Below are 57,671 nucleotides of genomic sequence, written 5' to 3' on the forward strand. Positions count from 1 at the left end.
TTCTCCGTCTTCAACCGCGTCGGCCAGCCCGACGACGTCGCCGACGTCGTCTCCTTCCTCGCCACCGACGACGCCCGCTGGATCACCGGCCAGAACATCGACGTCAGCGGCGGCTCCGGCCTCGGCATCTGACCCGGGTACCCGGTCGGCGCGACCCCCGCGCGCCGACCGGACCCCGCGCCCCGCTTCCCGCCCTCTGTCGCCCCTCTGTCACCGCTTCTGTCACCGCTCCTGTCACCCGTTCCGCGCATTGGAGGCCGTCCCGTGTCCCGGACCCTGCTCGTTCTGGCCCACCCCCGAGGCGATTCCCTGTCCGCCCAGGTCGCGGAACGCACCCGCCGCCGGTTGGAGGCGGCCGGCGGCACCGTGGACCTCCTGGACCTGTACGCGGAGGACTTCGACCCGCGACTGACGCCGGTCGACGAACCCGACTGGCAGGACCGCGAGAAGCGGTACTCCCCCGTGGTGCACGAGCACATGCGGCGGATCGAGGCCGCCGACATGGTGGTGGTGGTCTTCCCCGTGTGGTGGTTCGCGCCGCCGGCCATCGTGAAGGGCTGGATCGACCGGGTGTGGAACTACGGGTTCGCCTACGGCCGCAGCAAGCCCCGGCTGGCCGGGAAGCGGATGCTGTGGCTGGCCCTGGCCGGGCACTCGGCCGAATACTACGAACAGACCCGGCTCGGCGAGGCGCTCGAACTGCAACTCGGCTTCGGGGTCTCGGAGTTCTGCGGGGTGGCGGAGGCGACCGTACGGCTCCTCCACGGCACGGAGTTCTCGGGCATCCCGGAGCAGTTGCGCGGGGCGCGGGCCCGGGAGGTCTTCACGGCGGCGGACGCGGCACTGACCGCCTTCGGCGTGGGAGCCGAGGCGCCGGTACCCGCCTGAGGGCGGGGGCGGGGCCCGTGAGGGCGTGCCCTACGCGAACCGGACGGCAGCTCAATGGGTGAAGGGCACGCCCTTCTTCAGCCGGCCGCGACCTGAAGCTTGTAGTCCACGGAGACGGCGAAGGATCCCGATGACCCCCTGATGCTCAGCGTGTGACTGCCAGGTGCCGGCGGTTCCAGCTGTACCCAGAGGCCACAGGCCTGAGTGCGAAAGCGCCCCCCGCCCTGGGTGAGCGGATTGCCGTCCACGGCACTGATCTGCACGGCCGTCGCTTCGTGTCGTCGGGGTTCCAGGGCTTGGCCGTCGAGCGCCGCAGACCGCCTCGCCTGAGCGGTCAGCGGGGCCGTCCTGGCGTGGGGCGACGCTGCCGGCACCGGGTGCTGTCCCCGGTTGAGGGGGAGGCCGGTCGTCGGTCCGGGGATGCCGGGCCGACGTTGTGTTACGGAGCCTGGGGGCCGCCGAAGACCTCCTTGACGAGCCTTTGTGTCGCCTGGTGGAACGCCGTCGCCATGGACAGTGCGGCGTCGTCCACGTAGTTCAGGGCGGCGGTCAGGGTCCTGCTGCCGTCGGGGGTGCTGTACATCAGTGCCGCGTGGCCGGCCATGCCGCCGTTGTGGGTGATGACGGTGCCGCCGTCGCCGGTGTCCTGGACGAACACCCCCAGGCCGTAGCCGACCTTGGGATGCGGCGTGCACATCTCGGCCAGCAGCGGGGCCGGCAGGAGCCTGCCGCCCGCGAGTGCGGAGATGAAGGTGTGGAGGTCTCGGGTGGTGGAGATCATGTCTCCGCCGGTGGAGATCCAGGAGGGGTTCTGGCGGGTGACGTCGACCGTCTCCTGCCGGCCGTCCTCCTCGTACCGGTAGTAGGCGTGGGTGTGCGGTTCGGGGATCTCCGGGTCGGTGTCGGGCACCGCGGTGCCCGACAGTCCGAGGGGTTCCAGGATCAGGCGCCGCATCTCCTCGGCGAACGAGCGGCCGGTGACCTTCTCGATCAGCAGCCTGGCCAGCACGTAGTTGGTGTTGGAGTAGCTCCAGTCCGTACCCGGCTCGAAGCGCGCCGGCTTGGACAACGCGAGCCGTACCAGCTCTTCCGGTCGGTAGGTCTTGAACCGGTTGTCCACCCACTCCCGGCCCGCGGTCGTGGCGGGGATCCCGGCCACGACCGTCCCGTCCTCGTAGTACTCGCCGGTGAAGTTGAACACCCCGCTGGTGTGTTGCAGCAGCATCCGCACCGTGATCTTCCGGTCCAGCCCGAACTCGGGCAGGTGGTCGTCCGCCGGGGTGTCCAGCCCGATCCTGCCCTCGGCCACGAGTTGCAGGACCACGGTCGCGGTGAACGTCTTGGTGTTGCTGCCGATCCTGACGTGCCCGTTCGTCGGCGGCTTCGCGCTCTCGCCCAGCTTGCTCACCCCGGCGCCGGCGACCCACCCGCCCCGCTCGTCGTGCACGCGCAACGTCACTCCGGTGAAGCCGGACTCGACCATCTCCTCCATGACCTTGCGCAGTTCCGGGCGGTCAGGGTGATTCGGGTGGTCAGCGGGGTTCTGGTCGGTACGGGTGGGGGACATGGTGGTGGGCTCCTTGGGAAGTGTCTCGAAACCGGGGGCGGGGGGCGCGGCGCCTGAGGGGGCGCCCTTTCTCACAGGCTGCGGGCGGTGATGTCGCCGTAGGCCGTGGTCGCGTGGATGGTCAGGCCCGCGGTGGCGCCTTCGGCGTTCTGGAGGGCGTTGTGGATCCGGCCGTGGCCGGTGCCGGCGTCCAGGGAGGCGCAGACCCCGCGGGCGGCGCCGACCGAGATGTCGCCGGCCTCGGTGCGCAGCGCGACGGTGCCGCGTGCGGCCTCGGTGATGCGCAGGTCGCCCTTCTGCGTGCTGATCTCCGCCGGTCCACCGAGGCGGCCGACCGAGATGTCGCCGGCGAGGAGGGTGAGGTGGGCGCCCGCGGTCTCGTCGAGCTTGACCGAGCCCTGCGCGCCTTCGAAGGTGACGTCGCCGAGGCGTCCGACGCCGCGGAGTTCGGCGGCGGCCGTCTTCGCCTCGACGCGGGAGCCGGTGGGGAGTTGGACCGTGACGTCGACGGAACCGGACGCATCGAGCATCTGGTTCTTCGCCTCCGGGGCCGTGATCCGCAGGACGCCGTCGCGGTATTCGACCGTGGTGCGCTCCGCCGCCTTCACGTCGCGGCCCTTCGAGGGGTTCGCGGGAAGGATCTCGACGGCGGTGTCGGCCCGGTCGGCGGCGATGAACCGGATGTGGCCGGCGGGGATGTCGAGGATGGCGGAGACCGGGGCGGGGGTGGCGAACTTCTGCATGATGTCTTCCTTCGTTTCGTTGTTTCCGATGAGGGAAAAGCTACGTTGCGTTCGCTGACTTGGCAATCAACTCGTTGCGCGTGACTGGCATTCATGCAGGTAGAAGCAGGGAATTCGTTGCAATGGTTTTGAATTCAACGCAACAAACCCCTCATCGAGCATTGCAATGGACTGAGGATGAACGCTATGCTGGAGGTACCGCACGCCACGAAGGAGACCGCGATGCCGGGAGGCAGACTCACCCAGCAGGAACGCCGGCAGATCGCGCTGGGGGTGGCCGACGGGCTCGCCTACGCCGAGATCGCCAGGAGCCTCGACCGCCCGACCTCGACCATCACGCGTGAGGTGATGCGCAACGGCGGCCCCGCCGCCTACCGCGCCGACCTGGCCCATCGCGCCACCGAACAGCGCGCCCACCGGCGCAAGCGTGCGGCGCCCCGGGACCCCGGGACGCCCCCGCAGGCCGACGGACGCGATACCGACGCCGTCCGCGCGTACGAGGAGGTGTTCGGCACCGTCTTCATGCAATCGGGCCTGCCCAGGATGACGGCCCGGGTGCTGGCCGCCCTCTACACCACCGACGCCGGCAGCCTCGGCGCCTCCGAACTCGCCGGGCGCCTCCAGGTCAGCCCGGCGACCGTCTCCAAGGCGATCGCGTTCCTCGACGACCAGGGCCTCATCCGCCGGGAGCGCGACGAGCGCCGCCGCGAGCGGTACGTCGTCGACGACGACGTCCTCTACCAGTCGACGATGGCCAGCGCCCGCGCCACCGCCCACCTCGGTGATGTCGCCCGACAGGGCGTCGGCGTCCTCGGCCCCGGCACCCCGGCCGCGGAGCGCCTGGAGAACATCGCCCGGTTCGTCGACTTCATCTCCGAAAGCATCGCCCGCGCCGCCGACCAGGCCCGGGACGTCCTCCACACGAAACCCGAACCGACATCGGAGAACGCCATCTGAGTCACGTTCGGAACGAGGCCGGGGGCGCCGGGCCGGCCACCGCCGGGGCACCGGCGCCCGCGCCCCGGCTCCCGCGCAACGCGCCGCGGCCGCGGGATGCCCCGGTTCAACCGGCCCGGGGTACCGAGCGGTTGCCGGTGACCCGGTAGAGGACCGCGCCGATGTCCGTCGCTCGGGCACCAGGATGCCGGGGTCGGACATCCGCGAGCCGGGGGCGGGGAGGGGAACGGAGGGGGTGCGGGGCCGGGGGGTGGGCTGAGCTTCCATGGCCGGGTTCCCGGAAGCCCTGCTCCCCGGGACGCGCTCCCCCAGGGCTTATGTGTCGCTGCCGATCGGTCGCACGTGGCGCAGGAGGGTGATGACGGTGACGGCGGTGGCGAGCGCCAGGAACGCGCTGACCAGGGCGGCCGTGTGGAACCCGGAGGTGAAGGCGTCCCGGGCCGCGGTCAGCAGGTCGGAGGCCAGGGCTTCGGGGAGATGGGCGGCGGCGTCGGTGGCCCCGCCGAGGGTGTCCCGGGCAGCCGTCAGGGCGTCGGCGGGCAGGCCGGCCGGGGCGGCCGAGGCCACGTCGTCGCGGTAGACGGCGACGGCCACGCTGCCGGTGCCCGCGATGCCCAGGGCGAGCCCGAGGTCGTAGGCGGTCTGTCCGGTGGCCGCCGCCGAACCGGCCTTCTCCGCGGGGGCCGAGCCGACCGCGAGCGCCGTGCCGAGCACGCTGATCGGGGCGATGCCGAACATCACCAGGGCCAGGGCCGCGGAGACGATCGGTACGCCGTCCCGCGTGGCCAGCCAGAAACCGACGAGGGTGACCGCCAGGCCCGCCAGGATGACGGTGGCGGGGCGCGCCCGACGGGCGAGAACGGGGGTCAGCTGGGAGCCGATGACCAGGCCGGCGGCTCCGGGCAGCAGCCACAGGCCCGCCACGAGCGGGGAGAGTCCGCCGATGGCCAGCAGGTACTGCGGGACCAGGTACTCGATGCCGTTCAGCGCCATCATGCCGAGCAGCAGGGTCAACAGGGCACCGCTGAAGGCCCGGTGGGAGAAGAGGCGCAGGTCGAGGAGGGGGGTGTCCAGGCGGCGCTGCCGGTGGACGAAGAGGAGGGTGAAGCCGACGCCGATCGCGATCGCGGCCAGGTGGCCCGGCCGGGGGCCGAACTCGGCCACCTTCTTGACCCCGTACACCGCGGGAAGGATCGCCAGGAGGAACAGCGCGACGCTGAGCAGGTCGATGCGGCCGGCGGTCGGGTCGCGGTACTCGGGGAGCAGCAGCGGTGCCAGCAGGACGACCGGGATCATCACCGGAACGCCGAGCAGGAACACCGAGCCCCACCAGAAGCTGTCGAGCAGCACCCCGCCGATCACCGGTCCGATCGCGATGCCGACCGAGAGGGCGGAGACCCACATGGCGATGGCCGTGGCCCGCTGCCGGGCGTCGGTGAACATGTGGGTGATCAACGCGAGGGTGGACGGGAGCACGGCGGCGCCGGCGACGCCCAGCAGGGCCCGGGCGATGATCAGCGTCTGCGGGCCGCCGGCGTACGCGGCGAGCAGCGAGGCCGCGATCACCCCGACGGATCCGGCGAGCAGGAGCTTGCGGCGGCCGATGCGGTCGCCCAGGGTGCCCATGATCACCAGGAAGCCGGCGGTCATGAACCCGTACATGTCGGTGGTCCAGAGCAGTTGGCTGCTGGAGGGGTGCAGGTCGGCGGTCAGGTACGGGGTGGCCAGCCACAGCACGCCGAGGTCGGCCGTCATCAGGGTGACGGGAAGGAGCAGTACCGCCAGGCCCAGCCACTGGCGGGGACCGGCCTTCTTCGGGAGGGGCTCGGAGTCCTGGGGAAGCCGCGTGGTCGAAGTCATGTGAGGACTGTGCGACGCGGCGCTTCGGGTTCGGCTCGGGTGGTGTTGTGGTCCTGTTCCGGCCGCTCCACGCGGCGGTGGCGGGACGCCGGTGGGTCATCGCCGGGCGTGCCCCGCCGCCGGGGGCACGGCGGGGCACGGCCGGCGGGGCACGGCGGCGGGAGCACGGCCGGCGGCTCAGGCCGGCGGGGCGGGTCAGCGGGCGAGGAGGTCGTCCCGGGTCCGGACCGCCGTCTCGAAGGTGCTCAGGGCGCGGGCCCACACCCCGTCCCAGTCCGTCAGGCGCCGCAGCTGCGGGGCGAGTTCGGCGGAGAAGGCGGTGGTGGCCTCGACGGGCAGGAGGGAGGGGAGGTTGTCGATGGCGATCAGGTCGAGGGGGGCGCCGCCCGCGGTGAGGGCGCGTACCGGCTCCTCCCAGGTGGTGGTCTCGTCGTACACCGGCAGCACGTTGCAGTCGGAGGTGACGTCGCAGGTGACGTCGGAGACGAGGGAGAGGCGCCGGCCCGGGTCGTCGAGGTCGCCCTTGGTGAGGAACGGCGGGACGGGCGTGGTGGTGAGGACGGTGTTGACCATCAGGTCGTGGCCGAGGAGCGCGGCGCGGTCGATGTCGCGGGTCTCGGCGAGGTCCCAGCGGGTCGGGTCGAACCCGGCGGTGGTCAGGGCGTCGCAGGCGCCGCGGCCGCTGCGGCCGAACGCGCCGATGACGAGGGCGGTGCCGTCCGCGCCGGCCGCGCCGGTACCGGGGGCTCCCGCGCCGGAGGCCAACAGCGCGTCCAGGGCGGGGCGGTCGGTCGGCCGCAGGGGCGCGGTGAGCAGGCCGCGGCGGTGCAGGACGGCGAGGGCGGCTCCGACGTAGCCGGCCCAGTAGCCGAACGCCGCGACGCGGCGGCCGGCCTCGTCGGTGAGGTACTCCATGTCGAGCAGGGCGCCGCCGCCGGCGGTGAAACGGGTGAGCAACTCGGCCGCGCCGGCCTGACCCTTGTAGGCGTGGCCGAAGTAGATGTGCCGGTGGCGCAGGACCGGGGCGCCGGAGCCGGCGGGGAGCTCCTTCAGGCCGAGGACGTAGGCCTCGTCGGGGGCCGTGAGCCAGGAGTCGGTGGGCGCGGTGTCGCAGCCTGCGGCGGCGTAGTCGGCGAGGGGGAACACGCGCTGCTCCGAGGCCTCGACGGTGATCCGGAGGCCCGCCCGGACGAGGTGTCCGGCGTCGGCGGGGGTGAGGGGGGCGCGGCGCTCGGTGGGGCGGGACTCGTGCCGCATCCAGAGGTGCGGGGTCTTCGACATGAGGGGTCATTCCTGTCTGGGGGCGTGCGGTTGGCAGACGCCCGGCCGTGGTGCCCGCCGGGCGGTACGGTCCCTCCCGGCGTCGCCGGTGCCACCGATGTCACTGGTGTCACCGCTGTCTCCGGTGTCGCCTGTCCCCCGTCTTGGCCCGGCCCGTGGTGCCCGCACCGCGCCGGCCGGTCGGATCCGTTCACGCCGACGAGTCGGCCCCGGCCGCTTCGGTGTTCGGGGTACGGGATCCGGGGCGGGCCCCGTGAGCGGGTCAGAGGTGCGGGATGCGGGCATTGGCCAGGGGGCGGTAGGTCGGGGTGTCCGTGGTCGACAAGCCTGCCGTGCGGAGTTCCGTCACGATGGCGGCGGCGAGGGCCGAGGCGAGGGGCTCTCCCGGGCAGCGGTGGGACGACGCACCGAAGGTGAAGATCATCGGATTCACTCGTCCGGGTGATAGGGCGTGTGGATCCGGGTTGACGGCCGGGTCGCGGTTCGCGGCAGCGAGGAGGACCAGGATCTGCTGCCCGCCCGCCACGGCACGGCCGTCGTGGGCGAAGGGCGTGGCGGCGAAACGGCGGGTGTTCTGGATCGGGGCGTCGTACCGGGCCACCTCCCGCACCAGTGCCCCGATGTCGGCGCCGTCCGCTCCCCGGGCCAGGGCGACCAGGGTGTTGCCCACCAGTCCGGCGGTGGCGTCGTAGGTCTGGGACAGGAACCCGACCGCGTTGGAGAGCAGCGGCGCCAGGTGCGGCCAGGACGCCCGGTCGGCGGCGCGGACCAACTCCCCGAGGAGACCGTCGTGCTCGCCGGCGAGGCCGGGCCGCAGCAGTTCGCGGACGCGATCGGCCGCAGCGGCGGCGGCCCGCTGCTGTGCGGGGGTCGCGGAGGCCGGTATGCACTGGACGAAATCCGCGATCGCGCGGGCCGCCTCCCGGTCCGCTCCGTCCGTGAGCCCGGTCAGCGCGGCCACGACCCGGGCCGGGACCCCGAACATCAGTTCCTCCCACGGGACCGCGCCGCCCGCCTCCAGCGCCTCCCGGGTGAACCGGGCGGCCAGTCGGGCCGCGTACGCGGTGTCGGCCCGGGCCAGTGCGTCGGCCACCACCGTCTTCAGGCGGACCTGGACCGTACCGTCCGTCATGCGGACCAGGTCCGCGAAGACCTCGCCCGCCGGGGTCCCGACGATCCCCCTCGGGACCGGTTCGGCCGGTGGTCGCACCCGCAGCGCGTCGCTGCCCAGTACGGCGCGCACGGCGGCGGCGTCGGCGGCGACCCAGGCTCCGAGTTCCTCGTCGTGGGCGAAGGGGCGCTCGGCCACGAGGCGGGCGTAGTACGGGTAGGGGTCCGGTAGTCGGACCGCGTCGATCGGCGTGGTGGCGGTCACCTCACGCGCCCCGGCCGGGCGCGACGGCGGAGTGCGGGGCGCCGGGGGTCGGGGCGGCGGAGAGCGGGGCGTCGAACGCGCGGGCGGCGAAGTGCGGGGCGGCGGACGCGGGGGCGCCGGAGTGCGGGGCGTCGGACGCGGGGGCGCCGGGAGCCGGGGGTGGGTCGGCGTGGGTGAGGAGTGCGTTGGCCTCCGCGTACGGGATGGCGTCCGCGCCGAAGTCGAACGTGCCGGCCCCGGCGATCTCCCGGGCGGCCCGGGTGAACGCGCCGAGGGCCGCGCGGGACAGGGCGGAGCCGGTGCTGATCCGGCGGACCCCGAGGGCTCCGAGTTCGGCGACGGACAGCTTGAGGGCGCCGCCCATGAGGACGTTCACGGGTCGGTCCACGGCGGAGCAGACCGCGCGGATCGCGTCGGCGTCGGGCAGGGCGGGGGCGTAGAGGACGTCGGCGCCCGCGGCCTCGTACGCCTGGAGGCGGCGGATCGTGTCGTCGAGGTCGGGGCGGCCCTGGAAGAAGTTCTCGGCGCGGGCGGTGACGGTGAAGGGGAAGTCCAGTTCCCTGGCCGCCGCCACGGCGGCCGCCACCCGCTCCACCGCTTCGTCGAGCGGTCGCACGGGGTCCTCCTCACGGCCCGTGGAATCCTCGATGGAGCCGCCGACCAGGCCGGCGGCCGCGGCGAGGCGGATGGTCTCGGCGATGTCCTCGGGCCGCTCCCCGAAGCCGCTCTCCAGGTCGGCGGTGACCGGCAGGCCGCCGGCTTCGACGATCAGGGCCGCGTTGGCCAGGAGTTCGGCGCGGCTGACCTGGTTCGTGCCGTCGGGTCGGCCGAGGCTGTGGGCCAGGCCCGCGCCCGTGGTGGCGAGTGCCGCGAAGCCGAGGCCCGCCAGGATGCGTGCGGTACCCGCGTCCCAGGGGTTGGGGACGACGAAGGGTCGGCCGGCGGCGTGCAGGTCCCGGAAGGCGACGGCGCGCTCGTGTCGGATGGCTGCGGTGGTGCGGTTCATGGGGTCCTCGCTGGGTGTCCGTCGTCCGGTGGTCGGATCGGGTCAACGTACCGACTACCCGCGCGAGTTGCTCTGCGGACCGCTCCCGCGCGTCGCTCAGAGCGCGAAGCCCAGGGCGAAGGCGCCGACGACCGGGGCCATGTAGATGATCGGGAAGGGGACGTGCGCGTACGAACGGGCCTTGATCACGGTGATGACGGCGCCGAGGTAGTAAAGCACCAGGCCGATGCCGGCCGCGATGCCGACGACGGGGAGGAAGATGCCGACGACGAGACCGACCGCGCCCAGGGCCTTGGCCGCGCCGAGGGGCGTCCACCAGGCCTGGGGTACGCGGTACTCGTTCATGGCCTCGACGACCCACTTGGCCCGCGAGAGCAGCGAGTAGCCCGAGAAGCCCGACATGGCGGCGGCGAGGACGGCGACGATGGTGGCGGCGGTGTTCATCAGGAGGCTCCTCACGTGGTCGCCCCTGCGGCGACCTCACCCCTTTGACCCGCCGCGTGCCGCCGGTGTGACAGGTCTCGGGAATAAGTTCACTTCGTCGAGGGAGCGTCCCCGGGGAGTGGTTCGGCCCGGCGGCTGCGGGACACGGCCACGCCCGCCAGACAGATCGCGCCGCCCAGCAGGGTCAGCCACCCGGGGACCTCGTCGAGGGCGACCCAGGCGATGAGCACCACGACGGCCGGCACCGCGTAGGTGGTCGCGCCCATCTTCCCGGCGGTGGTCCGCGACAGGGCGTACGTCCACGTGGTGAAGGCCAGGGCGGTCGGGAAGAGCCCCAGATAGACCATGTTGAGGGTGGCGGCGAGCGGAGCGTCGGGCAGTTGCTCGACGAGTTGACCGACGAACGGCAGGGTCACGGCGGTACCGACGAAGCAGCCGTACGTCGTCACCTGGAGCGGGGTCGCGTGGGCCAGGGCGGGCTTCTGCAGGACCACGCCGGCCCCGTAGGCGAGGGCGGCGACCAGGCAGAGCAGTACGCCGGTGAGGGAGGAGGAGCCGCCGTTGGATGTGGACACTCCCACCACGACCGCGCCCACGAAGGAGACGGCCATGCCCGCCAACAGCATCGGAGGGAACCCCTCCTTCAGCATCCAGCCGCTGAGCAGGGCGATCACGATCGGGCCGATGTTGACGACCATCGCGGCGGTACCGGCATCGACACCCTGCTCGCCCCAGTTCAGCGCGACCATGTAGAGCCCGAACCACAGCACTCCCGACCCCACGATCCCGGGCCAGGCCTGGCGCGGCGGTGGCGGCACCCGCTTGGCGATCAGTACGAGGCCGAGCGCGACGGAGGCGGTCAGGAGCCGTCCCAGGGCCAGTGCACCGGGTCCGAAGTAGTCGGCCGAGGCGCGGATGGAGACGAATGCGGATGCCCACAACACGACGGTGATTCCCGCCGCGACGAGAGCGCGCTGATCTGGTCCGGTGTCCCCGGCCGTATGGTCCATGCGAGCAAACTACCGACGGCTCACCGACACCGGCCACGCCATTTCCACGGGCTCTCGCGGGCTCCCCGCTCAGGACTGGGGGGCGGGGGCGCTGAGCAGGCTCCGCAGGCGGGCCGCGTAGGCGCGGGGACGGGTGGTGTTGCCGTTGTGGCCGCCCGGGAAGGTGCATATCGCGGTGTCGAGGAGGTCCGCCAGGGCGCTCGCGCACCGGTGGTCGAAGACCGACGCCGAGGTGGTCGCGCCAAGGGCCGGGACGATCCGGGTCGTGGTGCGGGCGAGCGCGGCGAGGTCGAGGGTGTCCTCGATGATCGCCGAGAAGTCGTGCTCGACGAAGTAGTCGAAATTGGCGCGGCGTCGGTCGTCCAGTGGCTCGGGCGTCACATCCGGTTCGACTTCCTGGCGGGTCGGGTCGATGCCGAGGACCCGGGCCATCTCGGGGAGCGCCACCGCGAGTCCGGCCGAGCGGTAGACCTCCCGGAGGCCGGCCAACTCCGCTTCGTGGGCCATCCGGTCGGTGGCCGGCAGCAGGCGCGGGGCGACCGGCTCGTGGGCAATGAGGGTGCGCAGTCGGCCCGGGTGTCGGGCGGCCAGGTGGAGTCCGATGGTCGCGCCGAGGCTACAGCCCAGCATCAGGGCGGGTTCGTCGCCGACCGCGGCCAGCAGGCGGTGCACGTCCTCGGCGTGCTCGGCCAGGGTCGTCGTCCGGCCGGGCTCGTCGAGCCGACTGCGGGAGAGGCCCCGGCGGTCGTAGGTCAGGACGGTGAAGGCGTCTTCGAGGTGCGACACCAGGTCCACGGTGCGGTCGGCGTCCCCCTCACCGCTTTGGGAGATCAGCAACAACGGGCCGGATCCCTGGAGTTGGTAGTGAAGGGTGCAGCCGGGGGCCGCGAGGGTGGCGGACAGGGCGGACATGGTGACTCCTCTGCGTCGATCGACACGGACCCTTCGTCCGCTGCTCTGCGATCAGCCTAATCCATCGGAACAGATACATCAAGAGCGATGCATCTTCTGTGATACATCGATCGTGATGTACCGTGAGATGGTGGATGGAATCGAACTGTTCCTGCTGGGCAGGGCCTTGATGAAGCTCGGCGAGGAAGCCCTGCCCGAACCCCCGGGCGGATCCGGTCAGTACGCCGGCAGCACCCGCTCGGTGGTGATCGTGGCAGGGGACATCGCCGCGCATCCGGACACCACCGTCGGGGAGACCGCGCTGCGCACGGGCCTGCCGCAGAGCCAGGTGTCGGGCGCCGTGGCCCGACTGCGTGAGGTGGGATCGGTGGAGACCGCGCCCGATCCGGCCGACCGCCGGCGCACGCTCGTACGGCAGTCCCCCGAGGTCTCCGCGCGCGTGGCCACGGTACGGGCCGCCGGCGCCTCCAAGGTCGAGGAGGCCCTCGCCCGGGCGCTCGGCGAGGCCGAGGCGGAAAGACTGCCGGCGGTCACCGAGGCCTTGGAGGTGCTGGCCCGCCACCTGGTGCGGCCCTGACGGGCCGCGTCGGCGTCACCTCACTCCGCCGGCGCCGACCGTCCCGCCGGCGCCGACCGTCCCGCCGGCGCCGACCGTCCCGCCGGCGCCTACCGTCCCGCCGGCGCCGGCCGCCCCGCCGGCGCCTACCGTCCCGCCAGGGTTGTGAACGCCACCAAGTCCTCGGCGATCGCCCGGGACACCGCGTCCCGCTGCTCGTTCAGGTAGAAGTGCCCGCCGGGGAAGCCTCGGAAGGTGAAGGCGCCTGCGGTCGACTCCCGCCAGGCCATGGCCTCGGGCACGCTGACCCGGGCGTCGGACTCACCGGTCAACACGCTCACAGGGGTGCGCAGTACCGGCCCGGACACGTGCCGATGCGTCTCGACGGCGTGGTAGTCGCCGCGCAGCGCCGGCAGGATCAACGCGCGGAAGTCCGGATCGGCCAGCAACCTGGCGTCGGTGCCCGCGAGTTCGCCGACCAGGGCGATCAGCGCGTCGTCGTCCCGCAGGTGGACGCCCTCGGAGCGCTCGATCAGCGGCGAGCGGCGTCCGGACGCGATCAGACCGCGCGGGGGCGTGCCCGCGTGCTCCAGGCGGCGCGTCAACTCGTAGCCGATGAGCGCGCCCATGCTGTGGCCGAACAGCACCAACGGCCGGTCCAGCCAGGGCGTCAGCGCCTCCAGCAGCCCGTCGACCATGCCGTCGATGCTGCCCGGGACCGGCTCGCCGATGCGCTCCTGGCGCCCCGGGTACTGAGCGACGAGCACCTCGGCGCGCGGGGCCAGGGCCGCCGAGAACGGGTGGTAGTAGGCGGCGCTGCCGCCCGCGTGCGGAAGGAACACGAGGGTCGCCGAGGATCCGGAAGGCGACTCGGGACGGAGCGATCCGGGCTGGACCGACCCGGGGTGGGGCGATCCGGGGTGGGGCGATCCGGGGTGGCCCGGCCCGGGGTGGAAACGGCGCAGCCAGGGCGAACCCGTCCTGCGGTCGAAGACGGCGGCGTCGGCGGAGCCGGCGGAACTGACGGAACTGACGGAGCTGACGGAGCTGACGCGGGGGCCGGGGGCGGAAGGGGGAGTGGTCATCGCCGGTTCTCCGAGTCGTTCGTCAGCAGCAGCTTCTTCTGCGGCTTGCCCATGGCGTTGCGCGGGATGGCGGTCACGAAGCGGACCTCGCGGGGGCGTTTGTGCACCGACAGGTGCGCGGCGACGAAGTCGGTGAGTTCCGTACCGGTGACGCCCTGGGCGACGACGAAGGCCACGATCCGTTGGCCGAGGTCCGTGTCCGGGAGCCCGACCACGGCCGCCTCGCTGACCTTGGGGTGGTCGAGGAGGGCGTTCTCGATCTCGCCCGCGCCGATGCGGTACCCGCCGGACTTGATCAGGTCGATGGAGGCCCGGCCCACGATGCGGTGGACCCCGTCGGTCTCGTCGACGGCGGCGATGTCGCCGGTGCGGAACCATCCGTCCTCGGTGTACGCGGCCGCCGTCGCCTCGGGACGGCCCAGGTAGCCGGAGAACAGCGTCGGCCCGGTGAGCTGGAGTTCCCCGATCTCGGCGCCCGGTTCGGCGGCGATCCGGGTGCGGACGCCGCGCAGCGGGGTGCCGACGGTTCCGGGACGGACCTCGCCGCCGGCCCGGCCGCTGACGGTGATCAGGGTCTCGGTCATCCCGTAGCGCTCCACCGGCCGCAGGCCGGTCAGCTCCTCCAGGTCCCGGAAGACCGGCGCGGGCAGGGCGGCGCTGCCGGAGAGGAGGAGCCGGGCGCGGGAGAGCGCGGCGGCCTCGGCCGGGGAGCGGGCGATCCGTGACCAGACGGTGGGGACGCCGAAGTACAGGCTGCCGGCGGCCTGCGCGTACGCCTCGGGGGTGGGGCGGCCGGTGTGCACGAGCCGGCTGCCGGTGCGCAGGGCGCCGAGTACTCCGAGGACGAGGCCGTGGACGTGGAAGAGCGGCAGGCCGTGCACGAGGGTGTCCTCGGCGGTCCACTGCCAGGCTTCGGCGAGGGCGTCGAGGTCGGCGGCGATCGCGGCGGCGGTGAGGACGACGCCCTTGGGGGGGCCGGTGGTACCGGACGTGTAGAGGATCAGCGCGGGGTCCGTCGCCCCGACCGCGGGCCCGGTGGGGGCGGCGGCGCGACGGGTGTAGTCCACGTCGAGGAGCGCGGCGCCGGAGTCCCGGAGGATGTGCTCGCGTTCGGCGGGGCCGGCGTCGGGGGGCAGCGGTACGAGGGGTACCCCGGCCAGCAGTGCGCCGACGGTGGCGGCGACGGTCTCCAGGGACGCGGTGGCGGTCACGGCGACGGCCGGTGCGCCGCCGGCGCCGATGTCGCCGGCGACGGCGGCGGCCGCGCCCAGCAGTTCCTCGTAGGAGGTGGCGCGGCCGGCGACGGTGAGGGCGTCGGGGCGGTCTCCGTACACGCCGTCCAGTGCGGTGAGCACGCGGCAGCTCCCTGGTGATCCGGTGGATGGTGGCAGGGTCAGGCTACGGGCCCGAGCGCGGCGCGGTGGCGAGGGGTTGCGTGCGTGAGCCGCTCGCGCCGTCGCGGCCCCCGAGGGAGCCGCGACGGCGCGGCGCGGTGCGGTGCGGTGTGGCGCACCGCAGGTGGGCTCAGATCACACCCTCAGCTCACACCCTCAGATCACGCCCTCAGATCACGCCCTGGGCCAGCATCGCGTCGGCGACCCGCTCGAAGCCGGCGATGTTCGCGCCCGTCACGTAGTCGCCGGGGGCGCCGTACCGCTCGGCCGTTTCGTGGGCGACGGCGTGGATCGAGCGCATGATGCCGGCCAGCTCGTCCTCGACGCGCTCCCGGCTCCACGACACCCGGCCGGCGTTCTGCGCCATCTCCAGGGCGCTCACCGCGACTCCGCCCGCGTTCGCCGCCTTGCCGGGGGCGAAGGCCACGCCCGCCTGCTGGAGGACGCGCACGCCCTCCGGGGTGGTGGGCATGTTGGCGCCCTCGGAGACCGCCTGGACGCCGCCCCGCACCAGGGTCAGTGCGTCCGCCTCGGTGAGTTCGTTCTGGGTCGCCGACGGGAAGGCGACGTCCGCCGGGACGTCCCAGACCCGGCCGCCGGGCACGAAGCGGGCCGAGGCGCCGCGCCGCTGGGCGTACTCGCTGACCCGGCCGCGTTCGACCTCCTTGATCTGGCGCAGCAGTGCCAGGTCGATGCCCTTCTCGTCGACGACGTAGCCCTGCGAGTCGGAGGCGGTGATCGGGTTGGCGCCGAGCTGCCGGAGCTTCTCGATCGTGTACAGGGCGACGTTGCCGGAGCCGGAGACCACGGCGGTCAGGCCGTCGAGGGTGGCGCCCTTCACGGCGAGCATCTCGGCGGCGAACAGCACGCTGCCGTATCCGGTGGCCTCGGGGCGGATCAGCGAGCCGCCCCAGCCCTGGCCCTTGCCGGTGAGCACGCCGGCTTCCCAGCGGTTGGTGATGCGCCGGTACTGGCCGAACAGGAAGCCGATCTCACGGCCGCCGACGCCGATGTCACCCGCGGGGACGTCGGTGTGCTCGCCGATGTGGCGGTGGAGTTCGGTCATGAAGGACTGACAGAAGCGCATGACCTCGGCGTCGGACTTGCCGTGCGGGTCGAAGTCGCTGCCGCCCTTGCCGCCGCCGATGCCGAGACCGGTCAGGGCGTTCTTGAAGACCTGCTCGAAGCCGAGGAACTTCACCACGCCGATGTCCACCGAGGGGTGGAAGCGCAGGCCGCCCTTGTACGGGCCCAGCGCGCTGTTGAACTCCACCCGGAAGCCGCGGTTGACGTGGACGCGGCCCCGGTCGTCCTGCCACGGCACGCGGAAGAGGATCTGCCGCTCGGGCTCGGTCAGCCGCTCGACCAGGGCCACCGCCGGGTCGGCGTACTGGGGTCGGGCGGCGAACACCGGGGCCAGGGTGTCCAGTACTTCGCGTACGGCCTGGTGGAACTCGGGCTGGGCGGGATTGCGGCGCTCGATGTCGGCCCGGAGCGCGTCCAGCCTGTCCTTGTGGTCCTTCACGAAAGTGATCCTCTCGGGAGTCTCAGGGTGGCCGTGCGGGGCCGGGAGCCGGAGCGTACCCCGCGTCCGGACGAGGTCAGGCAGGGGTTGAGCTGATCCGACAAGTCCGCCTGCTCGCGGGAATCGCCTGCGGCACGGTGTGACGTCGACCGTATGATCGGCCGCACATCGGAACGAGCCACACGACCGGGGGGCCTGCGTGGAAGCGGTACGGTACGCGTCACTGATTGCGGCGATGATCACGACGGGGCTGATGAGCGGTCTCTTCTACGGGTTCTCCGTGTCCGTCATGCCGGCTCTCAAGCGCGGTGACGACCGGATCGTCATCGAGGTCATGCAGCGCGTCAACGTCGCCATCCTCAACGGCTGGTTCCTGCTGGGCTACCTCGGCGCCCTGGTCTTCACCGGGCTCGCGCTGGGGCTGCACGTGGTGGACGGTCCCGACGGCGCACTGGTGCCGCTGATCGCGGCGTTCGTCTGCTACGTCCTGGCGATGGTCGTGACGGGTGTGGTGAACATTCCGCTGAACAACGCGTTGGAGAAGGCCGGCCCGGTCGACCGGATCGCCGACCCGGCCGCCGTTCGCCGCGCGTTCGAGCGCCCGTGGGTACGGGCCAACGTGTGGCGCACGCTCCTGTGCACGGCGAGCGCCGGGTTCCTGGCCTGGGCGCTGCTCGTCCAGGGCGCGTGAGCGACCGGACGCCGGCGCCTGTGCACCGAAGGTGGGCGCCTGAGGGCCACCAGCCACCGGTTCAGCGGGTCGTGATGGCGCGGCCGTACAGGATCAGCGCGCGGGAGAGCGCGGCCGTGCACAGCAGGCTGCGGATGATGTACGTGGTGACCCAGGCGCCCTTGGACTCGCCCACGATCGAGAAGTCGGTCAGTTTCGCGACGTCGCAGCCGGCGGCCAGGCCGTTGTTCAGCGGGATGTTCACCGTGAAGGTGATGATGAGGACGACGAGGTACGGGGCGGCGGCCGACGCGACCCACAGGGCGATGTCGCGCCGGCCGGATTCAGTGTCACGGCAGCAGACCTGGCACCCGACTCCCGTGGCGGCCAAGCCTTTTGACGGCTGATGGCCACAGGTGTGTGCCGCGACATTCACCGAGAGCCCGCAGATCAGCCCCCGGGAAGTACCGCTGGGGACTCACGATCCAGCTCGATTTCCAGTTCTGTGTCGCGCCTGCTCGCCTCTGCGTGGGATCCCGCTCTGCGGGTGGCCATCCACCTTGCTGCTCGGCGCTGTGTTCATGAGCCGGCGGGTACCGTGCCCAGGTCGGTCCAGCCCCCCTGGGAGGGGTCGCCGCCGTTGAAGGCGTAGACGGTGGTCCGGCCGTCGGGCTCTTGGACGAGGTAGTCGGCGTGGGTGTCGGCGGTGAGATCGGCGAGTTGGACGCGTTCGTGCGCTGTGGTCACGCCGGACGCGGTCTGGCCGACACCGCGCCAGCCACCGTGGCGGTCGCCGCCGCGGTTGAGGTAGGTCGTCAGGCTGCCGTTCGGGTTGACGGTGGAGTAGTCGGCCCGTCCGTCGCCGTCGAGGTCGGCCAACCGGACGCGCGCGCGGTCGGTGGTGGTGCCGGTGGCGATCTGACCCAGGTCGACCCAGCCGTCCGCCCCCGGGGTGTCGCCCCCGCGGTTGAGGTGGACGTTGACGGCTCCGGAGTCCGAGATCCTCCAGTAGTCGGCGCGTCCGTCACCGTCGAAGTCGGCGAAACGCACCTGCTGGTGCGCGGGCGTGGTGCCCCGAGCGATCCGGCCGATGCCCTCCCAGCCGTTGGGTCCGGTGACATCGCCCCCGCGGTTGAGGTAGGCGGTGACGGAGCCGTCCGGGGCGATGTACAGGTAGTCGGTGCGCCCGTCGCCGTCATGGTCGGCGAAGCGTACGCGGGTACGGTCCGTGGTGACGCCGGTGGCGATACGGCCGATGTCCTGCCAGGTCCCGGCGCCCGCTCCCCCGCGGTTGAGGCGGGCGCGGACCTCTCCGGAGTCGGCGACGGTCAGCTCGTCGGTCCGTCCGTCGCCGTCGAAGTCGGCCCACGTGACGCGTCCGGTGCCGCCCGACTCGGTGCCGGCCCGCGGAGCCGGAGCGGATCGGGTCCAGCCGTCGGTGACGGCCTGCTCCAGGCCCTGGTGATAGGCGGCGGCCATCTTGCGGTAGCCGGCGTCGTTGGGGTGCAGCCCGTCGGGCAGTTCTGTCGCGGGGTTCAGGCGCGGGGGCTCGACGTAGGTCAGGTGCCGACCGGTGGCGGAGCGGGCGGAGACCGCGGCCCGCACGGCGGCGTTGAAGGTGTTCGTACGCTCGTACTGGCCGCGCGTGTCGGGCAGCAGCCCCTGGACGATGACGGTGACGCCGGGCTTGTTCGCGTGGACGCGGTCGATGAGCGAGACCAGCTCGGCCGAGGCGCCCTCGGGTTCGGCGTTGTGGGAGTTGAGGTCGTTGATGCCCAGGTGCAGCAGGACGACGTCGGGTGCGGCGGCCGCCTGCCACCGGTCGATGTTGTCCCGGATCCCGCCAATGGTCCAGCCGCTGTGTCCTTCGTTGTCCGGGTCGACGGTGGTGCCGAACGAGCCGGAGCCGACGAAGTCGGCGGTGTAGCGGGACTGGCCGGCCATCAGATTCCAGAGCCGGGACCGGTATCCGGCCTCGTCGGAGCTGCCCGCGCCGGCAGTGATGGAGTCGCCCAGCGGCATGATCCTCACGAGCGGCGCGGCCGGCTGCGGGGCCGCGGCGGCCGGTGTGACGCCCAGGCCGAGTGCGCCGGTGACACCTGCGGTCAGGACCAGGGCCAGGGAGGTACTGCGTCGCATCGTCGTGCTGTCCTTCGGGGGTGAGGGCGGTGCACGACACGAGACGTGAGCCGTGCTGATGTAGGGGTGGGGCGAGCCGGGAGAGGGGCGCAACGGACGCCGCCTCCGGTTCCCCGCAGGGGAACCGGAGGCGGTCGATCACGCTCGGTCGATCACGTCGATCACGTCGATCACGTCGATCACGTCGAGCCGTACTGAACGTCCCTCCCGGCGGGGCGGGAGGAGCGGGAGCCCGGGGTCAGGAGCCGCTGGCGACCTTGCCGAGGTCGGTCCAGCCGTTGCCCTTGTCGCCGCCGTTCCACGCGAAGACGGACGCGCTGTTGCCGGCGCCGGCCAGTACGTAGTCGGCGTGGGTGTCGGCGTTGAAGTCGACGAACTGTACCCTGGTGTGATCGTTAGTCAGGCCGGTCGCGATCTGACCGACGACCTGCCAGCCGGTGTTCGGTACGACGTCGCCGCCTCGGTTGAGGTAGAGGTCGACCTTGCCGTCGGGCTTGATGGCGAAGTAGTCGGCCTTGCCGTCACCGTCGTTGTCGGCGAAGCGGACCCGGTTGCGGTCACTGGTCGCGCCCGTGGTGATCTGGCCGAGGACCTGCCAGCCGTTGTCCGGGACCACGTCGCCGCCCCGGTTGAGGTAGGCGGTGACGGCGCCGCCGTCGTTGAAGACGAGGTAGTCGGTGCGGCCGTCGCCGTCCCAGTCCGCGAAGCGGACCTTGCTCGCGTCGTTGGTGACACCCCGGGCGATCTTGCCGGTACCGTTCCAGCCGCCGCGGCCGTCGCCGCCCCGGTTGAGGTAGGCCTCCACGGATCCATCGGTGTTGATGACGATGTAGTCGGCCTTGCCGTCGCCGTCCCAGTCCGCGAAGCGGACCCGGTTGCGGTCGGCGGTCACGCCTTCGGCGACCTTGCCCAGGCCCTGCCAGCCGCCGCGGCCGTCGCCACCCCGGTTGAGGTGGACCTCGACGCTGCCGCTGTCGGCGACGTTGATGTAGTCCGGCTTGCCGTCACCGTCCCAGTCCGCCCACCGGATCCGGCCACTGCCACCCGCCTCGTTGACCGCCGCCGACCGGCGCAGCGCGATGGTCTGGGCGATCCACGGCGCGAGGTCGTCGACGCGGGCGGAGACGGCTCCCGTACGGGTCTCGGCGGAGCTGTTACCGAGGCAACCGCCTTGCCAGGAGCGGCTGTTGACGGCGACGAGTTCGCCTGCGGCGTTGAGGAGCGGGCCGCCGGTGTCGCCCTTGCAGAGAACGTCGGAGCCCTTGCCCGTGAGGGCCAGGGTGGTGGCGTCGCTGCTGTTCAGGGTGAACGTACCGGTGTGCGGCTTGCCCGGGACCCACTCCGTCTTCGTACGCCCGAAGCCGGCCGCGGTGAGGTCGGTACCGGCCCCCGGGGCCTTGGCGGCGACCTTGGCGGTGACCGCGCCCCGCGCGGGCAGTGCCAGCCGGGCCAGGACCAGGTCGCGCTCCGAGCGCGGTGCGAGCTCCGTGACCTCACGGGTGTCCCCACCGGCCAGGGTGACGGTGGCCTTCACCGCGGGCTTGCCGGCGGCGACCGGCTGACCCGCCGTGCCGGCGAGGCAACTGGCGGCGGTGGCGATCCACCACTCGTCGATCAGGGTCGCGGTGCAGGCACGGCTGTCGGCCTCGTCGCCGACGTTCAGCTTGAGCACGGCGGGGTGCTGTCCGGCGGATGCCTCGGCGCCGGTGAGGGCCTGCGCGGGCAGGGCGGACGCGATGCCTAGGGTGACCACGGTCGCGGTCACGAACAGGCCGGACATCCGCGTCGAGCGCGGACGGAGAACAGACATGGAAGTTCCTTGGGGAGAGCGGTGTGCGGGGCGGCGCGCAGCCGGGCAGCGGACGCCGCCGCAGAGGGGCACGTGCGGGAGCGGGGGGACTACTTGGTGGCGCTCGCAGTGATGTCGGTCGGGCCGGTGAGGGCGCCCGGGATCTGGCGGAAGGGGGTCCAGGTGTCAGTCGTGGTGTCGAGCGTCGTGCTCTGGACCTTGCCGCCGGCGCCTATGGCGTACACATGGACGTTGTTCCCGGCGGTGGCTTCGGCGAGGCGGGTGAGGCCGGTACCGCCGGTCCTGGTCCAGTCGGGGTTCCAGTGCCCGGCCGTGTAGTTGCCGAGCTGGTACCACAGGGCGTTGTCGGAGCCGATGACACCGAGGTGGACGTTGTCGCCGACGATGCCGGCCGCGATGTCCTTGACGCCGGTGATCCCGCCGGTCAGCTCGCCCCAGACGGTCCAGTTCCCGGTGCGGGTGTCGAGGTCGTGGCCGAGGACCTTGCCGTTGTTGACGGCGTAGACGCGGACCTGGGTGCCTGCGCTGACGCTGGTGATGCCGGTCAGTCCGGTGGTCGTACCGACCCTGTTCCACTGCGTGTTCCAGCGGCCCGCGTCGTAGTTGCCGATCTGGGAGTACTGGCCGCCGTCGCTGCCGATGATCTGCAGGTGGGTGTTGTTGCCGACGAGCGCGGCGGTGATGTCCTTGACGCCCTCGGCGCCGCCGGGGACGAGGCTCCAGGCGGTCCACGTTCCGGTGCGGGTGTCGAGGTCGCGGCCGTACACCTTGCCCGCGGCGACACCGTAGTAGCGGACCACGTCGCCCGCCGTCACGCTGGTGAGGTGGGTGACCTCGATCCCGCCGACCTGCGCCCACTGGGCGCCGAACTGGCCGGTGACCAGGCTGCCGTTCTGGGAGTACATCGTGCGGGTGCCGCCGGCGGCCAGGGCGATCTTCGAGGGGGCGACGGACACGGCCGCGGCCACGTCGGTGGTCCCGGAGATGCCGCCCTGGAGCTCCTTGAACGCGCTCCAGGTGTTGCCGGTGGTGTTCAACGTGGCGGTGTTGACCCTGCCGTCGCCGCCGATGGCGTAGACCTCGACACCGCTGCCGTGGGGAATGCTGGTGACGTTGGTGAAGCCGGCACCGGCCGTCTTCGTCCACCGCTCATCCCAGTGGCCGGCGTCGTAGTTCCCGTACTGCGTGTACAGGGCCCCTTCGACTCCGACGATCTGCACATGGACGTTGTTGCCGACGGTGGAGGAGGCGATGTCCTGCGCACCCGCCGCGCCGCCGGGGATCTCGCCCCACGGGGTCCAGCTGCCATTGAGGGTGTTCAGATCACGGCCGAAGACCTTGCCGCCGCTGATGGCCAGGACCCGTACGGTCGTGCCCGCCGCGGTGCTGGTGACACGGGTCAAGCCCGAGGAACTGACGGCCGTCCACCTGTCGTTCCAACGGCCCGCCTTGTAGTCGGCGACCTGGGAGTACAGGTTGCCCTCGGATCCGACGATCTGGACGTGGACACTGGTGCCGACCAGCGCCGCGGAGATGTCCTTCGCACCCGCCGCGCCGCCGGGGACCTCGCCCCAGCCCGACCAGGTGCCGGTTCGCACGTCCAGGTCCTGGCCGTAGACCTTGCCACCCGCGATGCCGTAGGCGCGGACGAGTTGACCGTCACGAACGGTGCTCACCCGAGAGATGTCCTGGCCGTTGACCTTGGCCCACGAGGTGCCGTACTCCCCGTAGCCGAGGTCGCCGAACTGCGACCACATGACCCCGCCGCCCCCGGCGAGCAGCGACACCTGACCGGCGGTGCGCGGGGCGATCGCCTGGTCGATCCACTGCCCGACGTCGTCGATCCGGGCCGCGATGGCACCCGTGCGGGTCTCGGTGGGGTTGGTGCCGAGGCAACCTCCTTGCCAGGAGCGGCTGTTGACGGCGACGAGTTCGCCTGCGGCGTTGAGGAGCGGGCCGCCCGTGTCACCCTTGCAGAGGACGTCGGTGCCCTTGCCGGTGATGGCAAGCGTGGTGGCATCCGCGGAGTTCACCGTGAAGCCGCCGGTGTGGAGCTTGCTCGGCACCCACTCGGTTGCCGTCCGGCCGAAGCCTGCGGCCGTCACGTCGCCGCCCGCCGGCGGAGCGGCGCCGGCGCGCTTGACCGGGGCGATGCGGGTGACGGGGGCCGCAAGGCGGGCCAGCACGAGGTCCCGGTCGGAGGCGCTCGCGGAAACCTCGACGATCCCGCTGTTCCGACCGTCGCTCAACGTCGCGGTGGTCTTCAGAGCGGGCGCCCCGGCGGGCACCGCCGCACCCGGGGTGGCAGCGAAGCAGCTCGCGGCGGTCAGGACCCAACGGGCGTCGACGAGCGTGCCGGTGCAGGCGCGGCTCTCGGCCTCGTCGCCGATGTTCAGTTTGACGACGGCGCTGTGCGCGCCGGCTGTCGCCTCGGGGCCGGTGACCGCTTGGGCGGGGCCGGCCGAGACCAGGCCCGCGGCGACGGCGGTCGCCGTGACGAGCAGGCTGGTCACCCGCGCCGGGCGCGGAACAATCGTGGTCATGCGGAGCTTCCTTGGGGGAGTCGAGTGGGTACGCGCCGGCGCGCGAGACGTGCGGTGTGCGTGCGGGGCTGCCGCCGAAGGCAGCGGACCCGGGGGCGCGTGGCACACGGCCCCGCTCGCTCCGGGACGCTGGTCCTGGTGCGAGCGGGGCCGGCCGGACGGTCGATCCGGGCTGTCGGTCAGCCGTTCCAGGTGGGGGTCATCGCGAGGTGGCCGGGTGCTGCGGGCAGGCCCTGGAGGGCCACCGGCGCGGGGGAGACCCAGGTGCGGTCCGCGTGGCGGGTGGTGTGGAGCACCTTGCCGTCGGCGGTGGTCACGGCAACCTGGACCTCGCCGTTGACGGCGGCCGCGGAGACCGACTTCGCGGTCACGGTGCCCAGGACGTCCTTCAGCTCACCGAAGGGGGCCCAGGTGCCGTTGAAGTTGCGGATGGTGTGGTACTGGCGGGCGCCGTTGTCGGTGGCGATGACGAAGTGGGCCTCGTCGCCGCTGCCGGCGGCGCTGATCGCGGTGATGGGGCCGGTGTTGCCGGCGGCCTGGGCGACGTTGCCCCAGCCCAGCCAGTTCCCGTTGGTCTGGCGGATCGAGTGGTAGGCCTTGCCGCCGGAGACGAGGGCGACTTGGAGCTCACCGCGGATGCTCGCGGTGGCCGCAGCCGTCACGTTGCCGACGGAGCCGCTGGAGATGTCCTTGAACTTCGACCACCGGCCGTCCGCGGTGCGGACGGTGTGGAAGGCCTTGCCGTCGGCGACGGCGATGACGTGGAGGTCCCAGCCGGTGTTCGTGGCGGACACCTGGGTGAGGTTGCCGAGGGTGGCCGCCTGGGAGAACACGTCGCCGAAGGTGCCCCAGGTGCCGTCCTGCTTGCGGACGGTGTGGAAGAGCCCGCCGCTGTTGCTGATGGCGAGGACGTGGGTGTCGCCGTTCATGCCGACGGCCGCGGAGGACCTGATGCCGTTGAGGCTGCCGGCCTTGACCTGGACGTCGGTGAAGTCGGTCCAGGAACCATCGGGCATACGGACACCCTGGTAGAGGCTGCTGCCCGACTGCACCAGTGCCTGGGTCTTCCACCCCAGGGCGCGGGAACGGTACCCGTCGATCCACTCACGCAGGTCGTCGACGCGGGCGGAGACGGCGCCGGTACGCGTCTCGGTGGGGTTGGTACCGAGGCAACCACCCTGCCAGGAGCGGCTGTTGACGGCGACGAGTTCGCCCGCGGCATTGAGGAGCGGGCCGCCGGTGTCACCCTTGCAGAGGGCGTCGGTGCCCTTGCCGGTGATGGAGAGGCTGGTGGCGTCCGCGGCCGTGACAATGAAGGCGCCGGTGTGGGGCTTGGCGGGCACCCACTCGGTCTTCGTCCGCCCGAACCCGGCCGCGGTCGTGTCCGCACCGGCGGCGGGAGCGGTGGTGGCGCGCTTGACACCGGTGAGCCCGGTGGCCGGGGTGGCCAGGCGGGCGAGGACCACATCGCGATCCGTGCGCGGAGCGATCTCGGCGACCTCGACGGCCTTGTCGTCGCTGAGGGTCGCGATGGCCTTCAGTGCGGGCTTGCCGGCGGGGACCGTCTGACCAGGCGTGGTGGCGAAGCAGCTCGCCGCGGTCAGGACCCATGAGGCGTCGACGAGCGTGCCGGTGCAGGCGCGACTGTTGGCCTCGTCGCCGATGTTCAGCTTGACGACGGCGGAGTGCCTGCCCGCCGGAGATTCCGGGCCGGTGAGGGCATACGCGCTACCGGCGGGAAGGAGGCCGGCGGAGACTGCAGCCGCGGCTATGAGCAGGCCTGTCCGCGGGAGGCGCGAACGAAGTGCAGGCATGTGGTGCTTTCTTGAGAGCGGGACGTTGCGCGTGGGCGCGAGGGGCGTCGTGCGTGCGCCGGTGGTCAGCCGGTGACGCGGAGCTCGACGAGGATGGAGGTCGCGCCGGAGTCACCTGCTTCGCCGAAGGGCTTGTAGTCGTTGGCGGGGGCGTCAATCACGGTCTTGTCGTTGCCGTCGGTGGTGATGGTGGCCTTGACGGGGAAGGCCTCGGTCCAGATGCCGAAAGCGCTGGGGAGTTCGAGGGTGACGTAACCCTTGGGAGCATTGACGTCGAAGCAGTAACTCTTCTGACCGGTACGCGACTTGACCAGAATGTCGGGAGTGCCGGCCGCACAGTCGACGAGGGTGATGTGGCCGTCACCCCGCTTGAGGGTGATCTTCTGCTCGGCCTGAATCTTCGCCGCATCGGGGTAGGCGAAGTCTTCGATTGCGGCAGGCATGTCGGCGGCCGCCGAGGCGGCGGCCGTCTGCGGGCCGGCATAGGCAACACCGAGCGTAGTCACGGCGGTGAGGGCTGCTCCGGCGGCCACGATTCCGGTCAGAAATGCCTTGCGGGCACGAGTCATCGCTTCAGTCTTCCTTCTGGTTCAGGGCAGGGGAAGACACCAAACGGCCCCCCCGCTTTTCAAGAGTAAAGCATATGTAAGATCATCAGAGCATCCCCAACTCGCAGAGACTGAGGGCACTTCGACGCACTCGTCGGCTCTCACTCTGCCGCAACGGGGACTTCTGACGACAAGTCACCCCTCCAAGCGAGGCCGCACCGGTATCGCCGTCGAACATGCACGTGACCTGGGCATGGCAAACGTATAGGTGCGAACATTCCAACTGAACCAGGGGGAAGCAGTCGATGGCACGGCTATCACTCTTCAACGGGGCGTCACGCCTCAGAACCAGACGTCGCACTCACCCGAGTGCGTCGGTAGTACGCAGCGCCTGCAGCGCAGTCCTTCCCGCAGCTCTGCTGATCGGCCTCTTGGGGGCGTCACCTGCGGCGGCGGAAGACCTCGACGACGGGCTGCCCAGAGTCTCGGACCGCGGCCTGGTCGTCGACTACTGGAAGTCCGGCGGCGCCGGCATCAAGGAGGCGGCGGAGAAGGCACTTCTCGGGTCGGACGAGGACATCAAGAACTTCCTCGACGGCAAGGACGCCATCCAGTACGACGATGACTACATCGATGCCAGCCGTGTCCTCAACGCCGGTGGACCGGCTGTCCGGGCGGCGGCAAAGCAGGCGTTGAAGGGTACTCCCACTGACCTCCGCATGTTCCTGCGGAGCGGATGGCAGGGCCCACTGGTCGAGGACCGACAGGTCGAGGCCTCCCAAGTCATCAACTTCGGCGGTGCCGGAGTCAAGGAGGCGGGCAAGGCGGCACTGAAGGGCACTCCGGACGATGTCGCCCGGTTCCTGGAGTCGGGTCAATACGAAGAGCGTGAGACGGACAACGAGGTAGCCGTCTCGAAACTCGTCGCCACGGGCGGTCCCAACGTCAAGGCTGCCGCGAAGGTCGCCCTGCGGGGGACTCCGGACGACATGGTCGAGTTCTTGGAGATCGGCCAGTTCACGGCGCGCAACCGTGATCAGGAGTATGCGACCGTCGCGCAGCTCACCGAAGAGGCCAAGCAGGCAGGGCTGCAGGCAGAAGAGGCGACCAAGGCGGCAGAGGCTGCGTCCGCCCGTGCGATCGCAGCCTCTGCCCAGGCCAAGGAAGCCGCCCAGAAGGCCGCCCGTGAGACGCAGCTCGCCAAGAACGACGCAACGCGCGCGGCAGTGAAGGCGAAGCAGGCTGCCGACGCGGCGCGCGCGGCCGCCTCGGCAGCACAGCAGGCGATCACTTCGGCGAACGCGGCCAGTCGAGCCGCGCGTGTTGCGGCGCTGGCGGCGGCACAGACCGCTAACGCGGCCGCTTCGGCAGCGAACGCAGCCAACGACGCCTACAACGCGGCCATCGCCGCCGGCAATGACGCCACGCAGGCCGGCCGAGCCAAGGAACTGGCGGGTCTCGCGCGGGTGGCTGCCGGTCTGGTGGAGACCTCGGCCTTGGCCGCCGAGCAAGCGGGCAAGGCATCGCAAGCCGCTGGGCTCGCCGCGAAGGCCTCGCTGAGTGCGGGTGCCAACGCGAACGCTGCAGCCGATGCAGCCGATGAGGCCAACAACTATGCCGACGCAGCAGGAAATTCGTCTGCTGAGGCACGCAACGCAGCAGCCGAGGCACGTCGTCACGCGAACGCGGCCAACCGGGCCGCGAACAGCGCCTCGGCTCTCGCCCAACGTTCCGCCAGCGCCGCATTCGAAGCGCGCGACGCGGCGAGGAGCGCGGCCACACACGCCAGGAACGCTGCGAATGCAGCCGACGAAGCAGCCGCCCACGCCGGGCAGGCGGCGAACGCGGCGGCCGAGTCGAAGAGGCACGCCGAGGCGGCGAAGACTGCTGCGGACACCGCTGATGCTGCCGTGGTGACGGCCAAGAAGGTCTTCGGCATCGCGCGTGAGTCCGAAGAGGCCGACCTGGCTGCCCGCACAGATGCGGCCGTGGAGCGAGCGAGGTCACGGAAGTCTCAAAGCGAGGCGTTGGTGTCCGTCTCGGCCGCGCAGCAGCTCGATGGCCTCAATCTCGAGACCACGGCCGCGAGCCTGGCAGTCGAGGCGGCCAAGCCCGGCGTCGACGTCAAGGCCACGGCGGCCAAGGGCCGCGCTTTGGCCCTGCAGGCAATGAAGCTGCGCGGCCCTTGGAGCCAGGGAGCCGCGACCACTGCCCTGTCCGGTACCGACGCAGAAGTCTTGGACTACCTGCGGACCGGCTGGAAGAAGGCCAACCGGGACGAGAGCCGCGAACGGGTCTTCCAACTCAGCGGCCAGAGCCCCTACCCGTCCATCCGGGCGGCGGCATCCACTGCGCTGAACGGAACAGAACAGCAGATCGCCGACTTCTACGCGACCGGGCAGTACGCCGCAGGCGTCGACGACCTGAGTGTCGAGGTCTCCAAGTACAACAATGCGGGCGGCCCTGGCATCAAGGATGCCTCCAAGGCTGCGCTTGCAGACGGCAGTGGCAAGGCCCTTGCCACCTTCCTGAGAGTCACCCAGTACTCGGCGCGGAACTCCGACGAGCAGGTCATCGCTTCCCGACTCGTCAACAGCGGTGGGCCTGAAGTCAAGTCAGCGGCCAAGATTGCTCTTGCCGGACCGGCCGACCAGCTGCACGAGTTCGTGGCCGTGGGCCAGTACATGGCCGACCGAAAGGACAAGCTGGCCGATAACCACAAGAATCAGGTCGAGCGCCTGATCGCCGAAGGATCGGTGATTGCGGCCAAGGCCCAGCAGAACCGCTGGCGCGCCGCCGAAGCTGCGGCCAATGCCAATCAGGCCTCGGCCGACGCGAACGAGGCTTCGCGCCAAGCGGCAAAGTCCGCGGCCGACGCAAGCAAGTATGCTTCCGACGCCGCCACCTCCGCCACTGCCGCCGAGAAGAGTGCCGCTGCGGCCAAGAACTCGGCGGTCACCGCGCGAAACGCGGCAGCGGCCGCTGATCGCGATGCTGACGCTGCCCAAGAGTCCGCAGCCCAGGCCGCATTCTCCGCAGAATATGCGCGGACCTCGGCGATCAGGGCCAACGAATCCGCGACCTCTGCCCGCGAATCGGCCATAGCGGCAGGCAAGAGTAAAGATGAGGCCAACACTCTCGCTTCCGAGGCATGGGCGGAAGTCAAGACGAAGCGGGAGGCAGAGGAAGCACAGGCCCGTCGACAGGCCGAGGAAGCTCGCAAGAAGCAAGCCGAAGCGGAAAAGAAGAAGAGGCCCAAGTGCATCGTCCCCTTCAACCGGGACAGTGTGCCGCCCTGCCTCATGGGGGCTGATCCGGACGACGTCGTGTTCGCCACTCCCGATCCGGCGCTGGGCAAGCTCCTGGCCAAGGGTGCCTGGGAATTCATAGGCGCCGGCGATATCGAAAGGTGCATCAAGGAGCCCTCCTGGGGTGGCTGCACGATGGCCGCCGTCGGCGTCATCCCCGTAGGAAAGGCCGTGAAGGTCTTCAAGTGGGGTGCCGAAGGCGTCGAAGCCGCCATCGCCGCGTCCCGCTTCAAGAACGCTGCGAAGGTCGTACCCGATCCGAAGTTGCTGGATGAGCTCGCCCAGAACGGAACCAAGTTCACCCGTGAGAACGTGGTGGCGGCGGGTCGCACATCAGACGGAAAGATCGTTTTCCTGGAGTCCGGGGACGCGAATGCGGGTCTCGCACACGTGATGAAGCACGGAGATGAATTCGCCAACGCCGGCATCAGCGAGGCTGAGATTCCGTCGTTCCTCATCAAGGCCGTCACCGAAGGAAAGATCGTCGGATACCAGGGCAAGGGTAAGGGACGGCCGATCTACGAGATATCCTACGGAGGGAAGACTCATACCGTCGCTGTGACGACTGGAAGCAACGGGTTCATCGTGGGGGCGAACATGAGAGGCAGCGGATCCTGAACAGAGAAATCACGACCATTCGCGTCTTGGCAGACTATGAATGCCACCCGCTGTGGCTCATGGGCGCCAGAGCCGGTGACGTGGCGCCCGGCAGTCCCAGCCTGGGACTTTCGGCGCAATTGGCTGAAGCACTGGATGCCTGGGCAGATCGTTTCGACGCCACGTTGTGCGAGGACGACCCCAGAGAGTCCGGTTTTGACACCGAAGAGGCTGCGAACGAATTCGCGCAGACGGGCGAGACCCTTGCGCGGCAACTCGCGGTGGAATTGGGCCAACGTTGGAGAGTGATCTACTTCGATCGGCGCATCGATGCCGACAGGGAGATTCACGCTTCTTGACGCTGTCCCCGGGGGCAGCCCGTCGCTTTTGAACGGGCTGCCCCCGTTTTCATGCATGCCGTCGAAAAGAACCGACGAAGCAGCGGGACGACGTTCCTGAGACTGCCGTGAAACTCCACGGATTGAAGCCAACCCTTGGCAAACGTTCTGCCCGGTTCTCAACCAGGAGAGCGAACCGGGCTTCCTGGGTGGTGGGACGGCGCGCAGGAGCTCTCACAGAGGTCGGGAGCCGCCGGCCCATTGGGCGAGGAGATGGCGGTCGACGAGGTGGAGGTGCTGGGACTCGGCGAAGGCGAGCGCGGGTCCGGAGAAGCGGCCGGACATCGCCGCCGTGGACCTGGGGGTTCGGGGTGCCGATCGCGGATCCGGACCAACCGGCTTTGCGGTGCTTGCACTGGATCACCCAGCGTCGGCCGTAGGGGTCGGTGGCCTTCACGTCCGCGCCGTTGTCGCCCCGTCCACCGACCTTCTGCGCGTCGGCGCATCCGTCGCGGTGCATGAGGTCCCGGACGGCGAACTCGAAGTCGTTGTAGTGGAGGCCGTCGAGATGCTCGACGGCGTGGCGCAGCCCCCGGGCCCGACCCTGTTCCCATCGGGCCGCTTCTCGGCGTCGGCGCAGCCACAACCATCCGACGCCGACCATCGCCACCAGGATCAGGGTCGGGACCCACGGTGGGCGGCCAACCACGACAGGAGTGCCATGATCAGACTGAAGGCCACCGCGGCCGCCAGGCCGCGCATCCACGGCTCCCCCGAGCCGCTGTTCCCGCGACGCCGTGCGCTGCCACCGCGCCTGCGCCGCCGTGCGGGCGGGCGCCGGGTCACCGGCCGCTCGCCGTGTGGGGGGGGGAGGCGAGTGGAGGCCGCAGACGGCCCTCGACTTCGGTGCCGTCCGACTTCATGTACGTCGTGATCCAGGGCACAGCCGCATCCCCCTCGATGGTCGCGTTGCGCCTCCCCACGCAACCGGCCCACGAAAGCACCTGGCACTGACACTACGTCACCCGTGTTCACCAAGTGTGATCATCCGCTGATGCGACCTCACCTCAGGGCGGCGTGATCTCGCCTCGGGGCAGCGTGATCGCCGTGACGATGAGGCCGTTGCGGACCAGCCAGCCGCCGTCGAAGGAGTCGAGCCGGACCCCGTCGATCTCGGGGCCGGGCACCAGGAGCCGGGCGTGGAAGGTGGACCAGGCCGGGTCGACGGTGATCTCCGCGTCCTGGAAGTCCAGCCAGCGTCCGGTCAGCGGGTACCAGACCTTGTACACGCTCTCCTTGGCGCTGAAGAGCAGCCGTTCCCACTCCACCTCGGGGCGGCGGGCGGCGAGTTCGGGCAGCCAGGCGCGCTCGCCCGCGACGGTCACCAGGTCCGCGACGCCCCGGCTGCGCAGCGGCAGGTTGGGTTCGGCGTCGATGCCGAGCGCGGCCACCCGTCCGGCGGGCGCCACCACGGCCGCCCGGTAGCCCGTGCAGTGGGTCATGGCGCCGACGAATCCGGCGGGCCAGCGGGGCGCCCCCTTCGGGTCGCGCAGGATCGGCGCGGGGGCGACGCCGAGCTTGCCGAGGGCTTCGCGGGCGCAGCGCCGTACGGTCGCGAACTCCCGTCGGCGGCCGTCCTCGGCGCCCGCGACCAGGAGTTCCTCCTGCGGGTGGAGGTCGGCCAGGGCCCCGGGGTCGTCTCCGAAGGACTCCACGGCGGCGGCGGCGGGGGTCAGCAGTTCCTCGATCATGTGCGCTCCGCGAGGATCCGTACGGCGCCCGCCGGGGCGGCGGCGCGTTGCTTCCACTCCCTGGGGTAGCCCAGGGAGACCTCGTGGTGGGGGATCCCGTCCTGGTGGATCAGCCGCGGGATGTGCAGGTGCCCGTAGACCACGGCCGCGGCCCGGAAGCGGACGGGCCAGTCCTCGGTCGCCTCGGTTCCGCACCACAGCGCGAACTCGGGGAACCGCAGGATCCGGGTGGGTTCGCGGACCAGCGGATAGTGGTTGACCAGCACGGTCGGCAGGTGGGCGGGGATCTCGGCGAGCCGCGCGGCGGTGTGCGCGACGCGTGCCCGGGACCACGCCTGGCGGCTGGGGTAGGGGTCGGGGTGCAGGTAGAACTCGTCCGTGCAGACGACCCCGGCCCGCTCGGCGATGTCCATGGCCTCCTGCCGGGTGCGTGCTCCGGCGGGCCGGAACGTGTAGTCGTACAGCAGGAAGAGCGGGGCGATCGCGACGGGGCCGCCCGTTCCCTCCCACACCGGGTAGGGGTCCTCGGGGGTGGTGACGCCCAGGCGTCGGCAGATCGCGACGAGGTGGTCGTAGCGGGCCTGGCCGCGCAGTTGGACCGGGTCGGCGGCGGTGGTCCACAGTTCGTGGTTGCCCGGCGCCCAGATCACCTTGGCGAACCGGTCGCTCAGCAGCCGCAAGGTGTCCTCGAAGTCGACGGTGGACTCGCTGACGTCCCCGGCGAGCAGCAGCCAGTCGTGTTCCGTCTCGGGTCGCAGACCGTCGACGACCTTCTTGTTCTCGTCGTGGCGGACGTGCAGGTCGCTGATGGCCAGCAGCCTGCCGGGGCCGGTCGGCATCAGGCGGCCCCCAACGCGCTCGCGCCGCGACGGCGCAGTGCGGAGCGGATCACGGCGGCCACCTGGGGAACGCTGTGGTCGAGGTAGAAGTGCCCGCCGGGCAGGATCCGTACGTCGCTGCCCGCGACGGTGTGCACCCGCCAGGCGGCCGCGTCCTCGACGGGGACGACGGGGTCGCGGTCGCCGACGAGCACGGTGAACGGCACGTCGAGGGGGCGGCCGGGCTGCCAGACGTAGGAGCCGATGGCCTTGTAGTCGGCGCGCAGGGGCGGCATGACCATCTCCAGCAGGTCGGGGTCGTCGAAGACCTTCCCGACGGTCCCGCCGAGCGTGCGGATCATCGCGATCACCTTCTCGTCGGTGTCCAGCCGGTCGCTGGCGCTGCCGTGCGGGGTCGGGGCGAACCGGCCGGACAGGAACAGCCGCTCGGGGGCGGGCAGTGCGCGCCGGTCGAGTTCGCGGGTCAGCTCGTACGCGAGCACGGCGCCCATGCTGTGCCCGAAGAAAGCGTACGGTCGATCGTCGCCCCGGCGGCCCGGCCCGGCGGTCAAGGTGGCGGCGAGTTCGTCGGCGAGCGCGGTGACGAGACGGCCGATGTCGTCCACGGCGGGTTCCATCCGGCGGTCCTGACGGCCGGGGTACTGCACGGACATGACGTCGAACTCGGGGGTCAGCTCCTGCGACAGCGCGAGGTAGGCGCTGGCCGCGCCGCCCGCGTGCGGAAAGCAGAACAGGCGCGTGTCGCTGTCGGACGCGGGGCCGAACCGTCGGAACCAGTCATTGGCCATGTCTTCTCTCCTTCAACATCCTGTCGAGTCGACTTCCAGAGTCTGTCGAGCCGGTGGACCGCCGGTCGAGAGGCCTTGGACGGGTACTACAGGCACCCCCACAGCCTGGGCGAACGTCGTGCCGGAGCGGGCGGTGGGCCGGGGGTTACCGCGCCGTGAGACGGCGTGGCGAGACTTCCAACCGTTTCTCGCCACTCCCCACCGAACACTGAGCGGTCCCCTTTCCGCTCTCCTCATCCCCCGCTCCCGCCCTTGGAGGCGCGCCCCATGTCCAGCACGGAAACGGAACCCCGGCAACTGTCCCGGGGCCAGATCGTCGGTCTGGCCGTCGCCAGCATGATTCCCGCGGTGGGTCTCGCCGCGGTGCCCGCCCTGATGTTCGTCTCGGCCGGGAACGGCAGTTGGCTCTCCGCCCTGCTGTCGGCCGCGGTGACCACGTTCGTCGGCCTGTCGGTCGTCACCTTCGCGCGCCGGCACGTCGCCAACGGCTCGCTCTATTCCTACCTTTCGCTGGTCTTCGGCCCCTGGGCCCGGCTGGTGGCCGCGGCGGCGCTGCTGCTCGGCTACGCGGCGATGATCGCGGGCATCACGATGGTCATCGGGGTGTACGTCGGCAGCTTCCTGTTGTCCCGGGGGTACGCGGCCGGGCTGGAGGTGCCGGCGCAGCTCGCGGTGTACGCGGTGGCGCTGTTGATCGCGGTGCTGTTCGCGCGGCGCGGTGTCGACCTGTCGGTGAAGGCGGCGGTGGTGTTGATGGCCGTGGCGATCCCGGTGGTCGGCGTGGTCGTGGTGGCCGGCGCCGGCACGACCGGGCTGCACCTCGCGGAGCAGTTGTCCTTCGAGGGCGGGTTCTCCTTCAGCGGGGTCTTCCAGGGCATGGCGGCCGGGGCGACGTTCCTGATGGGTTTCGAGAGCTGCGCCGCGCTGGCGCGGGAGACGAAGGACCCCAAGCGGGACGTGCCGTTCGCGGTGCTGGGCATTCCGGTGCTGCTCGGGGTCGTGTACCTGGTGGCGACGGTGCTCCAGGTGCCGGGGCTGTTCGCGGCGGCGGACGACCTGGCGGCGGGCATGTCGCCGGCGGCGGCGCTGGCGTTGAACGCGGGGCTGGGCGAGACCTTCGCGAGCGCCACCGACCTGGTGCTGGCGGTGGCGACGTTCGCGGGTCTGATCGGGTTCGTGAACTTCGGGTCGCGGTTCGTGGCGACGCTCTCTGACGACGGTCTGTTGCCGCGCCGGGTGGGGCGTGCGCACCCCGAGCACGGGTCGCCGACCGTCGCGGTGACCGTCCTGGCGGTGATCGGTTTCGCGGTGCTGGCGGTCGCCGTGCTCGCCTACCCGGACTCGCTGCTGTCGGTGTACTCGGCGTTGGCCACCCTGATCGTCTACCTGTGGGTGTTCCCGTACGTGCTGATCTGCGCGGCGCACGTGGTGCTGCTGGTGCGCGAGCGCGCGGTGAAGCCGCTGTCGTACCTGACGGCGGTGCTGGGGGCGTCGGCGATGGCCTGGGTGTACCTCAACGGGTGGGTCAACCCGCCCGCCTCGCCGGTGGACGCCATGTCGTACGTGGCACTGGTGCTGATCGGGGTGACCGTGCCGGCCCTGGCGTGGGCGCGGCGCAGTGCGCTGCGGTCCGCGCGGGAGACGGCCGGGGCGGGGGAGGTCCGGGAGGCACGTGTCGAGGCGGTGGCGGAGCGGCTGCCGGACTCGGCGCGCGCCTGACCCGGGGGTACGGCCCGGGCGGCACTTCGACGACAGGGCCGAGGCCCCGTCCCACCGTGGGGTGGGGCGGGGCCTCGGGCCGTGCGGGGTGGGGGCGGTCACGGGCCGTTCAGGCCGTGTTGGCCCAGGTGGGCTGGGCGCCCGCGGCCCAGGACGTGGCCGCGCGGCGGCGGGCCGCGGAGGGTGTCCAGCGGGCCGCGGCCTGCTCCTGTTCCTCCTCGGCCAGCCGGATCGCCTCGGCCGCCCGGGCCCGCATGACCGCCGACAGGGCCACCGCGAGCGCGGCGACCTCCTCGGCGGCCGGTGAGCCGCTGGTGATGCGCCAGGCCTGGGCGGAGAGGAACTCCGACGTGTCCGGCTCGGTGGGGACCGCTCGTACCGCCATCGGGTTCTCCCTCTACTGGGGCTGGTTGCCGTGTTTGCGGCTGGGCAGGGGGGCGTGCTTGCCGCGCAGCACCGCGAGGGCGCCGATCAGCGCGGACCGGGTGTCGGCGGGGTCGATGACATCGTCGACCAGGCCGCGCTCGGCGGCGTAGTACGGGTGCATGAGTTCCTCGCGGTACTCGTCGATGCGCGCCGAGCGGGTCGCCTCGGGGTCGTCGGAGGCGGCGATCTCGCGGCGGAACACCACGTTGGCCGCGCCTTCGGCGCCCATCACGGCGATCTCGTTGATCGGCCAGGCGAGGGCGATGTCGGTGCCGATGGAGCGGGAGTCCATGACGATGTACGCGCCGCCGTAGGCCTTGCGCAGGACGAGCGAGATCCGCGGGACGGTCGCGTTGCAGTACGCGTACAGGAGCTTCGCGCCGTGTCGGATGACGCCGTTGTGCTCCTGGTCGACGCCGGGCAGGAAGCCGGGCACGTCGACCAGGCTGACCAGCGGGATGTTGAACGCGTCGCACAGTTGGACGAACCGGGCGGCCTTCTCCGACGACTGGATGTCGAGGACGCCGGCCATGTTCTGCGGCTGGTTGGCGACGATGCCGACGACCTGGCCGCCGAGGCGGGTCAGGGCGCAGATGATGTTGGGCGCCCAGCGCTCGTGGACCTCGAAGAACTCGCCGTGGTCGGCTATCTCCTCGATGACCTTGTGCATGTCGTACGCCCGGTTGGGGTCGGCGGGCACCAGGTCCAGGAGCGCCTCCGTGCGGCGGTCGGCCGGGTCGTCGGCGACTTCCGCCGGGGGCAGTTCCCGGTTGTTGGAGGGCAGGTAGGAGAGCAGGTGCCGGACGTCCTCCAGGCAGTGCTCCTCGTCGTCGTACGCGAAGTGCGCGACGCCGGAGACGGAGGAGTGCACGTCGGCGCCGCCCAGGGCGTCCTGGGTGATCTGCTCACCGGTGACGGCGGCGACCACGTCGGGGCCGGTGATGAACATCTGCGAGGTGCCGCGCACCATGAAGACGAAGTCGGTGAGGGCCGGCGAGTACGCGGCGCCTCCCGCGCACGGGCCCATGATCACGCTGATCTGCGGGATCACGCCGGAGTTGCGGACGTTGCGCTGGAAGATGCCGCCGTATCCGGCGAGGGCGGTGACGCCCTCCTGGATGCGGGCGCCCGCACCGTCGCACAGGCCGATGATGGGCGCACCGGCCTTCTCGGCGAGGTCCATCAACTTGTGGATCTTCTGGGCGTGTGCCTCGCCGAGGGCGCCGCCGAAGATGCGGAAGTCGTGGGCGTACGCGAACACGGGCCGGCCGTTGACCTGGCCGTAACCCGTGACCACGCCGTCGCTGTGCGGCTTCCTGTCCTCCAGGCCGAACCCGGTCGCGCGGTGCCGCCGGAAGGCTTCCACCTCGGTGAACGTGCCCTTGTCGAAGAGGAGTTCCAGGCGGTCGCGGACGGTCAGCTTGCCCTTCTTCCGCTGCGCCTCGGTCGCCTTCTCGCTGGGGCCGGCGATGACCGACTCGCGCAGTTCGGCGAGCTCCGCCACCCTCGACCCCATGGTCGCGGCCGGCGGAGGGCCGGTCGGCGCTTCCTCGACGATGCTCATGCTTGATCCTTTCCAGATCCGAGAGGCGTCTCGTCGTTCCGAACAAAACGCGGTAGACCCCTACAGACTGGCCAATACGACTACACAACCACTCAAGCGCGCCAAGCGCCGGACTCGGCGGCCGCCGCGACGTAGTCGGCGAAGTCGCGCGGTGCGCGGCCCAGGGCGCGCTGCACTCCGTCGGAGACCTTCGCCTCGAAGCCCTGCTGGACCGGGTACAGGGCCGCGGCCCAGATCGCGGCGTCGGCGGCCGACACGCCCTGCGCGCCGAGCTCCGCGATGAAGTCCGGGGTGGAGAGCGGCGTGTAGACGGCCTTGCGGCCGGTCGCCGCGCCGATCAGGTCGAGCACCTCGGGCAGGGACACCGGGCGGGGGCCCGAGAGTTCGTACGTCTGTCCGTCGTGGCCGTCCCCGGTCAGTGCGGCGACGGCCACCGCGGCGATGTCCTCGACGTCGATCCAGGTCGCGGCGCCGTCACCGGCGGGCAGCCGCAACTCGCCCGACAGGACGCCCTCGTTGAAGAAGCCCTCGTCGAAGTTCTGCGCGAACCAGCCCGGGCGCAGCACCGTCCAGGCGAGGCCGGATTCGTGGACGGCGGCCTCGCCGGCGAGGAAGGCGTCGCTGGTGGAGGGGTCCTCGCCGTAGTAGCCGGGGGTGTCGACCCCGCGGGCGGAGAGCAGGACGAGGCGGCGGACGCCGGCGTCGGCGGCGCGCCGGGCGAGCTCGCGGGTGCGCGGTTCGCTGTCGTTCTGGACGATGTACACCCCGGACGCGCCGTCGAGGGCCGGGCCCCAGGTCGTCTCGTCGAGCCAGTCGAAGCGGGTTTCGCCCGAGCGCGAGGCCGACCTGACCGGAACTCCGCTTTCCGCGAGCCGGCGCACCACCCGACGGCCGGTCTTTCCGGTGCCGCCGATGACGAGTACGGGATTCTGAACCGAATTCTGAGTCATGGGCCGATGGTAATTCGTGGATTCGTTCCCGACACCGGACGATGACCCGCCGGTGAACGCCCGATGAGCGGAGCCGGGCAGCATCACACTTGCGACCTCATCTGCAGCGGCCGCGCCTGGACAAAAGAATTGGGAGTATCCGAATGACTGCCCTCACGAACAAGACTGCTCTGGTCACCGGTGGCAGCCGGGGCATCGGCCGCGCCATCGCCCAGCGCCTGGGCAAGGAGGGCGCGCTCGTCGCGCTCACCTACTCCAGCGACGAGGCCGCCGCGAAGGAGACGGTGAACTCGATCGAGGCCGCGGGTGGCCGCGCCTTCGCCTTCCGCTCCGCCCTCGGTGTCCCCGGTGACGCCGACGCCCTGTGGGCCGCCTTCGACGAGCAGATCGGCGCGCACTCCGACACGGCGGGCCTGGACATCCTGGTGAACAACGCGGGGATCGCGGGCCCGGGCCTGATCCACGAGGTCTCCGAGGCCGACTACGACAAGGTCTTCGCGATCAACGCCAAGGCCCCCTTCTTCATCATCCAAAAGGGCCTGGACCGCCTGCGCGACGGCGGCCGCATCATCAACATCTCCTCCGGCGTCACCAAGGTCGCCTTCCCCGGCATGACCTCCTACGCCGCCAGCAAGGGCGCCGTCGAGGTCCTCACCCTCACCCTCGCCCAGACCCTCGGCAGCCGCCAGATCACCGTCAACGCCGTCTCCCCCGGCACCATCGAAACCGACATCCACCCCTGGATGGCCATCCCCGAGGCCAAGGCCCAGGCCGCCGCCTTCTCCGTCTTCAACCGCGTCGGCCAGCCCGACGACGTCGCCGACGTCGTCTCCTTCCTCGCCACCGACGACGCCCGCTGGATCACCGGCCAGAACATCGACGTCAGCGGCGGCTCCGGCCTCGGCATCTGACCCGGCCGACACACCAGGCGTCACGCATCGACGTCGTCCTTCGGCCCCCACGCCGATCGGTCGTCCGTCCGCACACGGAACGTCCGCACGCAGACCCGGACGCCGCCGCCTCCACCGCACAGGGGGGCGGCGGCGTCCGTCGTGCGTCCCGGTTCCGCCGGCGCGCTCGTGTTCACGCGCTCGCGTTCACGCGCCGAAGGCCCCCGGCCCGAGGGGTTCTCCCTCGGGCCGGGGGCCCGGTCGGTACGCCGGCCCGTGGATCAGGGCAGCCTGATCGACAGGGTGTGGCGGAACACGTTCCGCGGGTCCCACTGGCTCTTCGCCGCCTGCAGGCGGCAGTAGCCGTCCTTGAAGTACAGGTGGTGCCAGGCGATCCCCGAGGTGTTCAGGGTCGAGTCGGCCAGGTCGGCGTCGGCGTAGTTGATGAACGCCCCGTCGTTGACCACGCCCGGGCGGGGGACCCCACCGGTCGCGGCGTGGACGTCGCGGTAGAACTCCCTGATCCAGGCGAGGTTCGCGGCGTCTTCGGCCGGGGTGGCCCAGAGGTTGACGAACAGCATCTTGATGATCGAGTCGCGCTGCGCGGTGGCGGTCGCCGAGGTGGACGGCACGTTGGCCGCGGCGCCGTAGCCGGCGATCTCCACGAGGGCCGCCGAGTTGGTGTAGTCGTTGCGCGTGAGGTGCTTGTAGAACGCCTTGATCTGCGCGGCCGGCATGGTCTTGCGCAGGTAGGAGGACTTGGCCTTGAAGCGGCCCTTGCCCTCGAAGCCGGAGCCGCCGAGGCCCGGCCAGTGCAGGACGTTGTACAGCCAGTCGACGCGCCGGCGGGCGTCGACGCGGTACGTCAGGCCCGTGCCGGCGACGATGGCGGCGAGGTAGTCGTCCAGGAGCTGGTCGGCGTTGGGCAGGGCGGAGTCGATCTGCGAGCTCATCAGGAACTCGCCGGCCAGCTTGTGCCGCGGCTTGATCGCGCTGAAGAGCTTGGCGTACGGGGAGGTGGCCGAGGAGTTGTCCTCGTGCCACTTCGTGAAGTTGTGGAGCAGCCGGGTGAACGCGGCCTCGGTCATGCCGGTCCAGGAGAAGGCGACCTCGGAGATGATCAGCTCGCGGGGCGCCTTGGGCAGGAACAGGGCCGGGTCGGTGGAGGTGGTGTTGGGGCTGCGGAACCAGTAGCGGGTGACGATGCCGTAGTTGCCGCCGCCCGCGCCGGTGTGCGCCCACCACAGTTCGCGGTTCGGGTCGTTGGCGTCGCGGGTGGCGACGACCTTGCGGGCGACGCCCGCGCTGTCCACGTGCACGACCTCGACGGCGTACAGGTGGTCGACGGTGACCCCGTGCGAGCGGGCCAGCGGACCGTACCCGCCGCCCGGTATGTGACCGCCGACGGAAACCGTCGGGCAGGTGCCGCCGGGGATGGTGACGCCCCAGGTGTTGTAGAGGGTCTCGTACACGCTGCCGAGCTGGGCGCCGGCCTCGACCGCGACGGCGCGACGGCTCGTGTCGTGGGATATGCCGGTCATCGCCGAGATGTCGATGAGCACGCGGATGTTGGCGTTGCTCGTGAAGTCCTCGTAGCAGTGGCCCCCACTGCGGACGGCGAACCGGACCCCCCGGTCGAGGGTTTCCTGCACCGCCTGGACCACCTGGTCCGCCGTGCTCGCGACCAGCACGTAGTCGGGCGTGCCGACCCAGCGACCGTTCGCCCCCGCGACCAGGGTCGCGTAGCGGGGGTCCGACGGCGCCACCGTGACCAGGGAGGTCGTGGCGATGCCGGCGGCGGCCGTCGGCTCGGCGGCGAACGCCTCACCGGCCCAGCCGCCCAGTGCGGGCAGAGCCAGGGCTGCGCCGCCGGCGGCCGCAGTGTGTCTCATGAACACCCGGCGGGAAACTCCGGTCATTAGCGTGTACCTCCACGAAGAAATGGTTCTGGAGTTACGGAACTCGACATCACGCCGCACACCGGGTGGAGGCGGGGTGGAGTCAATGGCCGTCAATCCCTTTGAAACGCAGATTATCGGCCAGATTCCACCGTGAAGTAATCCGTCACCAATTCCGCTTGTGGAGGTCCGAATCAATTGGTAAGGGCATCGAAAATGCGGGGACACCGCACCCCGGGTCCGGGGTCGGACGGCGTCAGACCGCCCAGACCCCGGTGGTGGCCGGCCCGCGCTCGCGCAGCACCCCGAGCGACCCGCCGAGCGGGACCTCCAGCGCCTCGCGGGTGGCCTCGCAGAGCTGGATCTCACCGGCCGGCGAGAGTTCCAGCAGGCACTGGCAGGTGTCCAGCAGCGCGCCGTTGACGGAGGGCGCGACGGTGGGGTCGTCGGGGCGGAAACGGACCAGCGCGTTCCCGGTCGCGACGGCCGCGTGCAGGGTCAGCCCGTGCCAGGGCGAGGGGTTCGGTCCGCCGTCGGTGGCCGGATCGGTGAGCCGGTCGCGGATGGCCGCCGCCGCGCGGACCGCCCGCAGGGCGCTGTCCTCGTCGCCGCCCGCACGGAAGAGCCCGAGGGAGACGGCGCCGATCGAGGTGACGGCGTCGCCGCCGAAACGCTCGATGCGGCGGCGGGCGATGGCGTTGACGCTCTCGAACATCTCGTCCATGAACTCCGGTGCGCCGCCGGGCCGTTCCGCGGTGATCCGGGTCTGCACGAGGAGCACGCTGATGCGGCGGCGTTCGGTCACCACGGCCCGGGACAGGGGCTGGGGCACGGGCTGCGACCGTCTGGCCGACCCGCCGCGGGGCGGGCCCGGGCGCTCGGCCAGCAGCAGGCCGCGGGGGTGGGTGGGCACGGCGGCCAGCATCCGCCGCCGGTCCTCGCGGCGGTCCTCGCGCGGGTCCGCGTACCGCTGCTCGTACCGCTCTCCGTACAGCTCCTCGCGCAGGTCGTCCCGACGGTCCTCGCGGAAGTCGTCGCGAAAGTCGTCGCGGCGGTCTTCGCGGCGGCCTTCGTCGCGGTCTTCGTCGCGGTCGTCACGGAGACCCTCGTGCCGGTCCTCGGCGTGTTCCGCCCGGTGTTCGGCGCGGAGGCTCTCGGACCGGTCCTCACGCCGGTCCTCGTGGTGGTCCTGCCGCCGGTCCTCGCGACGGTCGGGGTCCTCGTGCCGCTGCTCGCGGCGCTCCTCCCCGGGGCCCGTCCGGCGGCCTGCCGGGCGGGTCGCGCGGATGTCCTCGCGCCGGCGCACCTGTCCTCCGGGGACGCCGACCGGGGCCGAGCCGCCGAGGACGACCGCGGCGGGGGCGAGGTTCAACGTCGGGTCGTGGGCCAGGATCGCCTGCTGGAGCCGGCGCAGCTCGTGACCCGGTTCGAGGCCGAGGTCCTCCACGAGCGTGGCGCGGATGCGGTTGTAGACGCCGAGCGCGTCGGCCTGCCGCCCGCAGCGGTACAGCGCCAGCATCAGCTGCCCGGAGGCGCGCTCGCGCAGCGGCTCCGCCTCGACGGTGGTCTCCAGCTCGCCGAGGACGGCGTAGTGCTGGCCGCAGCGCAGCTTCGCCTCGAAGTAGTCCTCCAGGACGTCGAGTCGGGTGTTCTGCACGGCGGTGAGTTCCGGCCACATGGTGCCGGTCTCGACCAGGTCCGACAGGACCGGGCCGCGCCACAACTCCAGTGCCTCGCAGAACCGGTCGGCGGCCTCGTGCGGGGTGCCGCCGGCCAGCAGGGCGCGGCCCTGGCGCACGCGCCGGCGGAAGAGGTGGAGGTCCACGTGGTCGGGATCGACGCGGATCATGTAGCCGGGCGCCCGGGTGACGAGCTCGGCGGGCGCCCCGTCGAAGCCGGGGTCGCACTGGTTCAACATGCCGCGCAGTCCCCACACGGCGTTCTGAAGGATCTTGCGCGCCGTGACCGGAGCATTGTCGGTGCTCCAGAGCGCGGCGAGCAGTTGGCTGGTGGGAACGACCTGGTTGGCCTGCAACAGCAGGTATCCCAGTGTGGCGCGCGGCTTGGTGCCGCCGAGCGGTACCGGCTGGTCAGCGGACATCACTTCCAGCGGACCCAACATCCGAAAGCGCATATCTCCCCCGGTCCTGCGGCTGATAGGTCATGCTCACTCGACCGGAAGATTACAAACCAGCACGCCGGTTTGTCAAAAGGTTAGATGAGCACACCGGAGCACCGTGAAGGGTGCTGTCGACATCCGCCCACGAGCCGTCAACTCGGGTAAAACAAAAGGCCAGAGGGCCCGGGAGGGGGGATCCCGGGCCCTCTGGCGAGGGGGCGACCGCAGGAGGGCGGTTACCGAACGGCGGAGCTTTTCGCCGGCCACTCAAGGGGTTCGCGACTCAATCTCGACCCTTAAACAGCACGAGCGGTCTGATTTTGCTCAGGCGATCGGTGCGAGGCTCGCGCCATCCGTGTCGCGGATGATCACGCACACGTCGCGGAGCGCCGCTTCCAGCCGACCGATCTCCTCGTCCGTCAGGTACACCGACGGCTCGAACCGCAGGGTGTTCACGGCGCTGGAGGTGGGGAACGTCCGGATCCGGTGCGCGCGGAGCATGTGCCCGGCGACGAAGTACCCGAAGAACCCGCTCTGGGCCACCGCCTTGAGCGGCTCGGCCGCGGAGCCCGACTGGTCGTGGAACTCCAGCCCCAGCATCAGACCGCGGCCGCGCACGTCCTTGACCGTCTCGGGGAAGTCGTCCCGGACCGAGCGGAGCATGGCGAGCAGCCGCTCGCCGCGCTCGGCCGCGCGCCGGTAGACCTCGCCGTCGTCGGCCTCCATCAGTTCGAGCACCTTGAGGGCGATCAGACAGGAGAAGCTGTCCTTGGCGAACGTGGAGCTGTGCGCCAGCTCGAACTGGCCGCGGTAGAGCGGCTTGCGCACGAGCATCACGGCGGCCTTGGCGATGCCGCCGCCCAGGCTCTTGGCGAGGGTGTAGTAGTCGCCGCGCAGCCCGAGGTGGGTGGCCGCGAGGAAGCTGCCGGTGCGGCCCATGCCGGTCTGCACCTCGTCGATGACGATCGGGATCCCGGTCTCGGCGCAGACCTCCTGGATCTCGTCGGCGAACTCCCGGCTCAGCTCCTGGATGCCGCCCTCACCGAGGACGGGTTCCAGGACGAAGGCCACGAAGAGCGGGAAGTCCCGCTCCACGACCTGGACCTGGCCGCCCTCGACGACGAGGTCGAGCAGGTGGGCCCGCTCCTCGTCGATGATCTTGCGGATCGTGCCGGGCCGGTCGCGCGGTACGAACCGGGACTGCGCGGCCAGCGCCTTGAACGGCAGCCGGTACCCCTCGTTGTGGGTGAGCTGCACGCTGCCGGCGAGCTTGCCGTGGAAGCCGCCCTCGGGGACGAGGAAGAGCGGACTGCGCTCGCGCTGTGCCTCGTTGCGGGCGAGCACGTCGGCGACCAGGTCCTCGAAGGACTCGGCGACGGCGGCCGGGACGCTCGCGGCGCCGGCCTCGACCTGTCCGCGCACGTCGGCCACGTGGGCGGTGATCTCGTCGGTGAGCGCCGTCAGGCGCAGTCCCCGGTCGAGTTCGGCGTGCTTGATGGCGGCCTCGACGGCCTCCGCGCCGCTGTTGGCGAAGATGGCGTAGTACTGCTCGTCGTCCCCGCGTTCGCGCTGGATGATCCGGTTGAGGACCTCGGCGACGTCGTTGGCGTACGGGTGCCGCGAGAACTGCGCGTGGACGGGCGTCCCCGCGTCCAGCAGTTCCTTGGCGTACGCGTTGATCCCGGGGTGGTTGTGCCCCAGCATCAGCGAACCGTAGCCGCCGACGTAGTCCAGCACGGGGATCTCCCGGCCGTCCTCGTCGCGCAGGTAGAGGGTGTTGCCCTCGCCGCGCACGTACTCGGCGTCCAGACCTCCGGAGGCGAGCACCCCCAGCAGGAAGGGTTCCGCGTACTCGGTCGTGGCCGTGGTGGGTTCGGCGGTCATGTCATCCCCTTCAGGCACGGGTGGTGGACTCTTCGCGGACCGCGGCGGCCGGCTGCGTGCCGGGCGCCGGCTCGGTGGTCCCGGCCTGCTCCGCCGGCTCGGCCGGGGCCTCGGCGGCGGGTGCGCCGATCGCGGGGATGTGGCGCAGCAGGGTGAGGACGATGACGCCCGTCACGACGGCCAGTCCGGCGCTGACCCAGGCGGTGGCCTGGAAGCCGGAGGTGAACGCGTCGCGCGCGGCGGCCACCAACTGCGCGCCGAGGTCGGCGGGAAGGGAGGCGGCGGCGTCGGTGGCGCCGCCGACGGTGTCCCGGGCGGCCGCGGCGGCCTCGGCGGGGATCCCGGCCGGGGTGTTGTCGTCGACCGCGCCGCGGTAGACGGCCACGGCGATGGAACCGGTCACCGCGATGCCCAGGGCCAGCCCGAGGTCGTACGCGGTCTGCCCGGTGGCGGCGGCGGAACCGGCCTTCTCCGGCGGGGCCGCGCCGGCGGCCAGGGAGGTGCCGAGGACGCTGATCGGGGCGACACCGAACATGATCACGGCGAGGCCGAGGGCGGCGGGCACGATGCCGTCCTTGTCGGGGCCCGCGATCCCGGTCAGCCAGAAGCCGGCCAGGGTGACGACCAGGCCCGCGGTGATGACGAAGGCGGGCCGGATCCGCTTGGCGAACACCGGGGTGAGCTGCGAGCCCAGGATCAGGCCGGCGGCTCCGGGGAGCAGCCAGACGCCGGCGGCGAGCGGGCTGAGTTCACCGGCGACCAGCAGGTACTGCGGGACGAGGTACTCGACGCCGTTGAGCGCCATCATGCCGAACAGCAGGGTGAGCAGCGCTCCGGTGAAGGCGCGGGTCCGGAAGAGCCGCATGTCCAGCAGCGGGGTCTCCAGCGTGTTCTGCCGGCGGACGAAGAGCACCGTGAAGGCGGCGCCGATCAGCAGGGCGGCCAGGTTGCCCAGGCTCCAGCCGATCTCGGCGAACTTCTTGACCGCGTAGACGATCGGGAGGATCGCCGCCAGGAACAGCACCACGCTGGCGAGGTCGATCCGGCCCGCGTTGGGGTCCTTGTACTCGGGCAGCAGCGCCGGTGCGAGCAGCAGCGGGACGAGCATGACGGGGACGCCCATCAGGAAGACGGACCCCCACCACCAGGAGTCGAGCAGCACCCCGCCGATGACGGGGCCGACGGCGATGCCGACGGACAGCGCGGTGACCCAGGTGGCGATGGCGGTGGCCCGCTGCCGGTCGTCCTTGAACATGTGGATGATCAGCGAGAGCGTCGACGGGAGCACGGCGGCGCCGGCCACGCCGAGCAGCGCGCGCGCCACGATCAGCATCTCCGGGCTGGTCGCGTACGCGGCGAGCAGCGAGGAGACGATCACGCCGAGCGAGCCCAGGATCAGCAGCTTGCGGCGGCCGATCCGGTCACCGAGGGTTCCCATGACGACCAGGAATCCGCAGGTCAGGAACCCGTAGATGTCCGTGGTCCACAGCAGCTGCGAGCTGGTGGGCCGCAGGTCGGCCGTCACGTAGGGGGTGGCCAGCCACAGCACGCCCAGGTCGGCCGTCATCAGTGTGACCGGCAGCAGCAGGACCAGCAGTCCGAACCACTCCCGCGGCCCTGCCCGCAACTCCACCGCGGGTGCGGCGGTGTTCGAAGTCATGGTTGTCCCTTCATCAGTTTTCTGTCGGTGTTGCCGGGGGGACCGTGCGGACCCGCCGGATGATCTCGGCGGCGACCGTGTCGGGATCCTGCTGCGGCTGCCAGTGCGAGGTCTTCTCCAGCGTCACCAGCCGGTAGGGGCCGGTGACGTGCGACGCGGTCTGCTCGACGGCGAGTTCGCTGACGGCCGTGTCGGTGCGGCTGTAGACGAAGGTCGTCGGGACGGTGACCGGGCCGAAGGCGAGGTCCTCGCCGAGCAGGTTGTTGGCGCGGTACCAGTTCAGGGCCGCGTCCAGGACGCCGGGCGCGGTGTGCGTGGTGACGTACCGGGCGATCTGGGCGTCGGTCAGGACGCCCTCGCCGACCTGGTTGAACCAGCCGTGCAGTTCGACGGCGTCGTTCGCCAGGAAGTGGTCGGCGGCTCCCGCGGAGACGAGGAACTCCACGTACTGGGAGCTGTGTTGCTGCTCCTCGTCCACCCGGTAGGCGTGCTGGTACGCGTCGAGGTGCGGGATGGCGAGCGCGGTGAGCGTGCGCACCCGGTCGGGCCGGCGCGCCGCCAGGTACCAGGCCACGGCCGCGCCCCAGTCGTGGCCGACGACGTGGGCGTCGGCGATGCCGAGCGCGTCGAGGATGCCGAGCGCGTCGGCGGCGAGGTGTTCGAGGCGGTACGCGTCGACGTCGGTCGGGCGCGCGCCGTCGGAGTAGCCCCGCTGGTCGGGGGCGATGGTGCGCAGCCCGGCGGCGTGCAGCAGGGGCGCGGTCTCGGTCCAGGACTCCTTGTTGTGGGGGAAGCCGTGGAGCAGCAGGACCGGTTCGCCGTCGGCGGGGCCGTCGACGGCCACGTCGAACGCAAGGTCGTTCAGGGTGATCCTCATGACTACTCCTGGACCGCGGCGATCGCGGCCTCGATCTCCGGGTCGTGCAGGACGGCCGGGGAGTCGACGAGACCGATGACCCGGGAGTACGCGCGGGCCACGGCGTCGTCGCGGGACGCGGCCTCCTGGACCTGTGCGATGAAGGCGTGCGCCTGCTGGACCTCCTCGGTCCGCTCGCCCTCGACCTCGGGGAAGCTGAGGTCGGCGCCGACGGCCATCTCCCAGCAGCCGTCGACGGCGTCGGCGGCGAGGTCCTTGAAGTAGGCGATCGGGTCGGGCCGCCGGGACTCGGCGGTGTGCCGGCGCAGCACGAGCGAGCCGAGCGCGGAGACGGTCATGCCCTGCGCGTAGCTGGGGTTGAAGCTGCAGACGGCGTCGCCGATGACCAGCAGGCCGGCCGGGAAGTCGGTCAGGCGCTGGTAGTGGCGGCGCAGGTTGGTCGGGAACTTGTACGCGACGGGCTCGTCCAGCGGCTCGGAGACCTTGAGCACCTCGTGGATGTCGGGCGCGGCCAGCGACTCGATGAAGGCGTGGAAGCCCTCGGGGGTGGTGGCCGGGTGGTCGCCGAGGATGCCGTAGGCGGTGACGATGGAGCGGCCGCCGTCGATCTTCTGGCAGATCGCGCCGCGCGGGACGCCGGCGGAGGCGACGGTGTTGATGGAGATGTTGCCCTCGAACGCCTCGTCGGGGACCCGGTAGTAGCGGGTGGTGTAGCCGAGGCCGATCTTGTGCTTCTCCTCCTCGACGGCTTCGAAGCCGAACTCCTGGAGCCAGACGGAGGTGCGCGAACCGCGGCCGGTGGCGTCCACGACCAGGTCGGCCTCGACCACCTCCTCGACGCCGTCGCGGCGGACGACGACCCCGGTGACCTCGCGGCGGTCCTCGCTGGTGACCAGGCGGAGGATGTCGGCCCGCTCCAGGAAGGTCACCTCGGGGAGCGCGAGCACGCGCTCGCGTATGTGGCGCTCCAGGAAGGGGCGGCCCGAGGTGAGGGCGAACAGGCCCGAGTGGACCTGCCGCAGGCGCTTGCCGTTGATGATCCAGCGGACGTCGTCGGCCACGTCGCCGAGCTGCGCGCCGGCAGCCTTCATGTCCTCGGTGATGCCGGGGAAGTACTCCTCGACGATCTGCTGGCCGCGGGCGAGCAGGCCGTGGAGGTGGTGGCCCTGCGGCAGGCCCCGGCGGAGTTCGTTCGGTCCCGTCAGCTCGTCGCGGTCCACGACGAGCACCTCCGCGAAGTTCTCGGAGAGGGCGCGGGCGGAGAAGAGTCCCGCCATGCTCCCGCCGAGGACGACCGCGCGACCTCCGCGTGCGTTTTCGGCGGATCCGGGGTTGACCCCTTGGGAAGATGCAGCACTCACAGCGATCAGCTCTCCTTGAATTCGCACGTCACTACAGCGCAGCTCGAGCTCACCGGATCGAATGCGTCCGAATGAAGCGCGTGAGCCCGCATTCACGGTAGCCAGGGGCGTTCCACCGGCCGCTCACTGTGTGGCAACGCCAGGGTCACCAGCCGTTCCGACGGCCCTGGTTACCAGGCCATGACTGTCCACGAGACCGTTTTCACTAGCCTGTGGATCCAGGCGCATCGAACCCGGGTCGCATTTCTCCGGGCACGTCGAATCCGGGTCGTCGGAAATCCGGCGCATCGAATCCGGGCACGTGAATCCGGGCGCGTTGATCGGGGCGCATTGATCCGGGCGCTTTTCCTCCGGGCGCGTTGAATCCAAGAAGGGGCAGCCGAGCGTGGTGACCAGTGAGCGGAATCCTGTAGCAGCCGGGGCGCACACCGAGAAGGTGGAGCAGATCGCTGTCGTGGGGCTGTCCTGCCGGCTCCCCGGAGCCGACGGCCCGGCCGCGTTCTGGGAGCTCCTGCGGAGCGGGCGGGGCGCCGTCGACGAGGTGCCGCCGGGCCGTTGGGGCGTACCCGAGGACGCTGCTCCCGGCGATGGCCGGCAGCGCGGCGCGTTCCTGGACGGGGTGGACCGCTTCGACGCGCGTTTCTTCGGGATCTCGCCGCGCGAGGCCGCGGCGATGGACCCGCAGCAGCGGCTGGTCCTGGAGTTGGCCTGGGAGGCGCTGGAGGACGCGGGCATCGTGCCCGAGGCGCTGCGCGGCAGCCGGACCTCGGTGTTCGTCGGCACCCTGCGCGACGACTACACGAACCTGCTCTACCAGTACGGCACCGAGGCGATCACCCCGCACACGATGACCGGGGTGAACCGCGGTGTCATCGCGAACCGGGTCTCCTATCACCTCGGGCTCCAGGGCCCCAGTCTCACCGTGGACTCCGCGCAGTCCTCCTCGCTCGTCGCGGTGCACCTCGCCTGCGAGAGCCTGCGGGCCGGGGAGTCCGTCCTCGCGCTCGCGGCGGGTGTGAACCTGAACCTGCTGACGGAGAACGCCACCACGGAGGAACGTTTCGGCGCGCTCTCCCCCGACGGGGTCACCTACACCTTCGACTCCCGCGCCAACGGCTTCGTGCCCGGCGAGGGCGGCGGGGTCCTGGTCCTCAAGCCGCTCTCGCTCGCCCTCGCGGACGGCGACCACGTCCACGGCGTGATCCGCGCGAGCGCCGTCAACAACGACGGCGCCACGCCCGGCGGTCTGACCGTGCCGAGCGCGGCCGCGCAGGAGCAGGTGGTGCGCCTGGCCCACGAGCGGGCCGCGCTCGGCGCCGGCGAGCAGGTCCAGTACGTCGAACTGCACGGCACCGGCACGCCCGTCGGGGACCCGATCGAGGCCGCCGCGCTCGGCGCCGCGCTGGGCGCGGACCGGGCCGCCGGGGATCCGTTGCGCGTCGGGTCCGTCAAGACCAACATCGGGCACCTGGAGGGCGCCGCGGGCATCGCGGGCCTGATCAAGACCCTGCTGAGCATCACCCACCGCGAGCTGCCCGCCAGCCTGAACTTCGCGACCCCGAACCCGGCGATCCCGCTGGACGCGCTGGGGCTGGCGGTGCAGCGCGAGCACTCCGCCTGGCCGCACCCGGAGCGCCCGTTGGCGGCGGGCGTCAGCTCCTTCGGCATGGGCGGCACCAACGCGCACGTCGTGGTCACCGAGGGGCCCGCCGTCCCCACCCAGCCGGAGACCACCGAGGCGGCCACCGAGGCGCTGCCCTGGGTGCTGTCGGCCCGGTCGGACGAGGCGCTGCGCGCGCAGGCCGGCCGACTGGCCGCGTTCGCCGCCGCCGACGGCGCCCCCGACCTGGTGGACACCGCCTTCTCGCTGGCGACCACCCGCACGGCCTTCGAGGAGCGCGCCGTCGTCGTCGGCACGGACCGGCCGGCGCTGATGGAGGGACTGCGGGCGCTGGCCGAGGGGCGGCCGGGCGCCGGGGTGGTCCGGGGCGGGCCCGGCGCGGGCACCACGGCGTTCCTCTTCACCGGCCAGGGCGCGCAGCGCCCGGGGATGGGCGAGGAACTGTACGCGGCCTTCCCGGTGTTCGCGGAGGCCTTCGACGCGGTCGCCGGGGCGCTGGACCCGCTGCTGAAGCGCTCGATCCGCGAGGTCATCGCCTCCGGTGAGGCGCTCGACGAGACCGGCAACACCCAGCCGGCCCTGTTCGCGGTGGAGGTGGCCCTGTACCGCCTCGTGGAGTCCTGGGGCCTGACCCCGTCCCATCTCGCGGGGCACTCCATCGGGGAGCTGGCGGCCGCGCACGTGGCGGGGATCCTGTCCCTGTCGGACGCGGCGAAGCTGGTGGCCGCCCGGGCCCGGCTGATGCAGGCGCTGCCCACCGGCGGCGCCATGATCGCCGTACAGGCCGCCGAGGCGGAGGTGCTGCCGCTCCTCGAAGGCCTGGAGGACCGGCTCTCGATCGCCGCCGTCAACGGCCCCACCTCCGTCGTCGTCTCCGGCGACGAGGAGGCGGCGCTCCAGGTCGCGGGAAAGCTCGCCGACCGGGGCCGCAAGACCAAGCGCCTGACGGTGTCGCACGCCTTCCACTCCCCCCACATGGACGCGATGCTCAAGCCCTTCCACAAGGTGGCGAAGGGTCTCACCTACAACGAGCCGCGGATCCCCGTCGTCTCCACCCTCACCGGCGAACTCGCCTCCGGGGACGACCTGCGCACCCCCTGCTACTGGACCGACCAGGTCCGCGGCGCCGTCCGGTTCGCGGACGCGGTCGCCGCCCTGCGGTCGCTGGGCGCCGACACCTTCCTGGAGATCGGCCCCGACGCCGTCCTCAGCGCCCTCGCCGAGGGCACCCCCGCCCTCCGTGCGGGTCGCCCCGAGGTGCAGACGCTGCTGACCGCCGTCGCGACCGCGTTCACGCTCGGCGCCGACGTCGATTGGGGCGTGCTGTACGCGGGGACCGGCGCCCGCCGGGTCTCCCTGCCCACGTACGCGTTCCAGCGCCGCCGGCACTGGTTCGACGCCGCCGCCCGCAAGGCCGTCCCGGCGCCCGGCCCGGGCGTCGGCGCCGCCGAGGAGCCGGCGGCCGGCCCGCGCGGCGAACTCGGCGCGCGCCTGGCCCTGTTGTCCGAGGCGGAGCGGGACCGCGCCGTGTCCGAGCTGGTCACCTCGCACGTCACCGCGATCCTGGAGTACGGGCCGGACGAGGTGCTGGAGCAGCGGACCCCGTTCCAGAAGCTCGGCTTCAGCTCGATGATGACCACCGAGCTGCGCAAGGCGCTGGCCGAGGCGACCGGTCTGCGGCTGCCCGGCTCGCTGCTGTTCGACCACCCGACGCCGTTGGCGCTCACCTCGTTCATCGGGGCCGAGCTGGCCGGCGCGGCGGCCTCGGCGGAGGAGTTCGTCCGGCCCGCCGACGCCGACGAGCCCATCGCGATCGTGGGCATGGCCTGCCGGTTCCCGGGCGGGATCTCCTCCCCCGACGAACTGTGGAAGCTCGTCGCGGAGGGCGGCGACGCCGTCTCCGGGTTCCCCGTCGACCGCGGCTGGGACGAAGACCTGTATGACGCCGACCCCGACCGTCCGGGCAAGAGCGCGGTGCGGCGCGGCGGCTTCCTGCACGAGGCGGCCGAGTTCGACGCCGGCTTCTTCGGCATCTCGCCGCGCGAGGCCCTCGCGATGGACCCGCAGCAGCGGCTGTTGCTGGAGACCGCCTGGGAGGCCGTCGAGCGCTCCGGGATCCGCCCGGAGTCCCTGCACGGCTCCCGGACGGGCGTGTTCGTCGGCGCGACGGCGCTGGAGTACGGGCCCCGGATGTACGAGGCCCCCGAGAGCGTCCAGGGCTCGGTGTTGACGGGCAGCACCACCAGCGTGATGTCGGGGCGGATCGCCTACCAGTTGGGGCTGCTCGGCCCGGCGGTGACCACCGACACCGCCTGCTCCTCCTCGCTGGTCGCCCTGCACCTCGCGATCCGTTCGCTGCGGTCCGGCGAGACCAACCTGGCCCTGGCGGGCGGCGCGACGGTCATGTCGTCCCCCGGCATGTTCGTGGAGTTCTCCCGCCAGCGCGGGCTCGCCCCCGACGGCCGCTGCAAGTCCTTCGCCGCCGGCGCCGACGGCACCGGCTGGGCCGAGGGCGTGGGCCTGCTGCTCGTGGAGCGGCTCTCCGACGCCGAACGCAACGGGCACACCGTCCTCGCGGTGCTGCGCGGCTCCGCCATCAACCAGGACGGCGCCTCCAACGGCCTGACCGCCCCCAGCGGTCTCGCGCAGCAGCGCGTCATCCGCCAGGCGCTGGCCGACTCGGGCCTCACCGGCTCGGACGTGGACGCCGTCGAGGCGCACGGCACCGGCACCAGGCTCGGCGACCCGATCGAGGCCGAGGCCGTCATGGCCACCTACGGCAGCGACCGCGCGGGCCTGGCCCCGGTGTTCCTCGGCTCGCTGAAGTCGAACATCGGCCACGCGCAGGCGGCGGCCGGCGTCGGCGGCGTCATCAAGATGGTCCAGGCGATCCGGCACGGGGTGCTGCCCAAGACCCTGCACGTGGACGCGCCGTCCCCGCACGTGGACTGGTCGGCGGGCTCGGTGGAGCTGCTCACCGGGGAGCGGGCGTGGCCCGAGACGGGTCGGCCGCGCCGCGCGGCCGTCTCCTCCTTCGGGATCAGCGGGACCAACGCCCACGTCGTCATCGAGCAGGCCCCCGAGACGGTGCCCACGCCCGCGACCTCCGTCGGGGCCCCGGCCGCGCCGGACCTGCCGGCGCCCTGGCTGCTGTCGGCGCGCGACCCGAAGGCGCTGCGCGCCCAGGCCGAGCGGCTGCGCACCCACGCCGTCGCACCCGACACGGACCTCGCGGACGTCGGGCTGGCGCTCGCGGCCACCCGTACCGCCTTCGAGCACCGCGCCGTCGTCCTGGCCGAGGACCGCGACGCCCTGCTCGCCGGGCTCGACGCGCTGATCGCGGGCGCCGACTCGCCCGCCGTCGTCACCGGCGGTGCCCCGAACGCCGGCCGGACCGCCTTCCTGTTCACCGGTCAGGGCGCCCAGCGGCTCGGCATGGGCCGTGAGCTGTACGCCCGCCACCCCGTCTTCGCCCGCGCCCTCGACGCGGTGTTCGCCGCCTTCGAGGGGCTGCTGGAGCGGCCGCTGCGCGAGGTGCTCTTCGCGACGGAGGGCAGCTCCGACGCGGCGCTGTTGGACGAGACCACGTACACCCAGCCCGCCCTGTTCGCGGTGGAGACGGCCCTGTTCCGGCTGTTGGAGCACCACGGGGTGGTGCCCGCGCTGCTGGCCGGGCACTCGATCGGCGAGCTGTCCGCCGCGCACGCCGCCGGGGTGCTGACCCTGGCGGACGCCGCGAAGCTGGTGGCCGCCCGCGGCCGGCTGATGCAGTCGGCCCGCTCCGGCGGCGCCATGATCGCCGTCCAGGGCACGGAGGCGGAGATCGCCGCCTCCCTCGCGGGCCTCGAGGACGCGGTGTCCGTCGCCGCCGTCAACGGCCCCTCGTCCGTGGTGATCTCCGGTGACGAGGACGCCGCCGAGGCCGTCGCCGCGCGGTGGCGGGAGCAGGGCCGCAAGACGAAGCGGCTGACCGTCTCGCACGCCTTCCACTCCCCGCACATGGACACGATCCTGGAGGAGTTCCGCGCGGTCGCGGCCGAGGTCGCCTTCGCGGCGCCGACGATCCCGATCGTCTCCACCGTCACCGGCGCGGTCGCCGGCGCGGCCGAACTGACCTCCCCCGACTACTGGGCCGGGCAGATCCGCGCCGCGGTGAAGTTCCTGGACGCCGTCCGCGAGCTGGCCGCGCAGGGTGCGACGCTGTTCGTCGAGGTCGGCCCGGACGCCGTGCTGACCGCCCTGACGCAGGGCGCGCTGGAGGACACCGGGGCCGTGGCCGTGCCGCTGCTGCGTGCGGGCCGCCCCGAGGCCGACACCCTCACGGCCGGCCTGGCCCGGGCGTGGACGGCCGGCGGCACCTTCGACGCGGGGACCTTCTTCCCGGGCGCGACGCCGGCCCCGCTGCCGACGTACGCCTTCCAGCGCGAGCGGTACTGGCTCGCGCCGACCGCCTCCACCGACGCGCGCAGCCTGGGTCTGGACGCCTCGGAGCACCCGTTGCTCTCCACCAGCGTGGAGTTCGCGGACCGCGAGGACGCCCTGTTCACCGGGCGGCTCTCGGTGGGCTCGCACCCGTGGCTCGCGGACCACGCGATCGGCACGACCGTGCTGGTGCCGGCGACGGCGTTCCTGGAGCTGGCCGTCGCGGCCGGCGACCACCTCGGTGTCACCCGGGTCGAGGAGCTGACCCTGGAGGCCCCGCTGCCGCTCGTGGGGCGCGAGGCCGTGCGGGTGCAGGTCGCGGTGGGCGCCCCGGACGCGTCCGGGGTCCGGCCCTTCTCCGTCCACGCCCGCCCCGACGGCGGCGAGGGCGAGGCGCGGCCGTGGACCCGGCACGCGACGGGCGCCCTCGCGGAGGCCGTCGTACCGGTCGAGGACGCCGAGCTGTCCGCGTGGCCGCCGGCCGGCGCGAGCGCCGAGTCGCTGGACGGCGTGTACGAGCGGCTCGCCGCGCTGGGATACGCGTACGGCCCCGCCTTCCAGGGGTTGACGGCGCTGTGGCGCGCCGGCGAGGACCTCTACGCCGAGGTGCGGCTGCCCGAGGGGCACCGGGAGGGCGCCGGCCGGTTCGGCGTGCACCCGGCGCTGTTCGACTCGGTGCTGCACCCGCTGGTGCTGGACGCGGCCGTGGAGGGCGAGAGCGACCGGATCCGGCTGCCGTTCGCCTGGTCGGGGATCTCCCTGCACGCGGCGGGCGCCGCCGAGCTGCGGGTGCGGATCTCCCCCGCCGGGACCGACACGTACCGTCTGACGCTGGCGGACGGGGCGGGCGCGCCCGTCGCGGACGTGGACGCGCTGACGTTGCGCCCGGTCGCCAAGGAGGCCCTGACCTCGGTCGCCGACGGCGCGAACGACTCGCTGTACGAGGTGCGGTGGCAGCCGGTGGCAGCCGCCGGGGCGGCGGTCGACTGGACCGAGGTGGGCGAGGACCTGGACGCCGCCGCGGGTGCGACGACCGTCCTGGTCCGGCACGCGGGCTCCGGCACCGCCGGCGCCGAGGGCGCGCACCTGGCCACCCTGCGGGCGCTGGCGCTGGTCAAGCGCTGGCTGGCCGACGAGCGGTTCGCCGACTCCCGGCTGGTGCTCGTCACCACCGGCGCGGTCGCCGCGCTGCCCGGCGAGGACGTCACCGACCTGGACGCCGCCCCGCTGTGGGGGCTGATCCGCTCGGCGCAGTCCGAGCACCCCGACCGGCTCGTGCTCGTCGACGCCGACGACGCGACGGACGACGCGACGCTCGCCGCGGCCCTCGCCACCGGTGAACCCCAACTCGCGGTCCGCGCGGGCGAGTCGTTCGCCCCGCGGCTGGCCCGCGCGGCCGCGATCGCCACCCCCGAGGTTCCCGTCCTGGGGGCCGGGGGAACCGTCCTGGTCACCGGCGGCACCGGCGGCCTCGGCGCGCTCTTCGCCCGCCACCTGGTCACCGAGCACGGGGTACGGCACCTGCTGCTCAGCAGCCGGCGCGGCCCGGCCACCCCGGGCGCCGAGGAACTGGCGGCCGAACTGGGCGCGCTCGGCGCCGAGGTGAAGGTGGTCGCGGCGGACGCCGCCGACCGCGCCTCGGTGGCCGCGCTGCTCACGGCCGTGGACGCGGAGCACCCGCTGTCGGCCGTGGTGCACACGGCCGGGGTGCTGGACGACGCGACGATCGAGTCCCTCACCCCGGAGCAGTTGTCCGCGGTACTGCGACCCAAGGTCGACGCCGCCTGGAACCTGCACGAGCTGACCCGGGACCTGGATCTGGCGGCCTTCGTCCTGTTCTCCTCGGTGTCCGGCATCACCGGCACCGCCGGTCAGGGCAACTACGCGGCGGCCAACACCTGGCTGGACGCCCTCGCCGCGCACCGCCGCTCCGCCGGTCTGGCCGCGACCTCGCTGGCCTGGGGCCTGTGGGACTCCAGTCACGGCATGGGGGCCGGGCTCACCGAGGCCGACCTGGCCCGCTGGGACCGGGCGGGCATGACCCCGCTCACCCCCGCGCAGGGTCTGGCCCTGTTCGACGCGGCGCTGAACGGCGCGGAGCCGCTGCTGGTGCCGGTCGCGCTGAACCCGGCCCGACTGCGCACCGGTTCCGAGCTGCCGCCCGCCCTGTACCGGGGGCTGGTCCGCACGCGGACCCGCCGCGCCGGGCAGGCCGGGGCGGGCGCGGTCGCCGCGTCGGGGTGGGCCGGGCAGATCGCCGGCCTCCCCGAGGACAAGCGGGCGGAGGCGGTGCGGGATCTCGTGCGGTCCACGGTCGCCTCGGTCCTCGGCCACGCGGGCGCCGCCTCCATCGACCCCGAGCGGGCCTTCAGCGAGATCGGCTTCGACTCGATGGCCGGCGTGGACCTGCGCAACCGGCTCGGGTCGGCCACCGGCCTGCGCCTTCCGGCGACGGCGGTGTTCGACCATCCGACGCCGGGCGCGCTGGCCGCGTTCCTGCTGTCGAAGGTCTCGGCGGACGACGCGCCGGCG

40 protein-coding genes and 1 pseudogene (2 of these 41 cut by a window edge) are annotated in these 57,671 nt (G+C 72.0%); 10 read left to right on the forward strand and 31 right to left on the reverse strand.

The features are described 5' to 3' along the window. Both ACIRO3_RS31105 and ACIRO3_RS31110 read left to right on the forward strand, forming a co-directional pair. Positions 1–132, forward strand: partial view of an SDR family oxidoreductase gene (locus ACIRO3_RS31105; protein WP_366148783.1) — the final stretch only. It extends 618 nt beyond the left edge of the window; only the last 132 of its 750 coding nucleotides appear in the window; its start codon lies beyond the left edge, outside the window; the stop codon is at positions 130–132. 132 nt (positions 133–264) lie between these two features. Then, positions 265–888 (forward strand): NAD(P)H oxidoreductase, encoded by a 624-nt coding sequence (locus ACIRO3_RS31110; RefSeq protein ID WP_404142351.1) that lies wholly within the window; start codon positions 265–267, stop codon positions 886–888. Between the two features lie 439 nt (positions 889–1,327). Here the strand turns inward: ACIRO3_RS31110 and ACIRO3_RS31115 are convergent, their stop codons facing one another. Together ACIRO3_RS31115 and ACIRO3_RS31120 are read right to left on the reverse strand one after the other, a co-directional pair. After that, positions 1,328–2,455, reverse strand: a complete 1,128-nt coding sequence (locus tag ACIRO3_RS31115; protein WP_404142353.1) for a serine hydrolase domain-containing protein — start codon at positions 2,453–2,455, stop codon at positions 1,328–1,330. 71 nt (positions 2,456–2,526) lie between these two features. Next, positions 2,527–3,198: a DUF4097 family beta strand repeat-containing protein gene (locus ACIRO3_RS31120; RefSeq protein WP_404142356.1), complete on the reverse strand. Its 672-nt coding sequence runs from the start codon at positions 3,196–3,198 to the stop codon at positions 2,527–2,529. 222 nt (positions 3,199–3,420) lie between these two features. Between ACIRO3_RS31120 and ACIRO3_RS31125 the strand changes: the two genes are divergently transcribed. Continuing rightward, a complete protein-coding gene (locus ACIRO3_RS31125; RefSeq protein ID WP_404142415.1) occupies positions 3,421–4,155 on the forward strand; it encodes a helix-turn-helix domain-containing protein in 735 nt (244 codons plus the stop codon). Between the two features lie 315 nt (positions 4,156–4,470). Here ACIRO3_RS31125 and ACIRO3_RS31130 read toward each other — a convergent pair whose 3' ends face one another. From ACIRO3_RS31130 to ACIRO3_RS31160, 7 genes are all read right to left on the reverse strand, one after another. After that, on the reverse strand, positions 4,471–6,015 hold the full coding sequence (locus ACIRO3_RS31130) for an MFS transporter (RefSeq protein ID WP_404142358.1): 1,545 nt from the start codon (positions 6,013–6,015) through the stop codon (positions 4,471–4,473). A 195-nt stretch (positions 6,016–6,210) separates the two neighbouring features. Then, positions 6,211–7,296 carry a saccharopine dehydrogenase gene (locus ACIRO3_RS31135; RefSeq protein ID WP_404142361.1) on the reverse strand — a complete coding sequence of 362 codons (1,086 nt, stop codon included), beginning with the start codon at positions 7,294–7,296 and terminating at the stop codon, positions 6,211–6,213. 262 nt (positions 7,297–7,558) lie between these two features. Further along, the gene (locus ACIRO3_RS31140; protein ID WP_404142363.1) at positions 7,559–8,671 is read right to left on the reverse strand and encodes a cytochrome P450; all 1,113 of its coding nucleotides are present in this window, start codon (positions 8,669–8,671) and stop codon (positions 7,559–7,561) included. A gap of 1 nt (position 8,672) precedes the next feature. Continuing rightward, complete coding sequence (locus ACIRO3_RS31145; RefSeq protein WP_404142365.1) at positions 8,673–9,677, reverse strand: oxaloacetate decarboxylase; 1,005 nt, start codon at positions 9,675–9,677, stop codon at positions 8,673–8,675. Between the two features lie 96 nt (positions 9,678–9,773). Further along, a complete protein-coding gene (locus ACIRO3_RS31150) occupies positions 9,774–10,121 on the reverse strand; it encodes a DoxX family protein (protein WP_366148791.1) in 348 nt (115 codons plus the stop codon). An 89-nt stretch (positions 10,122–10,210) separates the two neighbouring features. Further along, positions 10,211–11,131, reverse strand: a complete 921-nt coding sequence (locus tag ACIRO3_RS31155) for a DMT family transporter (protein WP_366148792.1) — start codon at positions 11,129–11,131, stop codon at positions 10,211–10,213. Positions 11,132–11,200: 69 nt separating this feature from the next. Then, a complete protein-coding gene (locus ACIRO3_RS31160; protein ID WP_404142368.1) occupies positions 11,201–12,043 on the reverse strand; it encodes an alpha/beta fold hydrolase in 843 nt (280 codons plus the stop codon). A 127-nt stretch (positions 12,044–12,170) separates the two neighbouring features. Here ACIRO3_RS31160 and ACIRO3_RS31165 point away from each other — a divergent pair, with 127 nt between their 5' ends. Continuing rightward, a complete protein-coding gene (locus tag ACIRO3_RS31165; protein ID WP_361783500.1) occupies positions 12,171–12,620 on the forward strand; it encodes a helix-turn-helix domain-containing protein in 450 nt (149 codons plus the stop codon). 125 nt (positions 12,621–12,745) lie between these two features. On the opposite strand, the gene ACIRO3_RS31170 is transcribed toward ACIRO3_RS31165, so the two are convergent. The 3 genes from ACIRO3_RS31170 to gdhA all read right to left on the reverse strand — a co-directional run bounded on the left by ACIRO3_RS31170 (position 12,746) and on the right by gdhA (position 16,603). Further along, a complete protein-coding gene (locus ACIRO3_RS31170; RefSeq protein WP_404142370.1) occupies positions 12,746–13,684 on the reverse strand; it encodes a thioesterase II family protein in 939 nt (312 codons plus the stop codon). Continuing rightward, on the reverse strand, positions 13,681–15,039 hold the full coding sequence (locus ACIRO3_RS31175; RefSeq protein WP_404142372.1) for an AMP-binding protein: 1,359 nt from the start codon (positions 15,037–15,039) through the stop codon (positions 13,681–13,683). Before ACIRO3_RS31175 ends, ACIRO3_RS31170 begins: the two co-directional genes overlap by 4 nt. Positions 15,040–15,247: 208 nt before the next feature. After that, complete coding sequence (gene gdhA / locus ACIRO3_RS31180) at positions 15,248–16,603, reverse strand: NADP-specific glutamate dehydrogenase (RefSeq protein ID WP_404142374.1); 1,356 nt, start codon at positions 16,601–16,603, stop codon at positions 15,248–15,250. Positions 16,604–16,838: 235 nt separating this feature from the next. Here gdhA and ACIRO3_RS31185 point away from each other — a divergent pair, with 235 nt between their 5' ends. Next, on the forward strand, positions 16,839–17,294 hold the full coding sequence (locus tag ACIRO3_RS31185; RefSeq protein ID WP_404142376.1) for a DUF1772 domain-containing protein: 456 nt from the start codon (positions 16,839–16,841) through the stop codon (positions 17,292–17,294). 61 nt (positions 17,295–17,355) lie between these two features. On the opposite strand, the gene ACIRO3_RS31190 is transcribed toward ACIRO3_RS31185, so the two are convergent. The 6 genes from ACIRO3_RS31190 to ACIRO3_RS31215 all read right to left on the reverse strand — a co-directional run bounded on the left by ACIRO3_RS31190 (position 17,356) and on the right by ACIRO3_RS31215 (position 26,148). Then, positions 17,356–17,664: a DUF1772 domain-containing protein gene (locus tag ACIRO3_RS31190; protein WP_404142379.1), complete on the reverse strand. Its 309-nt coding sequence runs from the start codon at positions 17,662–17,664 to the stop codon at positions 17,356–17,358. A gap of 188 nt (positions 17,665–17,852) precedes the next feature. After that, positions 17,853–19,412 carry an FG-GAP-like repeat-containing protein gene (locus tag ACIRO3_RS31195; protein ID WP_404142382.1) on the reverse strand — a complete coding sequence of 520 codons (1,560 nt, stop codon included), beginning with the start codon at positions 19,410–19,412 and terminating at the stop codon, positions 17,853–17,855. Between the two features lie 238 nt (positions 19,413–19,650). Then, on the reverse strand, positions 19,651–21,222 hold the full coding sequence (locus ACIRO3_RS31200; protein ID WP_404142384.1) for an FG-GAP-like repeat-containing protein: 1,572 nt from the start codon (positions 21,220–21,222) through the stop codon (positions 19,651–19,653). An 89-nt stretch (positions 21,223–21,311) separates the two neighbouring features. Next, positions 21,312–23,765 carry a trypsin-like serine protease gene (locus tag ACIRO3_RS31205; RefSeq protein ID WP_404142386.1) on the reverse strand — a complete coding sequence of 818 codons (2,454 nt, stop codon included), beginning with the start codon at positions 23,763–23,765 and terminating at the stop codon, positions 21,312–21,314. Between the two features lie 179 nt (positions 23,766–23,944). Continuing rightward, positions 23,945–25,579 carry a trypsin-like serine protease gene (locus tag ACIRO3_RS31210; protein WP_404142388.1) on the reverse strand — a complete coding sequence of 545 codons (1,635 nt, stop codon included), beginning with the start codon at positions 25,577–25,579 and terminating at the stop codon, positions 23,945–23,947. Positions 25,580–25,644: 65 nt separating this feature from the next. Next, entirely contained in the window at positions 25,645–26,148 is a 504-nt protein-coding gene (locus tag ACIRO3_RS31215; protein WP_366148801.1) for a hypothetical protein, read from the reverse strand. Between the two features lie 410 nt (positions 26,149–26,558). Here ACIRO3_RS31215 and ACIRO3_RS31220 point away from each other — a divergent pair, with 410 nt between their 5' ends. Then, positions 26,559–30,053, forward strand: coding sequence for an ALF repeat-containing protein (locus ACIRO3_RS31220; RefSeq protein ID WP_404142389.1), 3,495 nt, complete (start codon positions 26,559–26,561; stop codon positions 30,051–30,053). 26 nt (positions 30,054–30,079) lie between these two features. Continuing rightward, the gene (locus tag ACIRO3_RS31225) at positions 30,080–30,391 is read left to right on the forward strand and encodes a hypothetical protein (RefSeq protein ID WP_366148803.1); all 312 of its coding nucleotides are present in this window, start codon (positions 30,080–30,082) and stop codon (positions 30,389–30,391) included. Positions 30,392–30,827: 436 nt separating this feature from the next. On the opposite strand, the pseudogene ACIRO3_RS31230 reads toward ACIRO3_RS31225, so the two are convergent. The 4 genes and pseudogenes from ACIRO3_RS31230 to ACIRO3_RS31245 all read right to left on the reverse strand — a co-directional run. After that, positions 30,828–31,034, reverse strand: a pseudogene (locus tag ACIRO3_RS31230) (restriction endonuclease); the annotation flags it as partial. A gap of 403 nt (positions 31,035–31,437) precedes the next feature. After that, positions 31,438–32,121, reverse strand: a complete 684-nt coding sequence (locus ACIRO3_RS31235) for a 4'-phosphopantetheinyl transferase (protein WP_404142392.1) — start codon at positions 32,119–32,121, stop codon at positions 31,438–31,440. Then, entirely contained in the window at positions 32,118–32,960 is an 843-nt protein-coding gene (locus ACIRO3_RS31240) for a metallophosphoesterase (protein ID WP_365999407.1), read from the reverse strand. The genes ACIRO3_RS31235 and ACIRO3_RS31240 overlap by 4 nt, the downstream gene beginning before the upstream one ends. After that, positions 32,960–33,748 carry an alpha/beta fold hydrolase gene (locus ACIRO3_RS31245; protein WP_365999408.1) on the reverse strand — a complete coding sequence of 263 codons (789 nt, stop codon included), beginning with the start codon at positions 33,746–33,748 and terminating at the stop codon, positions 32,960–32,962. The genes ACIRO3_RS31240 and ACIRO3_RS31245 overlap by 1 nt, the downstream gene beginning before the upstream one ends. 267 nt (positions 33,749–34,015) lie before the next feature. Here ACIRO3_RS31245 and ACIRO3_RS31250 point away from each other — a divergent pair, with 267 nt between their 5' ends. Next, a complete protein-coding gene (locus ACIRO3_RS31250; RefSeq protein ID WP_404142394.1) occupies positions 34,016–35,467 on the forward strand; it encodes an APC family permease in 1,452 nt (483 codons plus the stop codon). A 109-nt stretch (positions 35,468–35,576) separates the two neighbouring features. On the opposite strand, the gene ACIRO3_RS31255 is transcribed toward ACIRO3_RS31250, so the two are convergent. From ACIRO3_RS31255 to ACIRO3_RS31265, 3 genes are all read right to left on the reverse strand, one after another. Beyond that, the gene (locus ACIRO3_RS31255) at positions 35,577–35,852 is read right to left on the reverse strand and encodes a hypothetical protein (protein WP_266975247.1); all 276 of its coding nucleotides are present in this window, start codon (positions 35,850–35,852) and stop codon (positions 35,577–35,579) included. A 12-nt stretch (positions 35,853–35,864) separates the two neighbouring features. Further along, positions 35,865–37,457, reverse strand: a complete 1,593-nt coding sequence (locus tag ACIRO3_RS31260; RefSeq protein ID WP_361783530.1) for an acyl-CoA carboxylase subunit beta — start codon at positions 37,455–37,457, stop codon at positions 35,865–35,867. A gap of 92 nt (positions 37,458–37,549) precedes the next feature. After that, positions 37,550–38,407 carry an NAD(P)H-binding protein gene (locus ACIRO3_RS31265; RefSeq protein ID WP_404142396.1) on the reverse strand — a complete coding sequence of 286 codons (858 nt, stop codon included), beginning with the start codon at positions 38,405–38,407 and terminating at the stop codon, positions 37,550–37,552. Positions 38,408–38,550: 143 nt separating this feature from the next. Between ACIRO3_RS31265 and ACIRO3_RS31270 the strand changes: the two genes are divergently transcribed. Continuing rightward, the gene (locus tag ACIRO3_RS31270; RefSeq protein WP_366148808.1) at positions 38,551–39,318 is read left to right on the forward strand and encodes an SDR family oxidoreductase; all 768 of its coding nucleotides are present in this window, start codon (positions 38,551–38,553) and stop codon (positions 39,316–39,318) included. A gap of 260 nt (positions 39,319–39,578) precedes the next feature. Here ACIRO3_RS31270 and ACIRO3_RS31275 read toward each other — a convergent pair whose 3' ends face one another. The 6 genes from ACIRO3_RS31275 to ACIRO3_RS31300 all read right to left on the reverse strand — a co-directional run bounded on the left by ACIRO3_RS31275 (position 39,579) and on the right by ACIRO3_RS31300 (position 49,096). After that, positions 39,579–41,216: an FAD-binding protein gene (locus ACIRO3_RS31275; protein ID WP_366148809.1), complete on the reverse strand. Its 1,638-nt coding sequence runs from the start codon at positions 41,214–41,216 to the stop codon at positions 39,579–39,581. Between the two features lie 235 nt (positions 41,217–41,451). Beyond that, positions 41,452–43,296 (reverse strand): BTAD domain-containing putative transcriptional regulator, encoded by a 1,845-nt coding sequence (locus ACIRO3_RS31280; RefSeq protein WP_404142399.1) that lies wholly within the window; start codon positions 43,294–43,296, stop codon positions 41,452–41,454. 342 nt (positions 43,297–43,638) lie between these two features. After that, a complete protein-coding gene (locus ACIRO3_RS31285) occupies positions 43,639–45,198 on the reverse strand; it encodes an aminotransferase class III-fold pyridoxal phosphate-dependent enzyme (protein ID WP_361783544.1) in 1,560 nt (519 codons plus the stop codon). A 10-nt stretch (positions 45,199–45,208) separates the two neighbouring features. Continuing rightward, the gene (locus tag ACIRO3_RS31290) at positions 45,209–46,858 is read right to left on the reverse strand and encodes an MFS transporter (RefSeq protein WP_404142402.1); all 1,650 of its coding nucleotides are present in this window, start codon (positions 46,856–46,858) and stop codon (positions 45,209–45,211) included. A gap of 13 nt (positions 46,859–46,871) precedes the next feature. Continuing rightward, positions 46,872–47,735 carry an alpha/beta hydrolase gene (locus ACIRO3_RS31295; RefSeq protein ID WP_361783550.1) on the reverse strand — a complete coding sequence of 288 codons (864 nt, stop codon included), beginning with the start codon at positions 47,733–47,735 and terminating at the stop codon, positions 46,872–46,874. 2 nt (positions 47,736–47,737) lie between these two features. Beyond that, positions 47,738–49,096: an FAD-dependent oxidoreductase gene (locus ACIRO3_RS31300; RefSeq protein WP_404142405.1), complete on the reverse strand. Its 1,359-nt coding sequence runs from the start codon at positions 49,094–49,096 to the stop codon at positions 47,738–47,740. Between the two features lie 436 nt (positions 49,097–49,532). On the opposite strand from ACIRO3_RS31300, the gene ACIRO3_RS31305 reads away from it, so the two are divergent. Next, positions 49,533–57,671: the 5' portion of an SDR family NAD(P)-dependent oxidoreductase gene (locus tag ACIRO3_RS31305; RefSeq protein ID WP_404142407.1), read on the forward strand. It continues 5,463 nt past the right edge of the window; 8,139 of the gene's 13,602 nt are visible here — the first part of the coding sequence; its start codon is at positions 49,533–49,535; the stop codon falls past the right edge of the window.

Source organism: Streptomyces sp. NPDC102278, from assembly GCF_044766345.1.
GTDB lineage: Bacteria > Actinomycetota > Actinomycetes > Streptomycetales > Streptomycetaceae > Streptomyces.

Bases quoted from the DNA above. Each gene is read 5' to 3' on its own strand.
- ACIRO3_RS31115 (WP_404142353.1), bottom strand. From the start codon at position 2,455: ATGTCCCCCACCCGTACCGACCAGAACCCCGCTGACCACCCGAATCAC.
- ACIRO3_RS31120 (WP_404142356.1), bottom strand. From the start codon at position 3,198: ATGCAGAAGTTCGCCACCCCCGCCCCGGTCTCCGCCATCCTCGACATC.
- ACIRO3_RS31125 (WP_404142415.1), top strand. From the start codon at position 3,421: ATGCCGGGAGGCAGACTCACCCAGCAGGAACGCCGGCAGATCGCGCTG.
- ACIRO3_RS31130 (WP_404142358.1), bottom strand. From the start codon at position 6,015: ATGACTTCGACCACGCGGCTTCCCCAGGACTCCGAGCCCCTCCCGAAG.
- ACIRO3_RS31135 (WP_404142361.1), bottom strand. From the start codon at position 7,296: ATGTCGAAGACCCCGCACCTCTGGATGCGGCACGAGTCCCGCCCCACC.
- ACIRO3_RS31145 (WP_404142365.1), bottom strand. From the start codon at position 9,677: ATGAACCGCACCACCGCAGCCATCCGACACGAGCGCGCCGTCGCCTTC.
- ACIRO3_RS31150 (WP_366148791.1), bottom strand. From the start codon at position 10,121: ATGAACACCGCCGCCACCATCGTCGCCGTCCTCGCCGCCGCCATGTCG.
- ACIRO3_RS31155 (WP_366148792.1), bottom strand. From the start codon at position 11,131: ATGGACCATACGGCCGGGGACACCGGACCAGATCAGCGCGCTCTCGTC.
- ACIRO3_RS31160 (WP_404142368.1), bottom strand. From the start codon at position 12,043: ATGTCCGCCCTGTCCGCCACCCTCGCGGCCCCCGGCTGCACCCTTCAC.
- ACIRO3_RS31165 (WP_361783500.1), top strand. From the start codon at position 12,171: ATGGTGGATGGAATCGAACTGTTCCTGCTGGGCAGGGCCTTGATGAAG.
- ACIRO3_RS31170 (WP_404142370.1), bottom strand. From the start codon at position 13,684: ATGACCACTCCCCCTTCCGCCCCCGGCCCCCGCGTCAGCTCCGTCAGC.
- ACIRO3_RS31185 (WP_404142376.1), top strand. From the start codon at position 16,839: ATGATCACGACGGGGCTGATGAGCGGTCTCTTCTACGGGTTCTCCGTG.
- ACIRO3_RS31195 (WP_404142382.1), bottom strand. From the start codon at position 19,412: ATGCGACGCAGTACCTCCCTGGCCCTGGTCCTGACCGCAGGTGTCACC.
- ACIRO3_RS31200 (WP_404142384.1), bottom strand. From the start codon at position 21,222: ATGTCTGTTCTCCGTCCGCGCTCGACGCGGATGTCCGGCCTGTTCGTG.
- ACIRO3_RS31205 (WP_404142386.1), bottom strand. From the start codon at position 23,765: ATGACCACGATTGTTCCGCGCCCGGCGCGGGTGACCAGCCTGCTCGTC.
- ACIRO3_RS31210 (WP_404142388.1), bottom strand. From the start codon at position 25,579: ATGCCTGCACTTCGTTCGCGCCTCCCGCGGACAGGCCTGCTCATAGCC.
- ACIRO3_RS31215 (WP_366148801.1), bottom strand. From the start codon at position 26,148: ATGACTCGTGCCCGCAAGGCATTTCTGACCGGAATCGTGGCCGCCGGA.
- ACIRO3_RS31235 (WP_404142392.1), bottom strand. From the start codon at position 32,121: ATGATCGAGGAACTGCTGACCCCCGCCGCCGCCGCCGTGGAGTCCTTC.
- ACIRO3_RS31240 (WP_365999407.1), bottom strand. From the start codon at position 32,960: ATGCCGACCGGCCCCGGCAGGCTGCTGGCCATCAGCGACCTGCACGTC.
- ACIRO3_RS31245 (WP_365999408.1), bottom strand. From the start codon at position 33,748: ATGGCCAATGACTGGTTCCGACGGTTCGGCCCCGCGTCCGACAGCGAC.
- ACIRO3_RS31250 (WP_404142394.1), top strand. From the start codon at position 34,016: ATGTCCAGCACGGAAACGGAACCCCGGCAACTGTCCCGGGGCCAGATC.
- ACIRO3_RS31255 (WP_266975247.1), bottom strand. From the start codon at position 35,852: ATGGCGGTACGAGCGGTCCCCACCGAGCCGGACACGTCGGAGTTCCTC.
- ACIRO3_RS31260 (WP_361783530.1), bottom strand. From the start codon at position 37,457: ATGAGCATCGTCGAGGAAGCGCCGACCGGCCCTCCGCCGGCCGCGACC.
- ACIRO3_RS31265 (WP_404142396.1), bottom strand. From the start codon at position 38,407: ATGACTCAGAATTCGGTTCAGAATCCCGTACTCGTCATCGGCGGCACC.
- ACIRO3_RS31270 (WP_366148808.1), top strand. From the start codon at position 38,551: ATGACTGCCCTCACGAACAAGACTGCTCTGGTCACCGGTGGCAGCCGG.
- ACIRO3_RS31275 (WP_366148809.1), bottom strand. From the start codon at position 41,216: ATGACCGGAGTTTCCCGCCGGGTGTTCATGAGACACACTGCGGCCGCC.
- ACIRO3_RS31280 (WP_404142399.1), bottom strand. From the start codon at position 43,296: ATGTCCGCTGACCAGCCGGTACCGCTCGGCGGCACCAAGCCGCGCGCC.
- ACIRO3_RS31285 (WP_361783544.1), bottom strand. From the start codon at position 45,198: ATGACCGCCGAACCCACCACGGCCACGACCGAGTACGCGGAACCCTTC.
- ACIRO3_RS31290 (WP_404142402.1), bottom strand. From the start codon at position 46,858: ATGACTTCGAACACCGCCGCACCCGCGGTGGAGTTGCGGGCAGGGCCG.
- ACIRO3_RS31295 (WP_361783550.1), bottom strand. From the start codon at position 47,735: ATGAGGATCACCCTGAACGACCTTGCGTTCGACGTGGCCGTCGACGGC.